Here is a 56,281-nt window from a genome sequence, read left to right on the forward strand (position 1 = left end):
CGCATAAAAAATCCGAAACCAAATCAATAGGTTTCGGATTTTTACACATCAGGAGGATCGGTCAATGGATCCTTAACTGATCGGCATTACCGTCATGGGGCCTTGTTGTTGGTGTCACCCGCGTGAACTTGCGCCATAAAAGGATGCATTCGGCGCTTCATCTTGGTGCCGACACCTCCTATGATGAGTTTTTCCCCAGGCCACTGGGGTGAGGTCATCAGCCACAGGCAAGGAGCACCCATTGGAAATACGCAAGGCAACCGAGCAGGATCTCGAGGCCATCGTCGAACTGGATTGGCAGATAGGGCAGATCCACTTCGAGCAGGTGCCCGAGGTGTTCTGTCCTCCCTCCTCCCGGCAGAGACCGTTTCTGCTGGACGCCATCCAGAGCGAGGGGCGACTGTTCTGTGTCGCCGTGGTGGACGAGGCGGTGGTGGGGTTTCTGAGCGCCCGGATCGACATCAATGAAACCGTCCCGTTTCTCACCAGGCTGCCGGTCTGCCGCATCACGACCCTGGTGGTGGATGAACAGCACAGATCCCGGGGCATAGGCCGGGCGCTGATCGCCCACTGTGACGGCTGGGCCAAGGCCCATGATGCCTGCCAGCTCAAGCTGGAGGTCATGTCCTTCAATGACCGCGCCAGATCGCTCTACGAGTCCCTTGGCTTCAAGCGCCAGTCCGAGACTTACGCCAGATAAGGCGCTTCGCACCTGGCTGTCCCGTCCACAAGGCCCCGTCATGGGGCCTTGTCGCTGTTGGCCTATGCCTCTTGATGGGGGGCGAGCTGCTGGTGAACCAGGGCCGCCAGCCGGGTGAGGGCCGCCTCGAGTTCAGGGCTCCAGGGATGGGCGCTGTTGAGGCGCAGGCAGTGGTTGTGCTGGCCCTGGCTGGAGAAGAGCGCCCCCGGGGCCAACGAGAAACCGCTGGCCAGCGCCTGGGCGTAGAGGGCCCGGCTGTCGAGGCGCGCGTCGAATGTCAGCCAGAGGAAGTAGCCGCCGTCCGGGGTCGAGATGCGCGCCTCGGGGAAGAGGCGCAGCAGGGCCGCCCGCATCTGCTGCTGGCGCTGGGCCAGGGTGTGGCGCAGCCGGCGAAAGTGGGCATCCACCCCGCCCTGGCGCAGCATGTCGGCCAGCGCCAGCTGGCTCGGCACATTGGTCGACAGGGTCGACATCAGTTGCAGCCGCTGGATGGGCTCGGCGTGGCGCCCCGCCACCACCCAGCCGACCCGAAAGCCCGGCGCCAGGCACTTGGTCCAGGAGCCGCACAGCAGGCTGTCGCCCCGGGCGTCCCAGCGTTTGATGGGGGCGGGGCGCTCGCGGCCAAAATAGAGCTCGGCGTAGACGTCGTCCTCCACCAGGGGCACCTCATGGGCGTTGAGCAGCGCCATCAGCCCCTGCTTGTGCTCATCCGGCATGGTGTGGCCCAGGGGGTGCTGGACGTTGCCCATCAGCCAGCACGCCTTGACGGGGCGCAGGGCGAGGGCCTCCTCAAGCAGGGCGAGATCGATGCCCACCCCGGGGATCACAGGTATCTCCACCGCATTGAGTTTCAGCCGCTCTATGGTCTGCAGGGCGCCGTAGAAGGTGGGGGACTCCACCACCACCCAGTCCCCGGGCTCGGTCAGCACCTGCAAGCTGAGGGAGAGCGCCTCCATGGCGCCTGTGGTGATGATGATCTCCTGGGGATCCACCGCCAGGCCGTCGCTGGCGTAACGCTGGGCGATGGCGCGGCGCAGCGCCTCGTTGCCGGGGGGCAGATCTGCCACCGTGCTGAAGGGGTCGAGGCGGCGCATGCAGCTCGCCAGGGCCCGGCCGAGCTGGGAATGGGGGAAGAGGGCGGGATCCGCCACCGCCAGCCCCAGGGGCACCAGCTCCCGGGACTTGCTCGCCTGCAACACCTCGAACACCAGATCGTTGATGTCCACCGAGCCGCTGTAGTGGGCCTGCTGGGCCGTGCCGGCGGGCAGCGGGGAGGGGGCGGCCTTGACGTAGTAGCCGGACTGGGGCCTGGCCAGGATGAGGCCGCGGCTCTCCAGCAACTGGTAGGCCTGCAGCACCGTCATGGGGCTGAGGCCATGGGTCTTGCAGCTCTGGCGGATGGAGGGGATGCGCTCTCCCGGCTGCCAGAGGCCGCTCTCTATCTGCTGTTGCAACAAGGCAGCCAGCTGACCGTAACGGGACATGGTGTGTCCTAACTGTTATAGGTGGATTTCACTATAACTGCATCTGTTATAGGTATCATGGGGCGTGTTGTACTTAACGGGCGAAAACCTGTCTGTTAAATGCAACATAGAGAGTCATGCATGATAAGCCTGGATGATGTGGTCAGCCTCTCCCGAATACAGTTCGGGGCAACGGCGATGTTCCACTTTCTGTTTGTGCCCCTCACCCTGGGGCTGTCCTGGATCCTGGTGATCGCCGAATCCGCCTACGTGATGACCGGCAAGGTGATCTACCAGGACATCACCCGCTTCTGGGGCAAGCTGTTTGGCATCAACTTCGTCATGGGGGTCACCACGGGGATCACCCTGGAGTTCCAGTTCGGTACCAACTGGGCTTACTACTCCCACTACGTCGGCGACATCTTCGGCACCCCGCTGGCGGTGGAGGGGCTGATGGCCTTCTTCCTCGAATCCACCCTGGTGGGTCTGTTCTTCTTCGGCTGGGACAAGCTCTCCCGGGGTCAGCACCTGCTGGTGACCATGCTGGTGGCGCTCGGCTCCAACCTCTCCGCCCTCTGGATCCTCATCGCCAACGGCTGGATGCAGAACCCGGTCGGCGCCGAGTTCAACCCCATGACGATGCGCATGGAGCTGGTGGACGTGACGGCTGTCATCTTCAATCCGGTGGCCCAGGTCAAGTTCGTCCACACGGTGGCGGCGGGCTATGTGGCAGCCTCCCTGTTCGTGATGGGGGTGAGCAGCTGGTATCTGCTGCGCTCCATGGAGGTGCGCTTCGCCCTGCGCTCCTTCGCCATCGCCTCGGGCTTTGGTCTCGCCGCCATCCTCTCTGTCATCGTGCTCGGGGACGAGTCGGGCTATCGCTCCGGGGAGGTGCAGAAGGTCAAGCTCGCCGCCATAGAGGCGGAGTGGGAGACGGAAGCTGCGCCGGCCTCCTTCACCCTGTTCGGCCTGCCGGATCAGAGTGCCGAGACCACTCACGGGGCCATCAAGATCCCCTATCTGATGGGCATCATAGCCACCCGCTCCCTGGATGAGCAGGTGACAGGCCTCAAAGATCTGAAGGCGCAGCACGAGGTGCGCATCCGCAGCGGCATGCTGGCCCACGAGGCCCTGGAAGCCCTGCGAGCGGATGGTAGCAATGCCGAGGCGAGAGCCACCTTCGAGCGCCACCGCGCCGATCTCGGTTACGGCCTGCTGCTGACCCCCTACGCCAAGGAGATTGGCAAGGCGGACGAAGGGGCCATAGCCAAGGCGGTGGAGGACTCCATCCCCCAGGTGGCGCCGCTGTTCTGGAGCTTCCGGCTGATGGTGGGCATAGGGGTGGTGTTGCTCGGGCTCTTTGGTGCCGCCTTCCTGCAGCTGTGCCGGGGCAGGCTGGTGCAATCCCCCCGTCTGCTCAAGGCGCTGTTCTGGTCTATTCCGCTGCCCTGGATTGCCATAGAGGCGGGTTGGTTCGTGGCCGAGTTCGGCCGCCAGCCCTGGACCATCAGCGACGTGCTGCCGGTGTCGGCGTCCGTCTCCTTGCTGCAACCGGGCCAGCTCTGGTTCAGCCTCATCGCCATCTTCCTCATCTACAGCAGCCTGCTGGTGGTGGAGCTGTTCTTGTTGCGTCATGTGATCCGCAAAGGGCCCGCCAGCCTGCAGACGGGTCGCTATCAAGGTGAAGTGTTGAAAAACGGGAGTCCCGTCTGATGGATTACGAAACCCTGAAACTCGTCTGGTGGGGGCTGGTGCTCTTCCTGCTCATCGGCTTCGTGGTGATGGACGGCTTCGATCTCGGGGTCGGCCTGCTGCTCCCCGTGGTGGCCAAGAGCGACGAGGAGCGGCGGGTGCTGCTCAACAGCGTGGGGCCCGTGTGGGAGGGTAACCAGGTGTGGCTCATCGCCGGTGCCGGCGCCCTGTTCGCCGCCTGGCCCCTGGTCTATGCGGCCGCCTTCTCGGCGCTCTATGTGCCCTTCATGTTCCTGCTGTTCGGCCTCTTTCTGCGCCCGGTGGGCTTTGACTATCGCAGCAAGCTGCCTGACCCGCTCTGGCGCCGCTGGTGGGACAGGGCCCTGGTGATGGGGGCCCTGCTGCCGACCCTGGTGTTTGGCGCCACCATCGGCTTTTTGCTGCAAGGCTTGCCGTTTCGCTTCGATTCGGCCCTTCGCATCCACTATGGCGCCTTCGATTTCAACTGGCCGCTGCTCTTCACCTGCATGGGGACGGCGCTGGCTCTGCTGATGCTGCACGGCGCCAGCTTCCTGCAGTGCAAGACCCAAGGGGTGATAGCCGAGCGCTGCGCCCGCCAGAGCCTCTGGCTCGGGCCCCTGGCGAGCGCTCTGTTTGCCCTCGGCGGGGTCTGGCTCAGCCAGATGCGCGGTTACCGGATAGCCGAGATTGGGGATCTCAACGGCGCCCTGACTCCGCTGATGAAGCAGGTGATGACGGCGCCGGATGGCTGGTTTGGCAACTTCGTGGCGCACCCGGTGCTCTGGGCTGTGCCTGCCCTCGGCCTCCTGTTGCCGCTCTTGAGCACGCTGGCAAGCCACCTTGGCCGGGGGCGGCTGGCGATCCTTGCCAGCGGCGGTGCCTGCGCCGCCATGATGCTGACCGTGGCCATTGCGCTCTTCCCCTTCGTGCTGCCCTCGTCCCTGGATCCGTCGAGCAGCCTGACCCTGTGGGACGGCACCTCCAGCGAGGGCACCCTGCTTATCATGCTGGGCATAGTCGCCGTGCTGATGCCCATCAACCTGGGTTATACCCTCTGGGTCTATTGGGTGGCGCGGGGAAAAATGAGCACGGAGCAGGTGCGCCAGCAGGGCCATAGCCTCTACTAACACGGGAATTGAGGAGTCTTCGATATGTGGTATTTCACCTGGATTCTGGGGTTGGGGTTTGCGCTGCTGTGCGGTCTGGTCAATCTGCTCTGGCTGGAGGCGCGCTGGGCGGCGGACGAGGATCTCAAGGAGCCTTGATCCCGCCCCTGAAAACGAGAAAGGCCGACACCAGGTGTCGGCCTTTTCGTGTGAGGGAGGTTACATCGCCAGTGCCAATTTGGATTCGCGCTTCTCGCTTGCATGGGTGAGGCCATAGGCCAGCAGCACTATGAGGGCGCCAATCCAGGGGGTGTGCATCAACCCCAGGTGCTCCACCACGAAACCGCCCACCACGGATCCCAGCGCTATGCCGACGTTGAAGGCGGCGATGTTGAGGCCGGAGGCCACATCCACGGCGTTCGGGGTATGGCGCTCGGCCTGTTTCACCACCAGCACCTGCAGGCCCGGCACATTGCCGAATGCGAAGGCGCCCCACACCAGCACGGTGAGCACCGCCAGCACAGGGTGCGGTGCGGTGAAGGTGAGCACCAGCAGCACCATAGCGAGCCCGGCGAATAGAAGCTTCAGCGCAGGCAGCGGGCCCATCTTGTCCGCCAGCTTGCCGCCCCAGATATTGCCTACCGCCACCGACACCCCGTACACCAGCAGGATCAGGCTCACCGCATTGGCACCGAAACCGCTCACCTGCTGCAGGATGGGGGCGAGGAAGGTAAAGGCGGTGAAGGCGCCGCCGTAGCCCAGTGCGGTCTTGGCGTAGACCAGCAGCAAGGGTTTCTTGGTCAGCACGGCGAGTTGCTCGCGGATGGTCGAGGCGGCTCCTTTGGGCAGGTTGCTTGGGATCAGCAGCAGGCTGCCCACCATGGCGACGAGGCCCAGCAGGCTCACCACCAGGAAGGTTTCGCGCCAGCCGAACTGCTGACCAATCCAGGTGCCGAGCGGGACGCCGGTCACCAGGGCCACGGTGAGGCCGCTGAACATGATGGCGATGGCGCTCGCCGCCTTCTCCCTGGCCACCAGCCCGGTGGCTATGGTGCTGCCCACCGAGAAGAAGACTCCGTGGGCCAGGCCGGTGAGGATGCGGGCGACGATCAGGCTCTCGTAACCGGGGGCCTGCCAGGCCAGCAGGTTGCCGGCGGTGAAGAGGGCCATCAGTCCCACCAGCAGCCACTTGCGCGGCAGCTTGCCGGTGAGCGCCGTTAAGATCGGCGCGCCTATGGCCACCCCCAGGGCGTAGAGGCTGACCAAGAGGCCCGCCGAGGGGAGCGAGACATTGAGCTGCTCGGCGATGGTGGGGATCAGCCCCACAATTACAAATTCGGTGGTGCCGATCGCAAAGGCACTCAGGGTGAGGGCAAATAACGCCAGTGGCATACAAACTCCTTGGATAGTGGCTCCCGACGGGAGAATGGCGCCAGTATGCCGATGAGCTTTGTTGGCAAAAATGACGGCAACGTCAAATTACTTTTGTTCAATCAGCAGCAATGGAGCCGTGGAAGGAGGAGTGGCTGAGGTTGCAGAGACAAGAGCGGGCCGTAGCGCGCGAGTTGAGTACAGATGCAAAGCGCGTAGAAGCAAGGCGTACAGACCGAGCTGGGAACAAAGAGGAAAGGGGCAAGGGCAGGTAGCAGAGGTAGGGGTCAGCGGCGCGGGCGGCTGGAGCGATACTGGAGACAAAAAAAGCGGGAGGCATGGTGCCTCCCGCTGGGGTTCTCGTCGATGGTGTTGGGTTTTCTTTGCTCCCTTCTCCCCTGGTGGGAGAAGGGGTGGGGATGAGGGGGAGGTAGCTTGCCCCTCACCCTAACCCTCTCCCGCGGGGAGAGGGGATAGCCCGTGGTTGCAATAGGCTAGTGAGGGTTGCCGGTATCCGCCGCCGAAGCGAGAGATACAATGCGTCCTCTCCCGTTTAATCCCAATCTGGTGCAAAATCCGGGTTGGCGCAGCGCTCCCCTCGCTCCAGGGTGGCAATCTGTGCCATCTCCTCGGGGCTGAGTTGCACCTTGAGGGCGGCCAGGTTGGCGGCGAGATTCTCCCGCTTGGTGGAGCTCGGGATCACCGTCATGCCCTGGGCCAGCAGCCAGGCCAGGGACACCTGTGCCGCCGAGACGCCGTGGCGCTTGCCTATCTCCATCAGCAGCGGCTCGGCGAGCACCTTGCCATAGGCCAGCGGCATATAGGCGGTGATGGCGATGCCCTGCTCCTGGCAGAACTCCACCACCTTGCGGTTTTGCAGCAAGGGGTGGATCTCCACCTGCTGGTGGGCGATGGCGCCCGGTCCCAGGATCTCGACGGCTGCTTTAAGCTGGGCGACCGTGAAGTTGGAGACCCCGATCTCCCGGGTCAGGCCCCGGGCTTTGGCCTCGGCGAGCTGCTCCAGATAGACCGCCATCGGCACCTCGTCCTTGGGGGAGGGCCAGTGAATGAGGGCCAAGTCCAGGTAATCGGTGCGCAGTTTCTCCAGGCTCAGCTGCAGGCTCGGGATCACCTTGCCCGGGCCGAACTCGCTGGTCCACACCTTGGTGGTCAGGTAGATATCCTGGCGGGGCACGCCGCTTTCGCTCATCAGCTGGCCCACTTCGGCCTCGTTGTCATAGATCTGGGCGGTATCTATGTGGCGATAGCCGAGATCCAGACCCTGCAGCAGGGAGTCGCGCAGGGGCTGATCTTTCAGGCGGAAGGTACCAAGACCCAGGTTGGGCATCTTCATCATCATATTCCTCAAGTTATTGTTTCTACGCTCAATATTTTGTCGGCCCATCCTCGCATCCAGGGCGGGCAGGGGACAGGCCGCAACTGGATTCAGGCTAGTTGATAGCGGCGAACGCTGGTGCTGGCAAACCAGCCCCGGGTGTTGGCCACGAAGGCGAGAAAATGGGGCTGCTGCTGGTGGGCACTGAGCGCCGCATCGCTTTTCCACTCCTCGTGGATCATCCAGCCGTGGGGGCTCTCCAGGCTCTGGTGCAGCCGGTAGCCGAGGCACCCCGGCTCTTGCAGGGTAGCGGCAATCAGTGGGTTCAAGGCGGCGCGAAACCGGTCAGCATACTCGGGTTTGGCGTCAAGCTGGGCAATCACGATCAGGGGGGATGGCATCTGAACCTCCTTGCAATATCGAAGGCCAGTATGCCCGCCGCAGACTGGGGGATACAGGGCAGCAGTTGCAAAACACCATTGAGGTGAGTGCAGCAATGTGACCTCCCCATGGCTGGCCGTGGAGCAGGCAGGCCAGGGAGAGGGCGGAAGATGATCAGGCGCTGGCCGGTTCCGACCAGACCGCAAACTCGTTGCCGCTGGGTTCGACAAAGTGGAAGCGGCGGCCGCCCGGGAAGTCGAACAGGGGGCGCACTATGGTGCCGCCATGCTGACTCACCTTGGCCTGGGTTGCCTCTATGTCGGCGCTGTAGAACACCAAGAGAGCCCCGCCTTGTGCGCTCTGGTTGTTGAGATCCGCGCGGTAGAAGCCGCCATCCAGTCCTTCCCCTTCGAAGGCGCAGTAGTCGGGGCCGTAATCGGCGAACTGCCAGCCAAAGGCGGCGGTGAAGAAGGCCTGGGTGGCGGCGAGATCCCTTGCCGCAAATTCCACATAGTTCAGTTTTTCATGGGCCTTGGTCATGAGGCGGTCCTTGTCGATGTCGATGGTGATGTCGGTTGTCAGCGCTTTTGCGTGCTGCTCGTGGAGTGGGGCAAGGCGTCCCAGGGGGTCAGCTTGAGCTGCTTGCGGCGAAACCAGAGCCATGTCGCCATTAGCAGACCGACCCCGATGCCGAACAGGGCGCTCTGGCGCAGGGCGAATGCCGGACTCACCTCATCTTGCCAGCCGAGGTACCACATCAACATCCCCCAGATGGCACCTGTCGGCAGACCAAAGGCAAGCAGGTTGACCAGAAAGCTTTCATGGTGGGGCGGTCTCAGCCGCAGGCCCAGCCTGCGCAGCAATCTGAGCAAGGGGGGATTGTAGTTGGCGTGCCACACGCCTTTGCTTTCCAGCTCCTGGTGGGCTGCCGCCAACCGCTCTTCGAAGTTCATGATGTTCATCCTTGCGATGGTTTGGCGCCATACGGTGCCTTCTGGCCGGCATTGTATCGACAAGGGGGGTTGGGAGTTTGAGCTGGCCATCACATTAATTATCTGTGCAAATAAAGAGTTTGGCCCCTTGCCGTTCTTGTCAATCCAGGGCCATTGCATCTATAAAGGCCAAATACTCTTGCCTGGATGACAACAATGAAGACCCATTCCGATGAACTGACCCTGTTCGTGGCCGTGGTGGAGGCGGGCAGCTTTCGCCAGGCGGCGGAGAATCTCGGCATGGACAATTCCGTGGTGAGCCGCGGCATCAAACGCCTCGAGGAGAAGCTCGCCACCCTGCTGCTCAATCGCACCACCCGCCGGGTCAGCCTGACCGAGGAGGGGCGCTGGTTCTATCAGCGGGCGGTGAAGGTGCTGACCGAGATGAGCGAGGCGGAGAGCCATCTGCTGATGCGCCGGGAGCAACCGGAGGGAATACTGAGGGTCGATGCCGCCACCCCCTTCATCCTGCACCGGCTGGTGCCCATCATAGGCGAGTTTCGCCGCCGCTATCCGGGGATCGAGCTGCAACTGCACAGCTCCGAGGGCTTCATCAACCTGATGGAGCGGCGGGTGGACATGGCCATTCGCATCGGCGAGCTGACGGACTCCTCCCTGCGCGCCCTGCCGCTTGGCCGCTCCAAGCTGCGGCTGCTCGCATCCCCCGCCTATCTGGCGGCGCGCGGCACCCCGCGCCAGCCCGCTGACTTGCTGGCGGGCCACGAGCTGCTCGGCTTTTTGCATCCCGATCACCTCAACCACTGGCCCCTACTCAGCACTGAGCAGGGGGACCGATTCGCCATCACCCCGACGCTGAGGGCCAGCAGCGGCGAGACCCTGCGCCAGCTGGCGCTGGGAGGGCAGGGGATCGTCTGCCTGTCGGATTTCATGACGGGGGAGGACAGGGCGAGCGGCGCCCTGGTGGAGGTGCTGGCCCGCAGCAACAGCGGTGCCTCGCGCCCCATCAACGCGGTCTTCTACTCCGATGCCCAGCGGGACATCCGGCTGCGGGTCTGGCTCGATTTCCTGAAAGAGCAGCTCGGGCCGCAGTCGCTCTGAAGGGCCGCCATTGCCCCATGCCAGAAAAGAAACAGGCCGACATTGCTGTCGGCCTGTTGATGCTTATCCCTCTCTCTTTTTTCTTTGCTTGTCTTGTCTGCCCTTGTTAGGGGTTGGCGACTGCGTCAGGGGGCTGGGTGGTGCCAGGCTGGCCAATGGCGTGCACGGGCGGCGCCACTGGCCGGTTCACGGGCCCTGAACCTTACTCCTCTTCTGCCCAGCGCAGGGAGCGTTGCACGGCCTTCTGCCAACCGCCATAGAGGCGATCGCGGCAGGCGCTGTCCATCTGGGGGGTGAACTCGCGGTCCACGCTGAACTTGTCCTTGAGCTCGTCGGCGCTCTTCCAGAAGCCGACGGCGAGACCGGCCAGGAAGGCGGCGCCCATGGCGGTGGTCTCGATGCGGGTCGGACGTACCACAGGGGTGCGCATCATGTCGGACTGGAACTGCATCAGGAAGTCGTTGGCGACGGCGCCGCCGTCCACCTTGAGCGCCGCCAGCTTGATACCGGAGTCCTGCTGCATGGCGTCCAGCACGTCGCGGCTCTGGTAGGCGATGGATTCCAGCGCCGCGCGGATCACGTGGTTGCGGTTGGTGCCACGGGTCAGGCCGACCATGGTGCCGCGAGCGTAGGGATCCCAGTAGGGGGCGCCCAGGCCGACGAAGGCCGGTACCAGGTAGACGCCATTGGTGTCCCCCACCTTGGTGGCGAAGTAGTCGGTGTCGCGGGCATCGTGAATGAGCTTCATCTCGTCGCGCAGCCACTGCACAGTGGCGCCGCCCATGAAGACTGCCCCTTCCAGGGCGTAGTTGACGTCACCCTTGGGACCGACCGCTATGGTGGTCAGCAGGCCGTTGCTGGAGCGAACCGGCTCTGTGCCTGTGTTCATCAGCAGGAAGCAGCCGGTGCCGTAGGTGTTCTTGGCCATGCCCTTCTCGAAGCAGAGCTGGCCGAACAGGGCCGCCTGCTGGTCACCGGCGATGCCGGCGATGGGGATGCGGGCGCCGCCGCCACGGGTGGTGTAGCCATAGACCTCGGAGGAGGGTTTCACTTCGGGCAGCATGGAGGCGGGGATGCCCAGCTCGTCGAGCATGCGCTGATCCCACTTCAGATCGCGGATGTTGTAGAGCATGGTGCGCGACGCGTTGGTCGGATCGGTGACGTGCACCTCGCCGTTGGTCATCTTCCACAGCAACCAGGTGTCGACGGTACCAAACAGCAGCTCGCCTTTCATGGCCTGCTCCCGGGCCCCTTCCACGTTGTCCAGGATCCACTTCACCTTGGTGCCGGAGAAGTAGGCATCGACCACCAGGCCGGTGTTTTCGCGCACGTACTCTTCCAGGCCGCGGGCCTTGAGCTCTTCGCAGATGGCGGCGGTGCGGCGGCACTGCCAGACGATGGCGTTGTAGATGGGCTTGCCGGTGGCCTTCTCCCACACCACTGTGGTTTCACGCTGGTTGGTGATGCCGATGGCGGCGATCTGGTCGCTGTGCAGGCCGCTCTTGGCCAGCACCTCGGTGAAGACGGAGGACTGGGTCGCCCAGATCTCCATGGGGTCGTGCTCGACCCAGCCCGCTTTCGGGTAGTGCTGGGTGAACTCGCGCTGGGAGACCGCCACTATGTTGGCATCCTGATCGAAGACGATGGCGCGGGAAGAGGTGGTGCCTTGGTCCAGGGCGACGACGTATTTTTGTTGTTCAGTAGACATGATGTTCTCCAGGTTCTTATTTTCCACGTAAGGGACCGCTCTTAGGCGGCGGCCTCTTCTTTGTTAGACAGCTTGGCGGCGTCTTCGGTCGCGACGCGGTTGCCCGGCACGCAGGGCGCCAGCACTTTCACATAGAGAGCGGTACCCAGCTGGGCGCCGACGATGGGACCGAGGATGGGGACCCAGAAGTAGGGGTTGTCGCGACCGCCGGTCAGGGCCATGTCGCCCCAGCCCGCGAAGAAGGCGAACAGTTTGGGACCAAAATCACGGGCCGGGTTCATGGCAAAGCCGGTCAAGGGGCCGAGGGAGGCGCCGATCACCGCGATCAGGATGCCGATCAGCAGGGCGGCGGCGAAGCCTTTGGGGCCGCCATTGTTCGCATCCCCCAGGGCCATGATGCCCAGCATCAGCACGGCGGTGATCACCAGCTCGACCGCGAACGCCTGCATGTTGGAGAGCAGGGCATTGGGGTAGGTGGAGAAGATGCCGGCGGTGCCGAGGCTCTCGACGCTGCCGCGCACCACGCCATGGGTCAGCTCCCACTGGGTGAACAGGTTGGCGTAGAGGAAGTAGACCAGGGCGGCGGAGGCGAAGGCGCCCGCTATCTGGGCGATGATGAAGGGCACCACCTTGCGTTTGTCGAAGCCGCAGAAGGTCATCAGCGCCAGGGTCACCGCCGGGTTCAGGTGAGCGCCTGAGATGCCGCCGGTCACGTAGATGGCGATGGCCACCCCCATGCCCCAGGTGATGGAGATTTCCCACTGGCCGAAGTTGGCGCCGGCCAGTACCAGGGCCGCCACGCAACCGACGCCGAAGAAGATCAGCAGGCCGGTGCCGATAAACTCGGCGAGGCACTCGCCGAGCAGGGTATTGGGTCTTTGTATGCTCATACCGTTAGATTCCTTTTTATCCACCCACAGACAGGTTTTGGTGTTCCATGTTTTCAGTCCAGTTGGTCTCGACACCGTACTTGTTGTTTTTTGAACCTGCGCAAACGTTATGCTCGTTTACGCTCGTTGTCGGACGAAAGAGAAAATAAACCTTTCTCATCTGTTCGCCACACCCCTCTGTCGGGAAATGTGGACAAGATCCCATTCATTGCTAAGAAAATGTGACGAAAGACGGTGTTGGCAAAGTGGTTTACCCCTTAGTGGTTAGCCTGTGAACCGCGCCATTGCCGCCTGTCGCCCCGATGGCTGTCTGCTCATTCGTGCGCATCAACTGTAATAAAACTGTAATATTTTCGGTTTCATCACAGATTGAATGTTCCCAAATGCGCATAATAGGCTCGCTTACGAATCAGGTTGCTCTGATCGTGCATCCTGCACCGGATAACTTCCTCAACCCATAACAACAAGACAAGGACACCAAGATGCTCAGTTTGTTCAGGCCCGCGCCCCACATAGAGCGGCTGCCGGCCGACAAGGTGGATCCCTTCTACAAGCGCATGCGCTGGCAGATGTTCTTCGGGATCTTCCTCGGCTACGCCGGTTACTACCTGGTTCGCAAGAACTTCAGTCTGGCCATGCCCTATCTGGTGGAGCAGGGCTTCTCCCGTGGCGATCTGGGTCTGGCCCTGTCCGGGGTCTCCATCGCCTATGGCCTCTCCAAGTTCCTGATGGGCAACGTCTCTGACCGATCCAATGCCCGTTACTTCCTCTCCGCCGGTCTGCTGCTCTCGGCCGGCATCATGTTCATGATGGGCACCATGCACTGGGCCACCTCCAGCATCGCCATCATGTTCGTGCTGCTGTTCCTGAACGGCTGGGTGCAGGGCATGGGCTGGCCCCCCTGCGGTCGCACCATGGTGCACTGGTGGTCACAGAAGGAGCGGGGCGAGATAGTCTCGGTCTGGAACGTGGCCCACAACGTGGGTGGCGGCATGATAGGCCCGCTGTTCATCCTCGGCATGGGGTGGTTCAACGACTGGCGCAGCGCCTTCTATGTGCCGGCGGCCGCCGCGGCCGCCATCGCGGTGATCGTCTTCTTCGTGATGCGCGATACCCCGCAATCGGTCGGCCTGCCCCCCATCGAGGAGTACAAGGACGATTACCCCAAGGATTACAACGAGAGCCACGAGCAGGAGTTCTCCGCCAAGGAGATCTTCATGAAGTACGTGTTTCGCAACAAATTGTTGTGGTATATCGCCATCGCCAACGCCTTCGTCTACCTCATTCGCTACGGCGTGCTGGACTGGGCCCCGACCTACCTGAAGGAGGCCAAGGACTTCAGCGTGGATCACTCCTCCTGGGCCTACTTCCTCTATGAGTGGGCGGGCATCCCGGGCACCCTGCTGTGCGGCTGGATCTCGGACAAGCTGTTCCAGGGCCGCCGCGCCCCGGCAGGCATCCTGTTCATGGTGCTGGTGACCCTCTCCGTGCTGGTCTACTGGTTCAACCCGGCGGGCAACCCGACCGTGGACATGATGGCCCTGATCGCCATCGGCTTCCTCATCTACGGCCCCGTCATGCTGATCGGTCTCTACGCCCTTGAGCTGGCGCCCAAGAAGGCGGCCGGTACCGCGGCAGGCTTCACCGGGCTGTTCGGTTACCTCGGCGGCGCCGTGGCGGCCAACGCCATGCTGGGGTACACGGTCGACCACTTCGGCTGGGACGGCGGCTTCCTGGTGCTGACCATCTCCTGCGTGCTCTCCATCGTGCTGCTGGCCATGACCCTCAAGCACGAAAACATCGCAGTGGCAGCCAAGGCGGCCGCCAATAAGGCATAAAACGTGATCCTGACCTTATTGATCCCAAAGGGGATAAGGTAAACTCCGAAAGGCCCCGCATCTGCCGGGGCCTTTTTTTGTTTCATCATCGGAGTACACACGTGAAGCAAACCCAACGACATCTGGAGATATTGGACGTCCTGACGCGGCAGGGATTTGTCTCGACGGAAGATCTGGTGAGTCATTTCGACGTCAGCCCCCAGACCATTCGCCGGGATCTGAACGATCTCGCCGAGCAGAACAAGATCCGGCGCCATCATGGCGGTGCCTCCCTGCATTCGAGTACCGTCAATACCGCCTACAGTGCCCGCAAGGTGATGCAGCTCAAGGAGAAGGAGCGCATCGCCCGGGAAGTGGCCGCCAACATTCCCGACGGCTCGTCGCTGTTCATCGACATCGGCACCACCACCGAGGCCATCGCCCGGGCCCTGCTGGATCACAGGGAGCTGCGCATTGTCACTAACAACCTCAACGTGGCCAGCATTCTCACCGCCAAGGATGACTTCACCGTCATCATCGCCGGTGGTGAGATCCGCAACCGGGATGGCGGCATCGTCGGCGAGGCGACCCGCGATTTCATCGGCCAGTTTCGCATGGACTACGGCGTCATCGGCATCTCCGGCATCGATGGCGACGGTTCCCTGCTCGATTTCGACTACCACGAGGTGAAGATTGCCCAGGCCATCATCGCCCACTCCCGCCAGGTGTTTCTGGCCGCCGACCACACCAAGTTCGGCCGCAACGCCATGGTCAATCTGGGCCACCTCAATCAGGTCCACGCCCTGTTCACCGACCAGTCCCCCCCCGAGAAGCTGATGCGCATCATGGCCCAGCACCAGATCGAGTGCCATATCTGCTGATGACGCCGGCGTCCTCCTCTTGCTGACGCCAGGCTGACCCCCTCGGTTTCCCTTTGGCCGCCCCTCGGCGGCCTGACGCTTGCGCCTCTCGCGCCACCTTCATCACGTCCCGATCAGGGCGTCGCCCTTGGTCATGGTCCTGTCATCAAACCGCCATACTGCCGTCATGGCTCCTCGCCGATAAAGTGCGCATGACCTTGGTGCGCCAGGGGGAGTGGCAGGGGAGGGCGGGGCAGATGGCGTCTTTTTCGACGCCGTCCTCTATCTCGATCACACTTTCTTCATGAAATGTTCGTTTATCGCTTTTTAATGCTCTAATATGAGCGAAATCAAACATTGCCACGTTGGCGAACGCAAAAATAAGAAAGTAGGTGAACATGAGCGAACATTATGATCTGGTCGTCGTCGGTGGCGGCATCAATGGGGTCGGCATCGCGGCCGATGCGGCGGGTCGTGGCCTGAAAGTCGGTCTGTTCGAGGCTCATGATCTCGCCTCGGCGACCTCGTCCAACTCCAGCAAGCTGATCCACGGCGGCCTGCGCTATCTCGAACATTACGAGTTCCGGCTGGTGAAAGAGGCCCTGGCGGAGCGGGAAGTGCTGCTCGCCATGGCGCCGCACATCGCCCGCCCCATGCGTTTTCGCCTGCCCCATCGCCCGCACCTGCGCCCGGCCTGGATGATCCGCGCCGGCCTCTTCCTCTATGACAACCTGGCCAAGCGCGACAGGCTCAAGGGCAGCTGCGGCGTGCGCCTCCTGCCCCAGGATGGCCTGGTCGCCGGGATCGACAAGGGATTCGAGTATTCGGATGCCTGGGTCGATGATGCCCGCCTGGTGGTGCTCAACGCCATGATGGCCCGCAGCAAGGGGGCCCAGGTGCAGACCCGCACCCGCTGCGTCAAGGCAGAGCGTGGCGACAAGCAGTGGACCCTGACCCTGGAGCGGGAGGGGGGAGAGCGTTTCACCGTCACCTGCAAGGGGCTGGTGAACGCGGCGGGCCCCTGGGTCAAGACCTTCTATGACGAGGGGATCCACGAAAAATCTCCCCGCGGTATTCGCCTCATCAAGGGCAGCCACATCATAGTGCCGCGCATCCACGAGCGCGAAGAGGCCTACATTCTGCAAAACGAGGATCACCGCATCGTCTTCGTCATCCCCTACCAGCAGGATTACTCCCTCATCGGCACCACGGACGTGGAGCACAAGGGCAGCGCCCGGGATGCCCACATCAGCGATGCGGAGGTGAACTACCTGTGCAACGTGGTCAATGCCCACTTCACCCGCAAGATTGCCCCCAAAGACGTGGTCTGGACCTACTCGGGTGTGCGTCCCCTGTGCGATGACGAGTCCGATTCCCCCCAGGCGGTGACCCGGGACTATACCCTGGAGCTGTCCGGCGATGCCGATGGCGCGCCCCTGCTGTCGGTGTTTGGCGGCAAGCTCACCACCTACCGCAAGCTGGCCCAGGCGGCGTGCCACAAGCTCAAGCCCTGGTTCAGCCAGATGGGAGAGGACTGGACCGCCACCAGCCGGTTGCCCGGCGGCGAGTTCGATTGCAGCACCCAGGAGCTGGCCCGCGCCTATATGCTCGAATTCGACTGGCTGGACGAGCGCAGCGCCCTGCGCATCAGCGAGGCTTACGGCAGTCAGGCCCGCCTCTGGCTGCAACAGGAGAGAGGCGAGCACTTTGGTGCCGGTCTGTACGAATCCGAGGTGCGCTACCTGCTGGAGTGTGAATGGGCCCACAGCCTGGAAGACATTCTGTGGCGTCGCAGCAAGCTGGGGCTGCGTCTGAGCGCGGCCGAGCAGGCCCGGCTGCAAGCCTGGCTCGAGCAGTTCCATCACGCCCTGCCCCAGGCGATGTAACGGGACGAGGGACATGCCCCGGGCGTGTCCCTCGTCTCCGGCAGCGCTGCCGCCCGGGCAGCCATCATCTGCCCGTCATCTGTTTCCCATATAACAATAACCTGCCCCAGCCCCCCGTCTACCGCCGGGGCTGGCGGCCTGACCGACCCTTCAAGACAACAAGAGCATCCAAGATGAAATCATTTGCCATCCCCCTGCTTGCCCTCTCCCTCGGCGCCAGCCTTTCTCTGCCTGCACTGGCCTCTGATGAAGGCAAAATCGTGATCGCCCACCGTGGCGCCTCCGGCTACCTGCCCGAGCACACCCTGGCATCCAAGGCCCTGGCCTATGGCATGGGGGCCGACTATCTGGAGCAGGATCTGGTGATGACCAAGGATGATCAGCTGGTGGTGATGCACGATCACTTCCTCGATGGCATCACGGACGTGGCGACGCGCTTCCCCGGCCGCGCCCGCGCCGATGGTCGCTACTATGTGGTGGACTTCACCCTGGCCGAGGTGCGCTCCCTGCGCATGACCGAGCCCTTCCAGCTGGTGGATGGCAAGCAGGTGCCCGTCTATCCGGCCCGCTTCCCGCTGTGGCAGTCGGATTTTCGGATCCACACCTTCCAGGAAGAGATAGAGATGATCCAGGGGCTCAACAAGAGCACCGGCAAGCAGATCGGCATCTACCCGGAGATAAAAGCCCCCTGGCTGTTTCGCCACGAGGGCAAGGACATTTCGAAAGCCGTGCTCACCGTGCTCAAAGAGTACGGCTACACGGCCAAGGGCGACAAGGTCTATCTGCAGTGCTTCGATGCCAACGAGCTCAAGCGCATCAATGATGAGCTGATGCCCGCCATGGGCATGGATCTCAAGCTGGTGCAGCTGATGGCCGAAACCGACTGGCACGAGACCATGGTCTATGATGCCAAGGGCCAGGCGACCCCCTACGACTACGACTGGATGTTCAAGCCGGGGGCCATGAAGACCATCGCCACCTATGCCGAGGGGATAGGTCCCTGGAAGCCCATGGTGGTGACCGAGCCGGGGACGCCTGGCAAGCCGGTCATCACCGCCATGGTGAAGGAGGCCCACGCCGCGGGTCTGAAAGTGCATCCTTATACCTTCCGCCAGGACGAGGGCCAGATCCCGGCCTATGCCAAGGACTTCAACGACCTGCTCAACATCTTCCTCTATCAGGCGGATGTGGACGGGGTGTTCAGCGACTTCCCGGACAAGGCGGTGGAAGCCATCAAGGCTCACGGCAAATCATAAAAGAAGAGCAACAGGGGTACGCGAGCGGGGCCAGGAGCCCCGCTTTTCATTGCGCGATAGCCAGGGGGCGGGATGGCGCTGCCGACGTCAGGGGCCACGGCCAGGGCAGAGGGTCCATATCATTGAGTGTAATTATTTGTTTACGATTTGCGGCTGTGCCGTCAACTTGCCAACCCTATCTTATCGCCATCTCGGCGCTGATCTTGGTCATTTATCCAGCTGACGAGCGCCTTTACCGCTGCTTGCACTTGATTCTTTGTTTTTCCTTGGTAAGGTGAGGGCGGTTGCGTAACAAGGCGCCTCTCGTGTAAATAAAATAATACACGTCGGCGCGTTTGGCTAAATACAGTAGAGAGAACGAGAAAATGCAAAGAGATCCCCTGAACAACATCCATATCCAGTCCGAACAAGTGATGATCACGCCTGCCCAGCTCAAGGAGAAACTGCCCATCTCCGATCGCGCCCTGGCATTCGTGCAAGGGGCCCGCAATACCATAGCCGACATCATCCATCGTCGCGATCACCGCCTGCTGGTGATCTGTGGACCCTGCTCCATCCACGACATGGACGCCGCCAAAGAGTACGCAACCAGACTCAAAGCGCTGCATGACGCCTATCAGGACTCTCTCTACATTGTCATGCGGGTCTACTTTGAGAAGCCGCGCACCACGGTCGGCTGGAAGGGCTTCATCAACGACCCGAACCTGGACGGCACCTTTGACGTGGAGCTGGGGCTGCACCGGGCCCGGGAGCTGCTCTGCTGGCTGGCGGAGCTGGAGTTGCCGCTGGCGACCGAGGCCCTGGACCCCATTAGCCCGCAATACCTGGCGGAGCTCTTCTCCTGGTCGGCCATCGGCGCCCGCACCACCGAATCCCAGACCCACAGGGAGATGGCCTCCGGCCTCTCCATGCCGGTGGGCTTCAAGAACGGCACCGACGGCAACCTCGGCACCGCCATCAATGCGCTGCAGGCGGCCTCCAGCCCTCACGCCTTCATGGGGATCAACCAGCAGGGCCAGGTCGCCCTGCTGCAGACCCAGGGCAACCCGGATGGCCACGTGATCCTGCGCGGCGGCAAGCACCCCAACTACGACTCGGTCAATGTGTCCCTGGCGGAAGAGGCACTGGAGAAGGCGGGCCTGCTGCCCGGGCTGGTGGTGGATTGCAGCCACGGCAACTCCAGCAAGGATCACCGCCTGCAACCCAAGGTGGCGGACAACGTCATCCACCAGATCCAGGAGGGCAACCGCTCCATCATAGGGGTGATGCTCGAATCCAACCTGTTTGAAGGCAACCAGTCCAGCGAGCAGCCCAAGTGCGACATGCGCTACGGCGTCTCCATCACCGATGCATGCATCGACTGGGACACCACGGACGCGCTGCTGGCCCGCTGCCACAGCCAGCTGGCCGCACCACTTTTGGCCAGAACCGGGCGTTAAGCCGTGGTATCTTGTCACAACGTATTGATTCACAAGGCGCCGCTTGCTGGCGGCGCCGGCAGGGACTGGATATGGCACAAGAGTTGAACGCCCTCAGGGACAAGATAGATGCGGTGGACAAGCAGTTGCTCGATCTGCTGGCCGCCCGCCTGGCCCTGGTGGGAGAAGTGGGGGAGGTGAAGAGCCGGCACGGCCTGCCCATCTACGCGCCGGATCGGGAGGCGAGCATGCTGGCCCGCCGCCGGGAGGAAGCCGAGCGCCTCGGGGTGCCCGGGGATCTCATCGAGGACGTGCTGCGCCGTGTGATGCGCGAGTCCTATATCCTCGAGTCGACCAGTGACAAGGAACACCACTTCAAGTGCATGAAGCCGGAACTTGGCAAGGTGGTGATCATCGGCGGTCAGGGTCAGCTTGGCCGTCTGTTCAGCCAGCTGTTCAGCCTCTCTGGCTATCGGGTCGAGAGCCTGGAGCAGGCCGACTGGCCAAGGGCCGACGCTATCTTGCAAGGGGCCGGGCTGGTGATGGTGGCGGTGCCCATCGACGTCACCTGCCAGGTGATCGACCGGCTCGGCCAGCTGCCGGCGGATTGCCTGCTGGTGGACGTGACCAGCGTGAAAGCGGCGCCCCTCGAGCACATGCTGGCGGTGCACCAGGGACCTGTGCTGGGGCTGCACCCCATGTTCGGGCCGGATGTGGCGAGCCTCGCCAAGCAGGTGATCGTCTGCTGCCAGGGCCGTGACCCTTCAGCCAGCCAGTGGCTGCTGGATCAGATGACCATCTGGGGCGCGCGCCTGCAGCAGGTGGAGGCCAAGGCCCACGACGAGGCCATGACCCTCATTCAGGCGCTGCGCCACTTCGCCACCTTCGCCTACGGCTGGCACCTCTCCCGGGAGGGGGCGGATCTGGAGCGGTTGCTGGCCCTTAGCTCCCCCATCTACCGGCTGGAGCTGGCCATGGTGGGACGGCTGTTTGCCCAGGATCCCGAGCTGTACGCCGACATCATTCTCTCCTCACCCCAGAATCTGGCCATGGTGCGCCGCTATTTCGAGCGTTTTGGCGAAGGGCTGCATCTGCTGGAGCAGGGCGACAGGGCAGGCTTTATCGCCGCGTTTCGCCAGGTGTCCGACTTCTTCGGCCCCCATGCGGAGCAGTTCCTGAAAGAGAGCCGTCTGCTGCTGGCCCAGGCCAACGACAGGCGCCACTATGGTTGAGGGCCTGTGACCACGACATAAAAAAACAGCAGGGGCCCGCGGGCCCCTGCTGTTTTTTGGCACCTGTCAACTCTGGGGGGCTGGCAGGTAGAGCTCGGCACTGTCCCAGCCCAGCGGCAGGGTGAGCAGCTGATCGATCAGCTCCCGGCGATCGGATTTCTCCAGATAGGCGAGGTAGAGCGGACGACGCAGGGGCTGGCCTCCCTCCACCAGGTGCAGGCGCCCCTGTTCCAGGAAGGGGGTCAGCATCCGCCTTGGCAGGTAGGCGGCGCCGCCGTTGGCCAGCACGAATTGCAGCGCCATGCTGGCGGAGCTCGAGTGCAGCACCGGGGTCTTCTGCAGGCTCTGCAACCGGCTCGGCTGAGGCTCGAAGCTGGTGCCCCAGTCGAGATGGATATGGGGCATCTGCATCAGGCTGTCGGCGCTGGCGGCCGGCTCCCGGCTCACCAGGTCGAACACCAGCTCGCCGATGGGATGCAGGGCTATCTCATCGATCTTGGTCGGCTCGGAGAGCAGGGCCAAGTCGAGGGAACGCTCCAGCAACTGGCGGCACAGGTGCTCGCGCGACGCGGTCTCGAGGCGTACCGCCAGGCCCGGTGCCAGGGCATAGACGTGGTTGAGCCAGTCGTTGAAATCCAGCTCCCAGAACACGGGAGGGGCGCCGATGGCAAGCTGCTGGCTGAAACCGGGGGAGAGGGCCACGTCCTGCTTGGCGCGGCCCAGGGTGTGCAAGATGGCGTCTGCGTAAGGGAGCAGACGCTCACCGGAGGCGGTCAGCCTGATGTTGTTGCGATGGCGGGCAAACAGGCTGACCCCGAGTTGCTGCTCGAGCTGGCGGATGCGAAAGCTCACCGCCGACTGGGTCAGGTAGAGATTCTCGGCGGCGCGGCCGAAGTGACGGGTCTTGCTGACTTCGATGAAGGTGCGCAGCAGTTCGGTATCCATCAGTCGAGGGACTCGTCACCGCCACCCGCGCTGCCACCGCCGCTGTCGAAGCTGCCCCCGGCATCGTCACTGGCACCGCCGGCGACGGTGCACAGGCGATGCACCCGCTTGGGACCAATCACCTTGAGATACTTGAACCACACCTTGGCGTGGGGGTTGCTGCCGGCCTCACCGGCCTTGAGCTGCTCGGCAAAGGCGGTCTCCACCTCGTCCCGGGGCGCCAGATTGCCCTGGTAGATGGCCAGCATGGCGGTGCCGTGTTTTTCCAGACTGTCTGCTTCGGCGACGGTGAATTCACCACTGCGACGCAGGCCACGGGGAAAATGTTTGAAGTCGTTGAAACGCTTGTCTGATTCGAAGCTCATAGTGCTCTTGTTCTGGTTAGTTTGACCTTTGCGGGCAAGTATCATCAGGCTTTTACAGAGTGCAAAATCAATTTTCTCACTATATGGATAAAAATATTTTATTGAACTTGTCGGCGCCGTGCCGACGGGAAACAGTTGGAGCCGTTTGACTAAAAAGTGAGAAAAATAACGGAGTTATGACGCACTTCGTCATGAAATTGTCACCGGAATACCCCGTTTTTTGCCAAGGAAAAGGGCGCACAGCGGCGCCCTTTGGGTGTCATTGTCAGCGCAGGCCGGCAGGGGCCAAACGGCTTGGGATCACTCGATCATCGCCGGCTGTGCCTGGGCATCGGCGCGCCACAGACGGTAGCGTACCTCGTACTCCTGGGGCACATAGATGACGAAGGGCAGCTTGGAGTTGTAGTTCACGAAGAAGCCCTGACCATAGATCTGGACGAAGCTCTCCTTCTGCTGACCCTCGGGGCAGGCCATCAGGGTGCTGATGGGGTCTGATACCTTGCCCAGGGTCAGGTAGTTGTACCCCCAGCCCTTGACGCTGTGCTGCTCCAGGTTGCCGGCGAAGCGGGGAACATTGCAGTCCACCAGCATCTTCTTGCCCACTTGCAGCTCGACCATCATGTCGGCCTCGTTCTCGACTTCCGGCAGACGGATCACGACACGTTCCTGGTTCACTTCGGCGGCCGGAAACATGCTGATATCAAATTTTTTCGGTTCGGCGGCGAAGGCATGGCCGCTCAGCAACAAGGCGCCCAGCAGGCTAAAACGCAATACGGTTTTCATCTGTACCTCATGGGATTGGTCTATCGTCGCTAGACTAACCGCTCTGTGCCTTTCATACCAGCGCTCTGCCACGCAATTCCTGCCAGTTCGGCCACACAATGACGTGATCTGGTTATTTTCTGACGATGTGCCGAGCGGTCGTACCGATCCGGGCAGGAAACGGCTGGCAGAGCCTCTCTGCCAGCCGGGCACTCAGCGTACCAGCAGCACCTGCTTGGCCCAGGAACCGGGTGCGCGCATGCCGACGGCGCCACTGGTGATGTCCAGATAGGCGACGCCCCTGCTGGCGGGCACCGGGGTCGAGGACCAGAGGTAGACATAGCCGTCGTTCACCTCCTTCCCGTCCCCGGCCATGGCGCGGGGGAAGAGGGTTTCGTTGAGGGCGGGTTTGTAGCAGGCGGACTCCAGTATGCTGGTGAGCTCCTTGATGGTGGGCAGGCGCCAGTCGGTGTGGCCGCCAAAACCGTGGAGGGCATGGCTCGGTTCGGTGCGGATCCGCTCTGCGGTCAGCAGGGCCTGCTGCCAGTAGAGCCGGGTCGGCTCGCCGCTGCAGCTCCCATCTTGCCAGCGTTGGCCGAGCTGGCATCGCATCCAGGTGAGGCCGGAGGCACGGTCGGTGACGGTGCCGTTGCCGCGATCCAGGAAGCGGGAGCTGGGACTGGTGCGCGGCAGGGTGTCGTCGCAGATGGCGATGGCCAGTGCCAGCGGGCTGCACAGGGTGAGCAGCAGGGTCAGAAGAGACTTGTTCATCGGGTTACCTCGGCCACCAGGCGCAGTTGCAGGACATTGACATCATCAGGGTTTTGTACGGCAAAGGGGTAATCGGTGCCCGCATCCTCACCGAGGAACAGGGGACTGATGACCGCCAGGGGAACGCTCTCGAGGCGCCGGGACGGCGTCAGGGTCTGGGTCCAGTAATTGCCGTCGAAGTAGCTGTTGGCGGTGCCGACATCGGGGAAGTAGCGCACATCCAGGGTGACCAGCTGGCCATCCTGGCGGGCGAGGGAGCCGTAGTGCTGCAGGCTGCCGAGCTCCTGGGCCGTGGGCAGGCGCCAGCCCTGGATGCCACACAGCTGCTGTGCATTGAGCCACTGACGATACTGCTCTGTGGTGCAGATGGTCTCGCCGCTCGGGCAGGCTTCATCCAGTTCGGCTTGCAGGGGTTGATAGTCGTCGAGGGCCCAGGCAAAGACCCTGTGCAGATCCCGCGGACTGTCGGCATCTTCGAGCTTCTTCTCCCAGATGAGGCCGGTATTGAGATCCTCCACGCACTCCCAGTCGGGGGCATTGTCCGCCAGGGGCTGCCCCTTGCCGTCCAGCTTGTGATAGCGCAGGGGCGCCTGGTCCAGGCTCGCCTCCTGGCCCGGGTGATCGGCAGGCTCCTGGGTCAGCAGGTAATCCACCCCGTCCGTGTAGGTGGTGACGCCGCTGGCGGTCACCAGGGCCCTGGGTTGCTGCTGCGCCAGCACGCTGGCAAGCCGGCTCTGCTGGCTCAGCAGTTCTGGGCTGGCGGCAAAGTGGCGGGCGAGCTCGGGCAGCAGGGTGACCAGCCCCTGCCAGATCTGGCGCAGGCGCTCGCCCTCGGCGAGACCGGGCAGGGTGGCGACGTCAGCGCGCGCCGCCAGGGCCAGCTCGCCGAGGGCTCCATTGAATCCTTCCAGCTGCACCAGGGCCGCGAGTCCCTGACCCGGTTGCAGGGGCGCCAGGGCGCGCAGCAGCTCGGTCAGGGCCTGGGCTGGCGGCAGCCCGTCCGCGACCCGGGTCTGCAACAGGGTGCTCAAGGGGGTGGGTGTGAGGGTCTGATCATCCAGGCGCGCCGCCGGGTGGGTCAGGGTCAGGGCGCCCGGATCCTGGGGGATGAACAGTAATGGGCTGGTGAGCAGGCCGGGGGCGCTGGCGCTCAACTGACGGGCACCGGCCTCGCCACTGACCGCGGGCTCGCCGGCCTCGCAGTCGTCGTTCTGGTTCAGGTTGGCGCACAGGGTACCCGCCGCTGGCAACTGGACCGTGAGGCGATAGTCGGGGGGCGTCAGGGGCGCATCGTCGGACTCGCCACCACCACAGGCGCTGAGCAGGGGGGCCAGCAGGCAGGCCAGCGGGGTCATTCTCATCTTCATGTCTCGTCCTTGGAGGGGCCTTGGCCCCTCTCTTCTTTATATGGAAAAAGTCAGTGGCGACGCAGGCGGCGCCAGAGGGCCAGCGGCAGCAGCCAGAGCAGGTTGAGGGCACCGCCACCGCTGCTGTCCGCGGTGTCGAAGTGGATGATGCCGTCATCGGGCAAGGGGGCTGGTTTGCCACACTGGGCGCCGGTGCGCTGGCTGATGCTCCAGCCGTTGATGCGGCCCTGATTGCCCGGCTTACGGTCCACCACCTCCAGGGTCCAGCGACCGGCCAGCGGCTCCCCTTCCAGGGCGGCGAAGGGTTGCAGGGGCAGCAGCTCGGTGGGGAATACCCCTTTGAGCCGTGGCAACGGGCTGTACCCCTTGTCCCAGATCTGGATGCGGGTGCCGGAGGGGGAGTTGAGCCAGATCTCCAGCTCATCCAGGGCCTGGTGCTGCAAGTCCAGGTTCAGTTGCAGGCGATCGCTCACCCTGGCGTCGCTTTTTTCCAGCACCAGGCTGGTTTCGCTGATGCCGCGCACCTCCTCGCTCTGAGCATCTTTGAGGGCCAGCGGCTGGCCGCTGGCCCGGCTGATGACGGGGGCGCCTATGGGCAGGGTGAGGGACTGCTGCCACTGACGCTCGGTCGGGCTGGTGCCGCTCATGGCGAGGCTCACCGGCAGGCTCACCTCATCGCCACAGGCCAGCGGGCTGGTGGCCAGCAGCCGCAGGGTGGCGATGGTGCTGGCGCCGGCCGCCAGTGTGGTCGGCTGCCAGGCCAGGGGATCGGCCTGCAAGCCGGCGGGCAGGGACAGGGTCAGGGCGTTGAGGGTCACCGGGGCGCTGCCGGGGTTGCTGAGGTTCAGCTGCACCGACTGGCGCTGATCCAGCACAAGGGCGCTGCCCTCGGCCAGGGCGACGTTGACGGGCGCCTGCAACAGGCCGTGCTGGCGGAAGGCCTGCTCCAGATGGCGGGCATAGGCGCGCGCCGGGTAGAGCCGGGCCGCCGTGTCCACTGTGATGCGGGCCAGCTGCGGCATGCGGATGGCCGGGCCCAGGCCGAAGTGGGATTCGATGACGAGGCGATCGAACTCGTCCCGCGCCCCTTCCCCGTGCTCGGCCACCGACGCCAGCAGGGCCTGGAACAGCGGGGTGCCCCACAGCTGATCCCCGTTGCTGCCGTTGATGGTGCGGTGGGCCGGGTAGTGGTAGTCCGGGTGGTAGCGGGCCCGAGCATCGTCCAGCTGGCGCGGGGCGCGGTCGGTGAAGCGGGCATCCCAGTTGAACACCATGGCGGGCTCGAACTGGCGGCCCGCCTCGCTGCGCTGGCGATGGCTGGCGGCCAGGAAGTCGCCGAAGCCCTCGCCGATGGCGCCCCAGTCACCCTCTTCCCCGAGATCCGGCAGGATGTGGTGCTGCACGCCGTGGCCGAACTCGTGCCAGATGACCATGGGATCCTCGGCATCGGGGACGCCGCTGCGGCCCAGCTCCAGCCTGCGCTCGAACGGATCGTAGAGGGAGTTGTCCTGATAGCCTGCGTCCGTGTCGATGTCGAGGGCGCCGGGGATGAGGTCGGTGAAGCCGAGCGCCTTGAGGTGGCGCTGGGCCAAGTCCAGGTGGTAGTAGGCGTTGATGTCGGCAAAGCCCGGATCGTCCCGGGTCAGGCGAAAGGCCTGCTGGTTGTCTGCCCCGTAGGGGGCAGTAGTGGGCTCGATGGCATCCACCACTCGTGCATGGGGGCCGCTCAGCACATAGTCAGTGCCCAGCTGGCTGACCGGCAGTGCCACCTTGTCCTGATAGGCGGCATCCGCCAGCACCAGGGCCTGGTGCCAGACCAGGCTGGCGTCTTGCAGCTGGGTGCGGGGATCGGGATCGAACACCCGCGCCAGGACCCGCAGATCCCCCGCATCCGGGGTACGCAGCGCCTGGGTGCTCGCCTGATCCCCCCAGCGGCCGAGCTCGCGATCGCCGTCGCAACTGGCAAACAGCTGGACTCGGCTGGCCTTGGCATTGCCCGCCTTGTGCTCGCTCACCCGCTGGCGCAGGGCCGGCACCAGGGAGTCGCCGTCGCGCCAGTACCAGGCTTCGACCTGTCCCAGCGGCACTATCTGGCTGCCATCGGCGCGCAGCAAGTCCAGCAGGGGATCCAGGCTGGTGCTGGGATCGCAGCCGGGCGCTGCGCTCTGCAGGGGGCGCAGATTGTGATAGAGGCGCCAGGGTCTGCCGGCGCTGTCTATGCTGACGGCGGCCTGGGTGGTGGCCACCGGCAGGCCGTTGACCAGCATGCGGAAGCTATGGTGGTGGCCGAGCAGGCTGGCCCTGTCGTAGTCGGGGGCGAGGAGCACACCGAGGCGCTGCTCGAGCCAGCGCTTCGGCGTGGTGGTCAGGGGTTGTTCATCGACAAACTGCAGCTCGGCCGCCAGCAGGGGCTGGGCGAGCAGGGTCGCCGCCAGCCAGAGGGCCAGGGAGGAGGGTTTCATGGGTGACTCCAAAACAGAAAAGGTGAATGCGGACATCAGTGACGGACCCCCGCCAAGGAGAGCAGGAAGGCATACTCCCGGGCTGCGCGCAGCTCGGCCGTGCGGGGATTGGCCAGGTGACCCCCCTCGAGTTCGGTGTGCAGCAGATAGGGGCCGGCCCCTGTGCTGTGGGCCCGCAGGCGGGCCAGCCACTTGAGGGGCTCCCAGTAGGGCACCTGGCTGTCGTGCAGCCCGGCCGTCACATAGAGGGGCGGGTAGGGGGCCGCGTGCAGGTTGTCGTAGGGGCTCAGGCGGCGCATGGCCGCATAGTCGGCCGGGATGGCCGGGTTGCCCCACTCCCCGTACTCCTGGCGGGTGAGGGGCAGTTCGGGATCCTGCATGGTGCCGAGCAGGTCGACGAAGGGCACCTGCAACAGGGCCCCGGCGAAGCGGGTCGGCGCCTGATTGAGGGCCGCCGCTACCAAGAGACCGCCGGCGCTGCCGCCCATGGCGAACAGCCGGGCGGGATCGATGGCGGGATCCCGGGCCAGGCTCTCTGCCACCGCCAGGAAATCGTCCACGCTGTGTTGCTTCTGCTGGCCGCGACCCTCCTTGTACCAGGCCTCTCCCAGCAGACCGCCGCCTCGCACATGGGCGATGGCGTAGACGAAGCCGCGATCCAGCAGGCTCAGCACCTGGGGCTGGTAGTAGGGGCGCATGGGGGTGCCGTAGGCACCATAGCCGTAGAGCAGCAACGCCTTGGGGGCCTGAATGTCCTTGCGCCACACCAGGGAGACAGGCACCCGGACGCCATCCCGGCCGACGACCCAGCGCCGCTCGCTTTGGTAGGGAGAGGAGGAGGCTGGCTGCTCCTGGCTCCAGGTGCCGGAGCTCAGATCCAGCCAGCGCTGGTGCGGCGCCTCGGCCATGCCCTGGCGGCGGATGAGTACCCGTGCCCCTGCGGGATCCTGGCTGCCCTGGATCCAGGCCGTGCCGGCCCCTTCGGTGAGCGCCAGGCTGTGGGTCAGCTTGCCGCCTGCATCCAGCACATCGAGCCAGTCGTCCCCGGCCTTGCGGTATTGCAGCACAGTGTGGTTGGCAAACAGGCGCCACTTCTCGAGCTCCCAGCCCTCGCCTGACCAGAGGGGTTGCCAGGGCCTGGTCGCTACCTGAGCCAGGCTGGGCGCCTGATAAAGACCCATGGCTCCAGCCCGGTTGCTCTTGACAAGCACCCTGTCCCCCTGGGTATCCAGATAGTACTCGAGCCCGCGCTCACGGGGCTTGAGCAGGGTGGGGCCTCCCTCATCCAGCAGGTATTGCTCCGAGCTGTCGTGGTTGTTGCTCTGCAAGATGAGGTGGCGCTTGTCCGTGGTGCGATAGAGGCTGAGCAGCCAGGCGGGATCGGCCTCCTGGTGCACCAGCGCCTCCTTGCCTGCCTGCCAGGCCCACAGCTGCCAGGGGCGCAGGGTGTGGCGCTCGTTGGCGACCGTATAGAGGGTTGTGCCATCCAGGCTCCAGAGCAGATCGCTGGCGCGGTGTGGCAAAGAGGCGAGCGTCTCGCCGCTCGCCAGACTCAGCACTGTGATGCGGTAGTCCCTGTCCCCTCGGTTATCTTCGGCCAGAGCAAGCAGGCGGCCATCCGGGTGCAGGGCCCAGGCGGCGAGCGCGTAGTACCCCTTGGCGGGCTGACGGGGGGCCAGCCGCTGGCGGGGATGGGATTGGGCATCGCTGCGTTGCCATAGGCTGCCGTCCGCCGCCATGCGCCACTGGCTGCCGGCCTCGGTCAGCCACTCCTCTGGCAGGGGCTCGCCCCGCTCTCTGGCCTGCCACTCGGCTTGCAGCGTTTTCGCAAGCGGCTGCTGGCCGGCGAGCTGCTGTTCGGTCCAGCGGTTCTGCTCGCGCAGCAGCGTTAGCAGCTCGGGGGCGCGGCGACTGTCGTCACGCCAGCCGCCATAGGGATCGAGGCGGGCAATCTCCCCCTTCATCAGCTGTGGGCGCTCGGAGATAAGGGGCGCGGCCTCCTGGGTTGCCTCAGGAAGCGGGGCGGCAGGGGCCGGGGTGGCCAGCAGGCTGGCCAGTACAAGCAGGCTTTGCATCAGATCCCCACGAAGGTGTAGCGCAGGCTGGCACTGAAGGTGCGGCCGCTCTGGGTGAAGAGCCCGGCGTCGGTACCGGCTTCCAGCCCGGCCACATCCTGATAGCGGGTGTAGCGGGTGTCGAACAGGTTATCGAGCTTGAGGTTGACCTTGAGGGCATCGGTGATCAGCCAGTCCGCCGTCATGGCGAGGCTGAACCAGCCCGCGCTGGTGAGGCAGGCATCCTGGCGCTTGGTCAGGCTGTTGCCACAGCTGGGCACCCTGTCCATGGCGGCGGCGTAGTCCGCCTGTACCCCCAGGCTCCAGTCATGGGTCTGGTAGCTCAGGCGGGTGTTGCCCTCAAGGGGGGTCAGGGTGCGCAGCGCCTCGCCCTGGCTGTCTTCCCCGTCGACCCAGCCGAGCTTGGTGGCCAGCTCCCACTCCTGGGTCAGCCAGTAGCTGGCGGCGATTTCCGCCCCCCAGGTCTCGGCCTTGGCCACGTTGCGGTACTGGCGAAGTATGACGCCGTCACTCAGGCGCAGCCCCACCTCGCGCCAGTCGATGAAGTTGTAGTAACGGTTGTAGAAGAGGGCCGGCTTGATGCTCCAGCTCTCCCCCTCGCCACTGAGTCCCCATTCGAAGCTGTGGCTGGTCTCCTCCTTCAGATCCGTGTTGGCGATGATCTGGAACGGCGGCAGGGCGAAGTAGTGGGGAATGTTGCCGTACACCTTGTCGTAGGAGGGAGCCCGGAAGCCGTTGGCATAGCTGAGCCAGCTGCGCCACTGCTCGTTGAAGCGGTAGCTGGTGGCCAGGCTGGGGGAGAGGTGCCAGCTGTGGTTCTCGCCCTGATTGCCATCTTGCGGGCGCAGCCACTGGTGATCCATGCGCAAGGTGGGGGTGAATTGCCACCGGCCCAGGGTCGCCACGTCGCCGAGCCAGACCCCGGCCCGGTCGGTGCGGGCACTGCTGAAGGGCTCGGACTGGCTGGGCTGGGGCACGCCCGCCTCCAGGCTCAGCTTCTCCACCGGCCGCTCGTGCCGGGTACGCTCCAGCTCGACGCCGTAGCTCAGCTTGTGGGCAAGGTCGCCGGTGACGAGATCCCGGCGCACATCCAGCTCGCTGCCGACGCGGTCTTCGGTGAAGGTTGAGAGCTCTCGCTCGCTGCGGTAGCGGGGATAGCCGCTCAGCAGGTCGTTTTGCAGCAGGCTGCGTTTGTTGGCGCTGTTCTTGGAGTGGTTGCCATAGAGGCTCCAGGTGAACTGATCCGCCAGCAGGCTGCCGAGATCCCTTGCCTCCCAGCCAAGTTTGCCCCCCTGGGTGCGCTGGCTGCCCTGCTCGTGGTATTGGCGCACCAGCCACTTGCCGTCGGGCTGGGGCACTTCGCGTGGCCCCTGATCCCGCTTGGCATTGTCCTCGAAGTAGTCGAGCTCCAGGCGCAGCAGGTGGCGATCGCTTAACGGGAAGCGGGAGCTGGTGGAGGCGCTGAGGCCGTCCAGATCCGCCGGGATGCGGCTCTCGTCATAGTTGGCGGTCTCGTGCCCCTGCCAGCCGGAGAGGCGCAGCAGGTGCTCGCTATCCAGCAGCCGGGCGGCGCCGGTGGCGCTCAGTTTCTGCTTGTCGCTGCTGCCGTCCTGCAGCACCTTGCTGCCGAGATAGGCATCCTGCCCCTGCAGGTAGTCCTCCGGCTGCTTGGTGCTGATGACGATGGTGCCACCGATGGCGTCGGAGCCATGGAGGGAGGAGCCGGCGCCCTTGGCGACCTCGATCTGCTTGACGTCATCGAGATCGAAGCTGAAGCGACCCACCTTGTCGTTGAGGTCATCGGCGCCGAAGCCGTCGCTGACCCGCACCCCATCCTTGATGATGAGCACCCGGTTGCCGCCCATGCCACGGATGATGATGTTTTGCGGCCGACCGGCGGAGCCGGTCACCGAGACCCCGGGTTCGTTCTTGAACACGTCGGTGAGTTCGGTGGCGACCTGGCGATCCAGCTCTTCTTCCGTGATGACTGTGATGGAGCCGGAGACATCGGACAGCTTCTGCTCGATGCGTTGTCCCTTGACCATGATGGTCTCATGGACCTGGGGGAGGGGGGCGGGCGAGCCGATCTGGCCCGGCTCGCTGGCGGCCAGGGCTGTCCCGGACAGCAGCATGGGCCAGTAATAAACGGGTGGTTTCATAAATGATAATAGTTATTGTTTCAGCCTGAGGGGCGCGGATTATTACAGATGAATCCTTTCGCATCAATGACTGATAATCATTATCATTTAAGTTTTATGGTCTTGATCGGATTGGTTTTTCTTGAGAGATGAGTCACTCGCCGAGGGGAATACGTTTTCGGATGACTCTGGCTGGGAGAGAAGGGGGAGGAACGCCACCGGGATCCCGTGGCAATAAAAAGCCCGCCGAGAGGGCGGGCTGATGGGACTGGTCGGCCGAGCTAGGGGGCGCGATAGAAGCGGTTGAGCTCGTTCATCACTTGGATCATGGCGCCCATGTCCGGGGTGGCGTGCTGGATGTGGCGATAGCTGTCCCAGTCGCGCAGCTCGAAGTCACCCTGGCGGTTGAACTCTGTGATGGTCTTGCCCTGATAGATGGCAAAATCCTGCTGGTTGCCCGCCAGCAGCCAGTTGCGCTGGCCCGGGTCGAACAGGGAGCGGCCGCTGCTGTAGTCCCGCTCAGGGTTGCGCACCCCCAGCATATTGGGCATCAGGGTCGGCACCAGATCCATGTGGCTGGTCCCCTCCTCTATGGCGGCGGCGGCGGCCTTGCCGGGCCAGGCCAGCACCAGGGGCACCTGCACCTGGTAGCGGGAGTAGTTGGTGCCTGAGCCCCAACTGTTGCGCTCGGTGTCGTTGAACTCCTGGCCGTGGTTGGCGGTGACGACCACTATGGTCTCATCGCCGAGGCCCTGCTGTTGCAGCTGGTTCAGCATCTGCTCGATCTGCTGGTCGGCATAGAAGACGGCGTTCTTGTAGCGGTTCTCCAGCTTCTGGCGGTTCTCCGGGCGATAGGCGGTGGCCGGGTTGAACCGGGTCAGTTCGGGCTGGAAGGGGCCCTTGACGCCGGCAGGCACCTGATAATCCCCCGGGCCCGACAGATAGACCAGGGAGAACCAGGGCCTGTCGCTCGGGCGCTGGGCCAGCCACTGCTGCCAGTCTGCCACCAGTTTGCCGTCATCTTGCTGCCGTGACACGAACACCTGCTTGCGCAGCCCGGCGAGTATGCTCTGGCGATACTTCTCGGCCTCATCAAGGGAGCCAAACAGGCCGAATTCGTAATCCTGACGCAGCATCTCGTCCAGCAGCACAGGCGGGGTCTTGTCCAGGCGAATGTCGTTGTAGTAGTGGCCGGGCAGCCCATAGAAGAGGCTGAACATGCCCATCACATCGTCGTTGCCGCCGCTCAGGTGATGGCGGAAATTGAGGTGCTGATCCGCATAACGTTGCAGATTGGGCATGTTGATGTTGTTGAGCATGTCATAGCGCAGGGAGTCCACCACCACGATCAGCAGATTCTGATGGGTGGTGGGGGCGCTGACGCTGAGGGGGCGCAGCGGGTAGCGCAAGCGGCTGTCACCATCGCCGTCCTGGGATTCGGCCTTCTTCTCGTACTGATCCAGATCCAGCCAGCCATGCTTGGCCAGGAAGCTCTTGGCCGTCATGGGGTAGGAGAGGGGGAAGTTCGCCTTCTGCATGGTGATGGGCTGATACAGGGTGGCGTCGGCCCAGCTGTTGACCACATGGGTGAGGATGAAGCAGGCGAGCAGGGCCAGCCCCACATGGTTGCCGTACTGACGGCGTTTGCGCTTGTTGATCTTGCGCCACACATAGGCCGACAGCAGCAGTTGCAGCAGGAAGATAGTGGGCACGGCGACGAAGATGATGCTCCAGATAGAGCCCTCTTCGGTCTGTGCCTGTTCCAGCAGCAGTTGCCACACCTGGCCGTTCAAGTGGAACTTGAACAGCCGGAACACCTGGGTGTCGATGAGCAGCAGCACCAGGGCCAGGGTGGCCACCACGGCGGAGACGAAGCGCAGCAGCTTCTCCCTGGGCAGCACGAAGCTCAAGGGGAAGATGGTCAGCAGATAGGTGACGAAACTCAGGAAGGAGAAGTGACCAATCCAGCTGATGATGAGGTAGACGACCCCGAGGGTGGTCGATGGCCAGCCGATGGCGCCCAGATAACGGGTGGCGATCAGCATGGCCAGTATGATGTTGAAGAAGGAGAACCAATGCCCCCAGGTGATCAGGCGAGAAACGTTATCACGATAGGGGTTGCCGGTTTCGACCATAGTGATCCATCTACTTGAAAAACATCAAAGAATGCGAAGAAACTCAATGGGCATCGTGGCGATGATCCACCGAGGCGGTGAGGGCCTGGATGAACTTTTCGGTGATCGCCTGACGCTGGGCCGGGGCCATGCCATTGATGATGTTGGTGGTCAGGTTGCCGAGCACCATCAGGCTGAGATCCACCGGCGCCTTGTGCTTTTCCAGGGCGGTGATCAGGTCGTTCATCAGGGCGTCAAATTGCGCGTTATTGTACTTTGATACGATGGGCATAATCTTGGGTTCATCTCGGTTCAAAGCGCCTTATAATACTTCACCCTTTCGGCTAACACTATGGCTTTGTGACATGAGTCTCGATATCGACAAGATCATTCTTCACTCCCTGCGCCAGGCGGGCGACGGTCAACCCCACGCCGACACCCGCAGCCAGACGCTGGTCCCCGACGAGGCGGTGCAGGGGCTGATGGCAGAGCTGCATCGCATCTACAACGGCAAGGGTGGCAAGGGGTTCGGTTTCTTTGCCGATCCCGAGGCGGCCGTTGCCGAGCTGGCGGACGGTGAGGAGGCGCCCAAGCAACCCTCACCCGCCTTTCGCATCGCCCTCGAGCAACTGCTCGGCGAGCAGATGGAGTTTGTCCCCTTCTCGGTCAACATGACCCAGCTGCTGGTGAAGAATCTGGTGGAGCATGCCCTCGACGAGCAAGGGGTATTGCTGTTTGCCAAATACAACTACGTCGGGGTCGATTACCTGATGATTGCCCTGCTGGAGGGCAAGGAGAGCGTGACCGTGAGCGAGGCGCTCGAGCTCAGCCATATTCAATATCTCGACATCGGCAAGCTTAATCTGGTGGCCCGCATCGATTTGACCGAATGGCAAACCCAGCCCGACTCTCGCCGTTATATCACCTTCAGCAAGGGGCGGGTCGGACGCAAGCTCGGGGATTTCTTCCTCGATGTATTGGGGGCCCGGGAAGGCATGGATGCCAAGCTGCAAAATAAAGGCCTGCTGCAGGCGGTGGACGATTATTGCGACAGCCAGCAGCTGGAGGCGGCCGAGCGCAATGATTACAAGAAGCAGGTCTTCAAATATTGCAGCGAGCAGGCCAGCGCCGGCGAGGAGATAGAAATTCGCGAATTGTCCGCCGAATTACCGGGGGACGATGATCTCGATTTCTACAGCTTCATCGGCAAGGAATATGAGCTGGAGGATCGCTTCCCGGCGGACCGCTCCACCCTGCGTGGCCTCACCAAGTTTGTCGGCTCCGGCGGCGGCCTGACCCTGAGCTTCGAGCAGAAGCTACTGAACAGCCGGGTCTTCTACGATCCCCAGACCGATACCCTGACCATCAGGGGGGTGCCGCCCAACCTCAAGGATCAGCTCACCCGCTCCTCGTAATGTGATCCGCCCCTGATTTTTGCCAAAAAGGCACCCGGCTTAGCCCGGGTGCCTTTTTATTTTGCCTGGGGAGACGGCAAGAAACCGGGTAGGTGCTTTAGTTAGCAAATTAAACAGGGAAGTAGCGTTGAAAGGGTTTTCAGTCCAATGAAAACCCTTTCAATTATGTAATTTTGTTTCAGTAAGGTAACTGGTTTACCTTATTAGTAAGCGAATATGGCCATAAAATGCGGTAACTACCTGAAACAAGAAAATGTTTTCAGAACTTTTTGGAAAGAAATACGTAATTGCATTTCAAAAATGCGAGTTGCGTCATGTGAGGCAATTGAGCTTTGGGATAATATTAATTCCGCACACAATGCTCTTGCAGCACGGTACAACAACAAGGACAAGGCTCATGAAAAAGACATTACTCTCTTCTCTGATCGGTTTGGCTACCCTGGGTGTGGCTTGCTCTGCTACCGCAGCCATCGATGAAGGCCAGCTGACCATCTGGATCAACGGCGACAAGGGCTATAACGGCCTGGCCGAAGTAGGCAAGCAGTTCGAAGCCGAGACCGGCATCAAGGTGACCGTGGCTCACCCGGACCAGGTCGAAGTGAAATTCCAGCAAGCGGCCGCCACCGGCAACGGTCCGGATATCTTCTTCTGGGCCCATGACCGTTACGGTGAGTGGGTCAAGTCCGGCCTGCTGGTGCCCGTCACCCCCAATGCCGACGAGAAGGCCAAATTCGAACAGTTCGCCTGGGATGCCATGTCCGTCGATGGCAAGACCTACGGTTACCCGGTTGCCGTTGAAGCCGTGAGCCTGATCTACAACAAAGACCTGCTGCCCGAGCCGCCCAAGACCTTCGAAGAGATCGCCAAGATCGACGAAGCCCTGAAGAAAGACGGCAAGCGCGCCATCATGTGGGCCTATGACACCCCCTATTTCAGCTATCCGCTGGTGGCTGCCAACGGCGGCTACGCCTTCAAGAAGACCGCCACCGGCTATGACGTGAAAGACACTGGCGTCAACAACGCGGGTGCCAAGGCTGGCGTGGGCTACATCGCCGACATGATCAAGTCCGGTCACCTGGAGAAGGGCATCGACTACGGCGTCATGGATGCCAAGTTCAACAAGGGTGAAGTGGCCATGATGATCAACGGCCCCTGGGCCTGGAGCAACCTGGACAAGAGCGGCATCAAGTATGGCGTCGCCCCGCTGCCGACCCTGAATGGCAAGCCGGCCAAGGCCTTCGTCGGCGTGCTGGGTGCCACCATCAACGCCGCCAGCCCGAACAAGGATCTGGCCATCGAATTCCTGGAAAACTACCTGCTGACCGACAAGGGTCTGGGTGCGGTGAATGCGGACAAGCCCCTGGGCGCCGTGGCACTCAAGTCCTTCCAGAAGACCCTGGAATCCGATGCCAACATCAAGGCGACCATGATGAACGCGCAAAATGGCGAACCGATGCCGTCCGTGCCCGAGATGAGCCGTTTCTGGTCTTCCTTTGAAACAGCCCTCAAGAACGTCACCTCAGGTCGTCAGGGCGTTGATGAAGCCCTGGATACCGCTGCCAAGCGTATCGTTCAGTAAGCATGTACCAGGGAGGCCCTCGGGCCTCCCCTCTCTCCTCCCCTTGGCGTAATAAGGTTGAATGGCATGGAAGTAGTACCTTCTTCTATAGAATCCAATGCCGGTCCCGATAACAAGCACACCTGGCTTAAGTGGACCATGGCGGCGCTGATTGCCGTGCTCAACGGCTATGCGGCCGTGATGATGTATGCCAGCGGCGAATGGGTGTTTGCCCTGCTCGATCTGCTGGTGGTCTCCGTTGGCCTCTATGTATTCATGAACAAGAAGACCTATGCCCATCGCTACATCTTTCCCGGTGTGGCAGGCATGGTGGTCTTCATCATCTTCCCGCTGGCCTACACCATAGGCATAGCGTTTACCAACTATTCAGGCGCGAACCTGCTCTCGGTCGAGCAGGCGCGTAATTACCATCTCAAGAAGAGCTACAAGGTCGCCGGCGGCGAGTTTGATTTCACCCTGCTCAAGGGGGAGAACAACCAGTATCAACTGCTGCTCACCCAGGATGGTCGCAGCTTCGTCAGCCCCTCCCTGGCGCTGATGGACAACCAGAATCGCATCCAGGCCGAGCGTCAGGCGAATGTGATTGATACCGATCAGCAGGTCACCCTGGTGCCCCTCGAGGGAGAGCCGGCCTTCCAGCCTGCCCCCATTCGCGAGATCATCGCCCACCGCACCCACCTCTCCGAGCTGGATCTGGTGCTGCCCGAGGGGGGCGTCCAGCTCACCATGAGCAGCCTGCGCAAGTTTGCGGCGCAAAAGCCCCTCTACACCCAGCTGACGGACGGTGTGGTGCTGAAATCCGGGGTGATGATCAAGGAGAGCAACCTGCTGCGGGACAACCAGCGCAACGAGCTGATGATGCCCAATCCCGAGACCGGTTTTTACCAGTACATCGACGAGCAGGGTCAGTTTGTCGGCAAGAGCGTGGCTCCGGGCTTCGTGGTGGCCGTCGGTTGGAAGAACTTCACCCGCATCCTCACCGATCCGGGTATCCAGGGGCCCTTCTTCCAGATCTTCGTCTGGACCGTCGTCTTCTCCACCTGTTCCGTGCTGTTTACCCTGGCCATCGGCATGGTCGTCGCCTGCCTGGTACAGTGGGAGCAGCTCAGGGGGCGGGGCTTCTACCGGGTCATGCTGATCCTGCCCTACGCCATCCCGGCCTTTATCTCCATCCTGGTGTTCAAGGGCCTGTTCAACCAGAACTTCGGCGAGATCAACCTCTTCCTGGAAGCGGCGTTCGGCATCAAGCCGGACTGGTATACCAACCCCTTCCTGGCCAAGGTGATGATCCTCATCGTCAACACCTGGCTCGGCTACCCCTACATGATGATCCTCTGCATGGGGCTGCTCAAGGCCATCCCGGACGATCTCTACGAGGCGTCCGCCATGGACGGCGCCGGCCCGGTCCAGAACTTCTTCAAGATCACGGTGCCGCTGCTGATGAAGCCGCTCACGCCGCTGTTGATTGCATCCTTTGCCTTCAACTTCAACAACTTCGTGCTTATCCAGTTGTTGACCAACGGGGCGCCGGACATCATAGGGGCCAGTACCCCGGCCGGGACCACGGATCTGCTGGTGAGCTACACCTACCGGATCGCGTTCCAGGGTTCAGGTGGCCAGGACTACGGTCTGGCCAGCGCCATCGCCACCGCCATCTTCCTGATTGTCGGGGCCCTGGCACTGCTCAACCTCAAGCTTTCCAAAGCTGATCAACTGTAAGGGGCGGTCAATGGCTATCGTACAACCCAAGTCTGTCAAATACCGGGTGTGGGCCACCCACCTGGTGATGTGGTGCTTCCTGGCGTTGATCATCTTCCCGTTGATCATGGTTATCGCCATCTCGTTTCGTAACGGCAACTTCTCGGTGGGGGAGATCATCCCCACCAACCCGACCCTGGATCACTGGAAGCTGGCGCTCGGCATGACCATCACCAACGCCGATGGCAGCGTCACGCCGCCACCGTTCCCGGTGCTGACCTGGCTGTGGAACTCCATCAAGGTGGCCGGGGTCACGGCGCTGATGATAGTGGTGCTCTCCACCACCTGTGCCTACGCCTTCGCTCGCCTGCGCTTTCGTGGCAAGCAAACCATCCTGAAAGGCATGCTGATCTTCCAGATGTTCCCGGCCGTGCTGGCCCTGGTGGCCATCTATGCGCTGTTCAACAAGATAGGGGAGTACATTCCCTGGCTTGGCCTCAACACCCACGGTGGCCTGATCCTGGCCTACATGGGGGGCATAGCGCTGCACGTGTGGACCATCAAGGGCTACTTCGAGACCATCGACTCTTCCCTGGAAGAGGCGGCGGCCATCGATGGCGCCACCCCCTGGCAGGCATTCAGGTTGATCCTGCTGCCCCTGTCGGTGCCCATCCTGGCGGTGGTCTTCATCCTCTCCTTCATCGGCGCCATCACAGAGGTGCCCATGGCCTCCATCCTGCTGCAGGATGTGGACAATCTGACCCTGGCGGTCGGGGCCCAGCAATACCTCTATCCCCAGAACTACCTGTGGGGTGACTTTGCCGCAGCCGCCGTGCTGTCCGGTCTGCCCATCACCCTGGTGTTCCTGCTGGCCCAGCGCTGGCTGGTCGGCGGCCTCACCGCCGGTGGTGTGAAAGGTTAAATGGCGTCAAAGGTTAAGGTTTATGGCCGGGGGAGCCGACTCCCCCCGCCGTCACGATTTGCAAAGATTCAAGAGCGGAGCTCGTCATGGCTGAAGTAGTACTCAACAACGTTCGCAAGAATTACGATCCGGCGGTTCACAAGGACACGCTGCGCAACATCAACCTCTCCATCAAGGAAGGGGAGTTCATCGTCTTCGTCGGCCCGTCCGGCTGTGGCAAGTCCACCCTGCTGCGGATGATCGCGGGTCTGGAAGACATCACCAGCGGCGAGCTGACCATAGGCGGCCGCTACATGAACGACGTGCCCCCGGTGGAGCGCAACGTCGGCATGGTGTTCCAGTCCTACGCCCTCTATCCCCACATGAACATCTACGAGAACATGGCCTTTGGCCTCAAACTCAAGAAGATGGGCAAAGACGACATCCACAAGCGGGTGATGCGCGCCGCCGAGATCCTCGGCCTCGAGCCCCTGCTCGAGCGCAAGCCCAAGGCCCTCTCCGGTGGCCAGCGCCAGCGGGTGGCCATCGGCCGCAGCATAGTCCAGCAGCCCCAGGTGTTCCTGTTCGATGAACCCCTGTCCAACCTGGACGCCGCCCTGCGGGTCAAGATGCGCATCGAGATCGCCAAGCTGCACAAGGAGCTCAACTCCACCATCATCTACGTGACCCACGATCAGATAGAGGCGATGACCCTGGCGGACAAGATAGTGGTGCTGAGCCCCCTCAAGGGGGAGGCGACCAGCAACCTGGAGCAGTTTGGCGCCCCGCTCGACCTCTACCACAACCCGGACAACAAGTTCGTGGCCGGTTTCATCGGCTCGCCCAAGATGAACTTCCTCTCCGGCGAGCTGGCGGAGATAGGCGAGCAGGAGTGCCTGATCACCCTGGCGTCCGGAGATCGGGTGCGCGCCCGGGTCGATGCCCGGCGCGGCGCGGTCGGCGACAAGGTGGAGCTGGGGGTGCGCCCCGAACATCTGGTGACCCTGGATCATCCCCATGCCCACAGCAAGGTGACGGGTCAGGTGCAGGTGGCCGAACACCTGGGGGCCGAATCCTTCGTCTACATGGAGGTCGAGGGCCAGGACTTCACCGTCAAGGCCAATGCGGATATCGATGTGGAGGCGGGTCAAGCATACAGCGTCGGCATCCCGGCCGAGGCCTGCTACCTGTTCGATGCCAAGGAGCAGGCATTCCCCCGTACCGCCAAGTACATTCGCGGCTGATCACGCCGCGCCTTGTTGATTGTCATTCAATGCCTTTTGCCGGCCCCCTGGGCCGGCTTTTTATTGGCGGCGAGGCCAGGGATTTGGCCCGGGCAGGGGAGCGCCAGTGATGGCCCTGGCTAGGTTTTGCCCTTGCCCGCGCCGCCCTTGCCGCTGGCGACTCTCGTCTTGCGCTCCCCGCTCTGCCTGCCTTGGGACTCAGGGTCCTGGCTGGCCTTTCTGCTGCGCAGGCGCCTGGCGACATCCGGCACCAGGGTCTGCATGGCGAGGGCGGGGCGCTCATAGCCCTGGTTGTCGATGGGGGGCAGGGTGACGGGGGCGTACTCGATGGCCTGATAGGGGATCTGGCCGAGCAGATGGCTGATGCAGTTGATGCGGGCGCTGCGCTTGTCGTCGGCCTCGACCACGAACCAGGGGCTGTCCGTGGTATCGGTGTAGATGAACATGTCGTCCTTGGCCCGGGAGTATTCGGCCCAGCGCGAGCGGGACTCCAGATCCATGGGGCTGAACTTCCAGCGTTTGATGGGGGTGTTGATCCGGTCGAGGAAACGCTTCTCCTGCTCTTCATCCGACACCGAGAACCAGTACTTGAGCAGGGTGATGCCGGCGCGGGTCAGCATGCGCTCGAACTCGGGACAGGCCCGCAGAAACTCGCGATACTCGTCATCGCTGCAAAATCCCATGACCCGCTCGACCCCGGCCCGGTTGTACCAGGAGCGATCGAACAGCACCATCTCGCCGGCGGCGGGCAGGTGGGCGGCGTAGCGCTGGAAGTACCACTGGGTGCGCTCCCGGTCCGAGGGGGCGGGCAGGGCGGTGACCCTGACCACCCGCGGGTTGAGGGGCTCGGTGATCGCCTTGATGACGCCCCCCTTGCCGGCGGCATCCCGCCCCTCGAACAGCACCACCACCTTGAGCCCCTCCTGCTTGACCCACTCCTGCAACTTGACCAGTTCGGCCTGCAGGGGCAGCAGCGCCCCTTCGTAGGCCTTCTTGCCCAGCCTGTGTCCCTTGTCCTTGCTCATGTGTCTCTCCTCGTTGGCCTCTTGCCAGCTTGCCCCACTCGGCCACCCTGTGCCAGGGCCATATGGTAAACTTGGCTCCACATCAGGGGCGCGGCACCATGACGGTGGCCACGCCAGATCCGCTTGTTCGAGGACATCATGAGACAGTTTGTGGAAATTGACGCCAGCCCGCTCGCCTATCTGGATGAGGGACGAGGACCGGCCATCCTGTTTGGCCATGGTTATCTGATGGATGCCGAGGTGTGGCGTCCTCAGCTGGAGGCGCTCAAGGGGCGCTATCGCTGCATCGTGCCGGAGCTGTGGGGGCACGGCCAGTCTGGGCCCCTGCCTGCCGCCAATGGCAACCTGACCGACCTGGCCGGCCAGATGCTGGCGCTGATGGACAGGCTGGGCATAGCGGAGTTCGTGCTGGTGGGCCAGGGGCTGGGGGGCTGCTGGGGCGTCGAGCTGGCGAAGCTGGCGCCGGCGCGGCTGCGGGGCCTGGTGCTGCTCAACTGCTTCGTCGGCTGGGAGCCCCAGGTGAGCGGGACCCGCTACCAGGGCTGGTTCGATGAGATGGAGGCGGCGCGGCGGGTGCCCAGCGTCATCGCCGCCGAATGGACCGGCCGCTATCTGGCCCATCAACCGGCCCCCCTGTTGCAGCAGGCCATGATGACGCGGCTCGACCAGTGGCCGCCCGAGCGGATCGACTCCCTGGTGCGGCTGGGGCGTCACTGGGTGGGGCGAGAGGATCGCATCGAATGGCTGCAGTATCTCTCCCAGCCGAGCCTGATCATCATGGGGTGCGAGGACGGGATGCACCCGGTGCTGGAGGGCTATCTGATGGCCGAGGAGCTGGGTTGCCCCCTCAGGGAGATCCCCGGGGCCGGTCATCTGGCGAGCCTGGAGCGGCCGGAGGCGGTCACGGCGGCGCTCGAGGCCTTCCTCGCCGTGCTGTGAACGGGCGTTAACCTGGCCCGACACGACAACAGGCCCGCATCATGCGGGCCTGTTGTCGTTGCCAAGCGCCGGCTGGTGCGGGCTTACCAGATATAGCCCAGCCCGACCCCGGCATAGAGCTCGCCGCCATGTTGCACCAGGGGGCTGTCGGCCACATCGTCATCATAGCGTTCGTAGTTGATGCCAAAGCCACCGATCCAGTTGGGGCTGAAACGGTAACTGCCGATGATGGAGGCCATGGGGGAGAGGGTGGTCCCTGTGTTCCACTGCTCCCGATCCGGCGCCACCTCGTCGTCCGAGACACCGCCGAAATAGTAGTTGGCCAGATTGTGACTGCGCAGCATCAGGCCGGCCCCCGGCATGAGCAGCAGCCTGCCGCGCACTATGGGGAAGTTGGCCCAGGCCATCACCTCCTGGCCCTTGCTGTTGCCCGTGACATCGCTGGTGGCTCTCAAGGTCAGCAGGGCATAGGGGGTGACGAGATCGGCACCGAATCCGGCCTCCAGCTGGCCTTTGCGTTTGTGGATGCCATCGAAGAAGGGGTCATCATCCGGATCCAGGTTGCCAAAGCGCACGCGGCCGAAGCCATAGGTGGACAGATCGCCGTCCCGGGAGAGGTAATAGCGGGCCCTGTCCCCCAGATACATCAGGTTGTCACCAAAATAGAGGGCCCCCGGGATGGGCAGCAAGGTGTCATCCTGGTGCTGATAGCGCGCCTGGCCGCCGATGAAGGCGCCGCCCAGCACCAGTCCCTTTGGGATGGGGCTGGCCGGGCTGTCGCTGGCGAAGACGCTGAGGGCCCCCAGGTCGATATCGGCCAGTGCGGGGGTGGCCAGCAGCAGGGCCAACAGGCTGACAAGGGAGGTGGGGCGCCGCGTGCGGACAGAGGGCATGGAGAAATTCCTTGTGATCCATGGACAAGGGGGGCTCGGTCAGACCGAGCCCGGGTGGATGCTGCCAGTGAAGCCTGTTTTGGCGATCCCTTCAAGTCCAGGCACCAGGGCGCCATCGTCAGGGAATGGGCACAGACCCCAGGATCTCAGCCCGCAGGCTGGATCTCTTCGTCCCGCTTGGGCCAGGCATTGATCACCGCCTTGACCAGGGTGGCCAGGGGAATGGCGAAGAAGACGCCCCAAAAGCCCCACAGGCCGCCAAACACCAACACGGCGATGATGATCACCACGGGGTGCAGGTTGACCGCCTCCGAGAAGAGCAGGGGCACCAGCAGGTTGCCGTCGAGGGCCTGGATCACCAGGTAGGCGACCATCAGCCAGGCAAACTCGGGGGTGAGTCCCCACTGGAACAGGGCCACCATGGCCACCGGCACCGTCACCACGGCCGCGCCTATGTAGGGGATGAGCACCGAGAGGCCGACCGCCACCGCCAGCAGGGCGGAGTAACGCAGCCCCATCAGGGCGAAGGGGAGATAGGTGGCGATGCCGACGATGAGGATCTCGATCACCTTGCCCCGGACATAGTTGATGATCTGATCGTTCATCTCCACCCAGACCCGGTTGACCAGGGTGCGGTTGCGGGGCAGGAAGCGGCGCAGCCCCCCCAGCAGCACGCCCTTGTCCTTGAGCATGAAAAAGACCATCAGCGGCACCAGGATCAGGTAGATGAGCAGGGCGACTAGGTTGATGAGGGAGCTCAGGGAGGCGGTCACCAGCTTCTCGCCACCGCTCAGGATGCGCTGGCGAATGTTGTCGATCAGCGTCTCCACCAGGCTGATGTCGATGAGTTCTGGGTACTTCTCTGGCAGGGTGCGCACCGCGTCCTGGGCATGGGCCAGCATGGCGGGGGACTCTTTGGCCAGATTGATCCCCTGGCTGAACAGGGTCGGCACCAGGCCGAGCAGGGCCAGCACGGCGAGCACCAGAAACAGCAGCAGCACCAGGGCGGTGGCCGGGGTGCGGCCCAGGCCCAGTCGCTGCAAGCGGCTCACCGGCCACTCCAGCAGATAGGCCATCACCACGGCCACCAGCAGGGGCGCCAATATGTCGCCAAACAGCCAGAGGGTCGCAAAGCAGAACAGCAGCAGCAGGAACAGGGTGACGGCGTTGGGATCGGAGAATCGGGTCTGATACCAGCGCTTCAGGACTTCAAACATGGGTACTCCTCAACAACAGGGTGGCTCCCCGACCGTCAATTGCAGCTGCAAGTGCGCAGGGGTCTGCCGACACAGCACCACGGTATGGCCCTGGCGCGTCAGATAGGCCGGAATGTCCCGTCGCGAGCCGGGATCGGCCAGGCTGATGGCCAGGATTTGGCCCGGTCTGGCCTGACGCAGCCAGAGTTTGACCATGATGAGCGGCTCGGGACAACGATAGGGGGTCAGATCCAGATGCTCCATAACGGCTCCAGCGGGTGAGACGCCGTTATTATGGCCGCGATGGGGGCCTGAAACAACGCTTGTGGGGCGCCGGGGGCGAGGGTATCCTGCCGAAGACCCTATTTGGAGATAGCGATAACGTGGCACGTTTTTCCCCCCTGACGGCAAGCATTCCCCTGTTGTTCTCCCTGATGAGCGCCAGCTTCACCGCCCAGGGCAACAACCAGCTGCCCGACATCGGCACCGCCGGCGTCGCGGCCCTGCCCATCGAGCAGGAGGTGCGCTACGGCAATGCCTTCATGCGTTTCGCCCGCGCCGGTCTGCCCGTTATCGACGACCCCGTGCTCAACCAGTACATTGACGACCTGGGTCAGCGACTGCTCACCAACGCCGACGGGGTGCGCTTCCCGTTCACCTTCTTCCTGGTCAACGATCCCAGCATCAACGCGGCGGCCTTCCTGGGCGGCCGGGTCAAGATACACACGGGTCTGTTCCTCTACGCCGACAGCGAGAGCGAACTTGCCTCCGTGCTGGCCCATGAAATCACCCACGTGACCCAGCGTCACATCGCCCGCTATCTCGAGTCCCAGGCGAGCAGCACCGCCATGACCCTGGCCGGTCTGGTGGGCTCCATCGCCCTGGCGGTGATCAACCCCACCGCCGGCATCGCCGCCCTGCAGACCACCCTTGGCCTCTCCATGCAGTCGGCCATCAACTACACCCGGGACAACGAGTACGAGGCGGACCGCATCGGCATGAAGACGCTGTATGACGCCGGTTTCGACCCCAGCGGCATGGCGACCTTCTTCCAGAAGCTGGCGGCGGAGTACCGCTATGCCAGCAAGCCCCCCGAGATGCTGCTGACCCACCCCCTGCCGGAGACCCGCATCGCCGAGGCCCGCGCCCGGGCCGCCAGCTATGGCACGCGCAACCTGGCTCCCAGCCTGGACTTCTGGTTCGCCAAGGTGCGGATCCAGACCCGCTTCGGCACGGAGCGCCAGGCCGCCCTGCTCACCTTCTTCGAGCAGCGCATCGCCAAGGGGGATTACCCGCAAAAGGATGCCGCCCTCTATGGCAAGGCCCTGGTGCTGCTCCAGCTCAAGCGCATCGATGAGGCCGATCTCATCATCAAGGAGCTGGCCAGCCGCCACCCCGAGGATCTCTTCATCCTGGATGGCCAGACCGACATCGATCTCGCCAAGGGGCGCGGCAGCCAGGCCATCGCCCGCCTCGAGCAGTTCAGGCGCCGGATGCCCGACAACGAGGTGGTGGTCATCAACCTGGGCAACGCCTACCTGGAGAGCGGCAATGCCGCCAAGGCCATCGCCATCCTGGACCCCTACGCTCGGGAGCATGAGGAGAGCAGCCTGACCTGGGGCCTGCTGGCGGATGCCTATCGCAAGGCGGGCCGGCTGGAGGAGCTGCACATGGCGCGGGCCGAGACCCTCTCCCTGCGGGGGGACTACCAGGCCGCTATCGACGAGCTGATCGTGGCCCGCGGCAATACCAGCAACAAGCTGAGCCTGGCACGCATCGAGGCGAGGATCACCGAGCTGGAACGGGAGAAGAAGGCCCTGGAGAGCCTCAAGCGGTAAGGGGCTGGCCGCGGGGAAGGGCGCAGTGGGTGACCACTGCCCCCTTTTTGTTGTCTGAGCGCTCCCTCATGGCCGAGGGAGCGTCAGGGTAGCGAGCCGCGCCTCATCGAGCTCCCCCACCAGGGTCTGCACCAGCTTGCCATCGCCATCGAGCAGGTAGCTGGTGGGCAGCTGGCCCGGGCGCGGGAAGGGCAGGGGGGCGCCGCCGTCATTGCGCTGCATGATGGGCACCCGGATGTCGTGGCGGCGGGCGAGCTCGCCGAGCTCGGCCGGGGTCATGGCATCGAAGCTCAGGGCCAGCACCTGCACCCGCCCCTCGGCGTGCAGGGCGTTGAGCAGGGGCATCTCCCGCAGGCAGGGGGCGCACCACTGGGCGAAGTAGTTGACCAGGAGCGGCTTGCCCGCAAACTGGCTCAGGCTGACCGCCTCGCCCCTGGCGTTGCTCAGCTCGGCCGGGGGGCGGCAGGCGGCCAGCAGACAGACCAGGGCCAGCATCCAGATGGTTCTCGGCATCCTTTCCTCCTCGTGTGCGGTTGACGTCGTGACGGACCCGCGCCCGTGAGGGGGCTGTCCCGGCACAAGTTGATAACGGTCCGGTTTCATTTCATCAATGGGAGACGGCCTCCCGGCTTTGCCATACAATAGCGCCGTTTCTTTCCCTCTCATGCGATAAATCAGGGAGTTATCATGAGCGAGACCCAAATTTACCACAATCCACGTTGCTCCAAGAGCCGTGAGACCCTGGCCCTGCTCGAGCAGCACGGCATCCAGCCCGAGGTGGTGCTCTATCTGGAGCAGGCCCCGAGCGAGGCCGCCCTCCGCACCCTGCTGACCCAGCTGGGCTTTGCCGATCCCCGCCAGCTGATGCGCACCAAGGAAGATCTCTACAAGGAGCTGGGGCTGGGGGAGGCGAGCGGCGATGCACTCATTCGCGCCATGCACCAGCATCCCAAGCTCATCGAGCGTCCCATCGTCATCTGCAAGGGGCAGGCCCGCATCGGTCGTCCCCCCGAGCAGGTGCTGGAGATCCTCAAGTGACCACCTTTGCCGCCCGTCTGCTGACCCTGGTCGGCTTCCTCGGCCTGCTGGCCTGGGTCATCATCTGGCACGTCTGGCTCTCTCCCCACCCGGATCTCAACCCCTGGCTGCTGCCGGTGATCTGGACCGTGCCCCTGCTGTTCCCCTTGAAGGGCATAGTGCAGGGCAACCCCTACACCCACGCCTGGGGCAACTTCGTGCTGATGCCCTACTTCCTCCATGCCCTGACGCTCATCACCACGGACGAGGGGGAGCGTTGGCTGGCGGTGGTGGAGCTGGTGTTCACCATCCTCGCCTTCGTCGGCACCATCTATTATGCCCGCCTGCGGGGCCGCGAGCTGGGCCTGAGCATTCGCAAGAAGAAAGAGCAGGCCTGAGTCAGCCCCTTAAGCCAAACGCATAAAAAAGGCCCCATAAGGGGCCTTTTTACCATCCGACAGGATCAGAGCGTGTTCTTGTAGATCTTGCCGTCTTTCATGATCACCTTGAAGTTGTTGGCCGGATCGGCCACTAGGGCGAGCTCCTTGAGCGGGTCGCCATTGACCAGCAACAGGTCGGCCAGCGCCCCCGCTTCCACCACTCCCAGCTTGCCCGGGTAGGGGCTGCGCAGACCCGAGAGGGCCAGCAGTTCGGCGTTGTCATGGGTGGCCATCTTCAGTACCTCGGCCGGGGTGTACCAGGTGCCCATCTTGGCCAGCATGGTGCCCTGATCGGCGGCTGCCTGGGCGCTGAACAGGGCATCGGTACCAAAGGCGGTCTTGATGCCGTACTTCTTGGCCATGGCGAAGGCGTGGTCCGTGCCCTTGTACATCTCAAGCTGCTTCAGACGGTTGGCCGAGCCCTCCGGGAAGGGGGACTTGCGATCGTCGGTGAAGGGCTGCAGGCTCCACCAGACCTTCTTCTCGGCCATCAGCTTGGCGGTGTCCTCGTCGAGCATCTGACCGTGGTCGATGCACTTGACGCCAGCCTCGATGGCCTGGCGCACCGCCTTCGGGGTATAGGCGTGCACGGTCACATAGGTGCCCCAGTTGTCGGCGGCCTCCACGGCGGCGCGGATCTCCGGCACCGAGTACTGGGCCACGTCGATGGGATCATAGTTGGAGGCGACGCCACCGCCTGCCATCACCTTGATCTGGGAGGCGCCCAGCGCCAGCTGCTCGCGGGCACGCTGACGCACCGCATCCGGGCTGTCGGCGACCATGGCCGCATTGGCCTTCTCGCTGAAGGAGTACTGCCCCGCCAGGGCCGGCAGCTCGTTGGGCAGGCGGAAGTCACCATGGCCACCGGACTGGGAGATCATGGCGCCGGCCGGCCAGATGCGCGGGCCATTGGTCAGGCCCATGTCGATCCCCTTCTTGAGGCCGTACACGGGGCCGCCGAGATCACGGGCACTGGTGAAGCCGCGCAGCAGCATGTCGTTGGCGGCCTTGGTCGCCGCCACCGTGGTGAAGGTGATGTCATTGGTCAGCACGGCGATTTGTGGCAGGGTGGCGAACATCAGGTGGGTATGGGCGTCGATAAGACCCGGCATCAGGGTCTTGCCCTGGCCATCGATGCGCTGCACCTCCCCTTCTACCTTGATGTCGCCCTGACTGATCTTGCTGATCAGGTTGCCTTCCACCAGCACCGAGGAGGGGGCGCTGAGGGAACTCCCCTTGCCATCGAAGATGCGAACGTTTTCAAACAAAATGGCGGACTTGGTCGGCTCGGCGGCATGAGCCGAACCACCCGCCAGCAGGGCGCCGCACAGGGCGCTACAGAGCAATCGCAATGACATGAAGAGATCTCCTTGGGTCTTGAGGGAAGGGATTCTAGTCTAGCCCCGCGCTATCGGCCTGAATCCAGACTGAACGAAACAGCAGTTTCCTCCTTTTTTGGGTTCCAGAACAGCCCCCATTCTGCGGGCACCCCTCTCACCCCTCCGGGTTGTCGAGCGTTTCCGCTTCACCCATTACTCAAGCGAGCCCCATGGCTGGCGCGCCGTCTCGGCCCTGCGACAACCGGTCTGGAGGGGTCGCCCTGGCGGCGGCTCATGGTCGCCAGGTGGCGCGATAGTGGGCGAGCTGGCGCGCGCTGTGGCCCATCAGTTGGGGATAGAAGCGCAGGAAACCCTGCTCGCTGGCGTGCCAGGCCTCCTCGTCCAGGGTGGCGAGGGCCTGACCCAGGGGGAGTGGGCGGCGCAGGCGGCGGCCGATGCCATCGAGGGCCAGATCCAGCCCCTCCCGCTGTCGGTAGGAGGCGATCCAGTCCTGCTCCGCCATCCGCTTGAGGGGCAGCGGCAGCCCATCCGGCAAGGCATGGTGATCCGCCAGCAGCTGCGCATAACTCTGCTGCAGGAAGCGGGGCAGGGGATCCGGGCAAAATTGCGGCCAGTGGCCACAGAGCCAGTGGTCGTAGAGCATGTCCACCAGGATGCCGCCAAAGCGGCGCCAGGGGGGCGCGAAGCGGGCGACCACCGCCCTGTGCTCCGGGTGGGCGTCGGTGAAGGCGTCTATCTTGCGGTGCAGCCAGATCCCCTCATCGAAAGGGGCCGCAAGGCCAGTGGGCAAGGGGCCCTTGATGAAATCCCCCAGCAGATTGCCGGTGAGGGAGCTCTGGGTATGGGCCGCCAGATGGAGGTGTGCCAGAAAATTCATGGGGAAGCGGGAGGGACCTTTGCTGGGGTGACTGCTGGTGAGCCTAGCGGATCTGGCGCCCCTTGCCTATGACGGCGGACGGAGCGGGGCCGGGCACAGGGCCCGGCCCGGTGGGGACGGCTCAGATGGCCAGGAAGGCGAGGATCAGGATGGGGCCCAGCAGGCTCAGGATAAAGCCGGAGACGATGGCGATGGGCACCATGGTGATGCCCCCGGCGCGCTGGATCACCGGCAGGGTGAAGTCCAGGGCGGTGGCGCCGCCGTATCCCACCGCCGCCGAGGGGTGGTGGCGCATCAGCATGGGAATGATGAGGATGGCGATGAGTTCACGGCCCAGATCGTTGAGGAAGGCCGCCGAGCCCAGCACGGGCCCCAGCTTGTCGGCCACCAGGATGCCGGAGAGAGAGTACCAGCCAAAACTCGAGCTCATGGCCAGCCCGTGGCTGAAGGGCAGGCCGAGCAGCAGGGAGGCCAGCAGACTGCCAAACCAGCTGGTGAGGATGACCACGGCCGCTATCTTCATGCCCCAGGGGTTGAGCAGGATCTGGCGCAGGTGCATGCCGGAGTTGCGCATCTGCACCCCGATGAGAAACAACAGCAGCATCAGTGCCCACTCGCTGAGCTGATCGATGGGCAGGAAGCGGGGCTCGAACAGCAGGCCAATCAGGGTGCCCGCCAGCACCACGAAGCAGAGCTGCACCGACTCCCACAGCATCTTCCACTTGCTCGGCATCTGGCCATCGAGCCCGGCGTGGGCGGGGGGATTGCGCCTGTCCAGCCACCAGAGCCCCGCCAGGTTGCACAAGCTGATACAGCCCAGCATCAGGGCCGCGACCGTGAAGATGCGGGGCAGGTTGCTCCCCAGATCGTCCACGAAGGCGAGTCCCAGCCCCATCAGAAACAGGATCAGATAGACCAGCTTGCCGAGGGCGCCGTTGACCAGCTTGAGCAGGGGCTTGGAGGAGAGGGGAACCAGGTAACCGATCCCAAGGGGCAGCAGGATCAGCAGAACATTCAGCAGCATCGGGGCCTCGAAGAAGAAAATGACAAAAACGACACCTTAGCATTAGTTATTAAGCGGGTGTCACATATCTGTTAGGAAACTTGTCTCATCCGACCCTCTTCTTGAGCAAACCCTGGTGTTGCGACCGTTTCCTGGACAGGGCGCCGTGGCGGGGATGGCGGCGTCAATTGCCAAAAAGTCAGGAAAATCACGTGGATCCCGCATCGCACCCCGTGAAGAACGGGTATGAATAAACAGGCTTTTGTGCTGTTATGGTCAAGATGCGCGGATCTGACCGGCTAGCTGTGCCATCAAAGGGAAAACCTGCCCTGGGCGAGGAAGGGGTAAATTGCATTTTATGCAGACAAAGTGCTGAAAAATACCGCCAAGGCCAATAAAAATACAGATAAAACACCAAGTACCTCCGTTCTGTATTGTTTTTTGACCATGTGGATGATATTTTCGCTGAAGGTTGCCATCGGTTAACATTTTGTTAATGGAGAGATGGCGGTATTACGCCCCTGCGGCGTCTAGGGACAGACAAGGTTGTAATGGATGAGCGACGTTGCCGCACTGGAAGTTCGTGATTTGCACAAGTACTTTGGCACCCACGAAGTGCTCAAGGGCATCGATATGACGGCCCACAAGGGAGATGTCATCTCCCTGATCGGCTCCTCGGGATCGGGGAAGTCGACCTTCCTGCGCTGTATCAATCTGCTGGAAACCCCCTCCTCCGGCAGTGTCTCCCTCCATGGGGAGCTGATCCGGATGAAGACGAGCCGGACCGGTGAGCGCACCCCGGAAGACATGCGACAGGTGGAGCGCATCCGCAGCCGCCTGGCCATGGTGTTTCAAAGCTTCAATCTCTGGTCACACATGACCATCATGCAGAACATCATCGAAGTCCCCATCCAGGTGCTCAAGGTGCCCCGCGCCGAGGCCATCGCCAAGGCGGAGCAGCTGCTCAACCGGGTGGGACTCTATGAGCGTCGCGACTATTACCCCGGCCACCTCTCCGGCGGTCAGCAGCAGCGGGCCGCCATCGCCCGCGCCCTGGCGGTCGACCCCGAGGTGATGCTGTTTGACGAACCCACCTCGGCGCTGGATCCCGAACTGGTGGGAGAGGTGCTCAGCCTGATGCGGGAGCTGGCGGAAGAGGGGCGCACCATGATGGTGGTGACCCACGAGATGTCGTTCGCGCGGGATGTTTCCAACAAGGTGATGTTCCTGCATCAGGGGGTGGTGGAGGAGCAGGGCAATCCCAAGGAGATCTTTGCCCATCCCAAGTCGGAACGCTTCAAGCAGTTTATCTCCTCCATCTATTGATGGCGGAGTCTTCGCAGTATCCCAGTTGCTTTATCAAGGAGAGATGACAATGAAAAAACTGATGCTGGCCACGGCCATTCTGAGCACCCTGGCGTCCGGCAGCCTGATGGCCAAGGAGTGGAAAGAAGTGCGAGTCGGGGTGGAAGGGGCCTATCCTCCCTTCTCCTGGACCGAGCCCAGTGGCGAGGTGAAAGGCTTTGACATCGACATCACCAATGCCCTGTGCGAAGAGATGAAGGTGAAGTGCACCCTGATCAAGCAGGATTGGGATGGCATCATTCCGGCGCTGCTGTCGCGTAAATACGACGCCATCATCGCCACCATGGACATCACCGAAGAGCGCAAGAAGAAGGTGGACTTCACCCAGAAGTACCAGCACATTCCGGCCCGCTTCGCCGCCAAGAAAGGCACAGAGGTGCAGCTCGACAAGGCCTTCATGGAAGGCAAGACCATAGCGGTCCAGCGCGCCACCTCCATGGACACCTATATCACCGACAACTTCCCCAACGCCACCATCAAGCGCTACGGCACCGCGGACGAGGCCTACCTCGATCTGAAATCGGGCCGGGTCGACTATGTGCTGGCCGACTCCGCCGCCATCAGCGACGGTCTGCTGAAGAAAGATGGCGGTGACGCCTTCGAATTCGTCGGCCCGAAACTGACCGATCCCAAGTGGTTCGGCGAGGGTGCCGGCATCGCGGTGCGCAAGGCTGACAAGGATCTGAAAGAGAAATTCAACGCCGCCATCCTGGCCCTGCGTGCCAATGGCAAATACAAAGAGATCAACGACAAGTACTTTGATTTCGACGTATACGGCGAATAACAGGGCGACAGCCTGATCCCCAACCGTCGTCATCGGGCCCGCGGCTTTTCCCACGAAAACGGCGGGCCCGCTTAGTTGTGATTTGATGTGTTTGATTTAAAAGGATATACCCCTTCTACCCTGGCGAGCCCACTCAATTGGGTGTAATGGAGCTGCATGTGTTTGATTTGAAAGGATATGAAGCCTCCCTGATGGAAGGCGCCTGGGTCACGTTGCAGGTGGCGCTGGCCTCCTTGCTGCTGGCGCTCCTGCTCGGGTTGCTTGGCGCCCTGGCCAAACTCTCCCCCTACAAGTGGGCCCGTGGCCTGGCGACCGGCTACACCACCCTGATTCGCGGCATCCCCGACCTGGTGTTGATGATGCTGCTGTTCTTCGGCGGTCAGGTGCTCATCAACAGCATCTGCACCTGGATCAACGAGCAGTACAACGCCTGGCTGCTGAGCAGCGATCCCAATCAGGAGTGGGTCTCCCTGGTGCCCGATTACATCGACATCAGCCCGTTTGCGGCCGGGGTGGCCACCATAGGCTTCATCTTCGGCGCCTACATGACCGAGACCTTCCGCGGCGCCATCCTGGCGGTGGACAAGGGGGAGCTGGAAGCGGCGCGCGCCTTCGGCATGCGGGCGAGCCAGGTGTTCGTGCGCATCCTGTTTCCCCAGATGATGCGCCACGCCTTGCCGGGCTTTGGCAACAACTGGCTGGTCTTGCTGAAAACCACGGCCCTGGTCTCCATCATCGGCCTCGATGACATGGTGCGAAAGGCGTCGCTCGCGGCAGGTTCGACCCAGCTGCCCTTCACCTTCTACATGGCGGTGGCCCTCATCTTCCTGGTGTTTACGGCCGTTTCCACCTCGGCGCTCAAGTGGGCCGAGCGTCACTACGCCATCAAGACGAGGTAAGCCATGCCGTATTCAATGCAGTCATTCGTTTACTGTGATCGTCGCGGTGTCAGTGCCGAGCGTATCTACATCACGATCAAGACGAGGTAAGCCATGGATTTCTCGATCATTCTCAAGGAGTGGCCCACCTACTGGCAGGGCCTCTACACCACAGTGCTGCTGGTGGCGGCCTCCCTGCTGCTCGGCCTCATGCTGGCGGTGCCGGTGGGCATATTGCGCAACCACAAAAACTGGTTGATCAAGGGGCCTATCTGGGCCTATATCTACTTCTTTCGCGGCACACCGCTGCTGGTACAGCTATTCATCATCTACTACGGCGCCGCTCAGTGGGAGTGGCTGAAGAACAGCGCGGCCTGGAGCCTGTTTGCCGAAGCCTGGTTCTGCGCCCTGCTGGCATTTACCCTCAACACCGGGGCCTACACCGCCGAAATCGTGCGCGGCGCCGTGATGAACATGCCCAAGGGACAGATAGAGGCGGCCCAGGCCTTTGGCATGAGCCCCTGGCAGACCCTCACCCGCATCATCTTGCCCAACTCGTTTCGCCGGGCCCTGCCTGCCTACAGCAACGAGGTGATCTTCATGCTGCAAGGGTCGGCGGTGGCGGGCATCATCACCATCGTCGACCTGACCGGTGCGGCGCGGATCATCAACTCCCGCTACTACAGCCCGTTCGAGGCCTTCATCACCGCAGGCCTGCTCTACATGATGCTCACCTTCATCATCGTCTGGTTGTTCAAGAAGCTGGAGTCGCGCTGGCACGCCCACCTGCGCCCCCGCACCGTCTGATGCCCCGACGTAAAAACAAGAAAGCCCGCAATTGCGGGCTTTCTTTTGGTTAGGGGGCGCTTACAGCGCCGACATGGGTCGCGCTATCTCTTCGGCCACCAGGCCTGCACTACCCAGCTGTCCCAGGACTCCCAGAGCATTCGTCGATGCCAGAGGGTGTTTACGCTGCTGTGCAGGCATGCCCTGCGCGCTGTGCGGCTGGATCTTCTCCACCACCGCCATGGCACTGACATCCAGATGATGATAGAAGCTGGCGTTGAGCTGGGTCAGATGCAGCAATGACTGGCGCATCCGCTCGAAGGTTTTATGGCAGACCGGGTTTTGCTTGTGCCAGAACTTCTCCAGCGTACCGCGGGTGGTGAGCCCCGGCAGATCATAGAGGGCTCGTCCCAGGCAGTAGGTGGGCACATGGTGCAGCAAGGCGGAGAGGCCGACCGTGCTGTTGATGGTGATGACCCCCTTGAGCAGCGGATAAAGGGTGGGCAATGGCAGCTCGTAGCCATAGAACACCCGCCCTTCCAGTCCGAGCAGCGTGATCAGCCGGTTGATCTGGGCCTGATAGCTGACATAACCCCGATCCATGGGGTGGTGCTTGAACAGCAGCACATCTTCACGGCGAGCATGTTGGGCAAAGGAGTTCATCACCTGAGCCACCATCTCCTCCACGCCGCTCAAATCCGAGTGTTCCCTGATCTGAAAATCCTCGGTGACCTGCAGGGGCACGAAGAAGATATGGCCCTTGTGTCGGGGCAGAGCCTTGAGCAGGGCGCGATCGCTCCACCTGTGCTTCCACTTCACCACGCCGCCCGCCACCCAGCCTCTGGCCTCCTGGTAGAGACTCCAGGGTCTGTGATT

At 63.1% G+C, this 56,281-nt stretch carries 51 protein-coding genes and 1 pseudogene (1 of these 52 cut by a window edge); 24 read left to right on the forward strand and 28 right to left on the reverse strand.

Going from position 1 to position 56,281, the window contains the following annotated elements; all coding sequences use genetic code 11:
- Positions 1-241 precede the first annotated feature (241 nt).
- Positions 242-700 (forward strand): N-acetyltransferase family protein, encoded by a 459-nt coding sequence (locus ACW5W4_RS11605; protein WP_456689461.1) that lies wholly within the window; start codon positions 242-244, stop codon positions 698-700.
- A 62-nt stretch (positions 701-762) separates the two neighbouring features.
- Here ACW5W4_RS11605 and ACW5W4_RS11610 read toward each other — a convergent pair whose 3' ends face one another.
- Positions 763-2,184 (reverse strand): aminotransferase-like domain-containing protein, encoded by a 1,422-nt coding sequence (locus ACW5W4_RS11610; RefSeq protein WP_456689462.1) that lies wholly within the window; start codon positions 2,182-2,184, stop codon positions 763-765.
- Between the two features lie 120 nt (positions 2,185-2,304).
- Between ACW5W4_RS11610 and ACW5W4_RS11615 the strand changes: the two genes are divergently transcribed.
- Genes ACW5W4_RS11615 through cydX form a run of 3 tightly spaced genes read left to right on the forward strand, consistent with a single transcriptional unit; the run spans position 2,305 to position 5,141 of the window.
- On the forward strand, positions 2,305-3,876 hold the full coding sequence (locus ACW5W4_RS11615) for a cytochrome ubiquinol oxidase subunit I (RefSeq protein ID WP_456689463.1): 1,572 nt from the start codon (positions 2,305-2,307) through the stop codon (positions 3,874-3,876).
- The gene (gene cydB, locus ACW5W4_RS11620) at positions 3,876-5,003 is read left to right on the forward strand and encodes a cytochrome d ubiquinol oxidase subunit II (RefSeq protein ID WP_456689464.1); all 1,128 of its coding nucleotides are present in this window, start codon (positions 3,876-3,878) and stop codon (positions 5,001-5,003) included. Before ACW5W4_RS11615 ends, cydB begins: the two co-directional genes overlap by 1 nt.
- A 24-nt stretch (positions 5,004-5,027) precedes the next feature.
- On the forward strand, positions 5,028-5,141 hold the full coding sequence (cydX, locus tag ACW5W4_RS11625) for a cytochrome bd-I oxidase subunit CydX (protein ID WP_025326454.1): 114 nt from the start codon (positions 5,028-5,030) through the stop codon (positions 5,139-5,141).
- A 60-nt stretch (positions 5,142-5,201) separates the two neighbouring features.
- On the opposite strand, the gene ACW5W4_RS11630 is transcribed toward cydX, so the two are convergent.
- The 5 genes from ACW5W4_RS11630 to ACW5W4_RS11650 form a co-directional block, all read right to left on the reverse strand.
- Positions 5,202-6,374, reverse strand: a complete 1,173-nt coding sequence (locus ACW5W4_RS11630; protein WP_456689465.1) for an MFS transporter — start codon at positions 6,372-6,374, stop codon at positions 5,202-5,204.
- A 532-nt stretch (positions 6,375-6,906) separates the two neighbouring features.
- Positions 6,907-7,710, reverse strand: coding sequence for a 2,5-didehydrogluconate reductase DkgB (gene dkgB / locus ACW5W4_RS11635; protein ID WP_456689466.1), 804 nt, complete (start codon positions 7,708-7,710; stop codon positions 6,907-6,909).
- Positions 7,711-7,799: 89 nt separating this feature from the next.
- Positions 7,800-8,090, reverse strand: coding sequence for a putative quinol monooxygenase (locus tag ACW5W4_RS11640; protein WP_456689467.1), 291 nt, complete (start codon positions 8,088-8,090; stop codon positions 7,800-7,802).
- A gap of 154 nt (positions 8,091-8,244) precedes the next feature.
- Positions 8,245-8,610, reverse strand: coding sequence for a VOC family protein (locus ACW5W4_RS11645; RefSeq protein ID WP_456689468.1), 366 nt, complete (start codon positions 8,608-8,610; stop codon positions 8,245-8,247).
- A 38-nt stretch (positions 8,611-8,648) separates the two neighbouring features.
- Positions 8,649-9,023: a DUF6404 family protein gene (locus ACW5W4_RS11650; protein ID WP_456689469.1), complete on the reverse strand. Its 375-nt coding sequence runs from the start codon at positions 9,021-9,023 to the stop codon at positions 8,649-8,651.
- A gap of 195 nt (positions 9,024-9,218) precedes the next feature.
- Here ACW5W4_RS11650 and ACW5W4_RS11655 point away from each other — a divergent pair, with 195 nt between their 5' ends.
- Entirely contained in the window at positions 9,219-10,121 is a 903-nt protein-coding gene (locus ACW5W4_RS11655) for a LysR substrate-binding domain-containing protein (RefSeq protein ID WP_456689470.1), read from the forward strand.
- A gap of 202 nt (positions 10,122-10,323) precedes the next feature.
- Here ACW5W4_RS11655 and glpK read toward each other — a convergent pair whose 3' ends face one another.
- Positions 10,324-11,829 carry a glycerol kinase GlpK gene (glpK, locus tag ACW5W4_RS11660; protein ID WP_456689471.1) on the reverse strand — a complete coding sequence of 502 codons (1,506 nt, stop codon included), beginning with the start codon at positions 11,827-11,829 and terminating at the stop codon, positions 10,324-10,326.
- Positions 11,830-11,870: 41 nt separating this feature from the next.
- Positions 11,871-12,719: an MIP/aquaporin family protein gene (locus ACW5W4_RS11665; RefSeq protein WP_041996396.1), complete on the reverse strand. Its 849-nt coding sequence runs from the start codon at positions 12,717-12,719 to the stop codon at positions 11,871-11,873.
- A gap of 482 nt (positions 12,720-13,201) precedes the next feature.
- On the opposite strand from ACW5W4_RS11665, the gene glpT reads away from it, so the two are divergent.
- Both glpT and ACW5W4_RS11675 read left to right on the forward strand, forming a co-directional pair.
- Positions 13,202-14,557 (forward strand): glycerol-3-phosphate transporter, encoded by a 1,356-nt coding sequence (glpT, locus tag ACW5W4_RS11670; protein WP_427261877.1) that lies wholly within the window; start codon positions 13,202-13,204, stop codon positions 14,555-14,557.
- Positions 14,558-14,658: 101 nt separating this feature from the next.
- Positions 14,659-15,417: a DeoR/GlpR family transcriptional regulator gene (locus ACW5W4_RS11675; protein ID WP_427261876.1), complete on the forward strand. Its 759-nt coding sequence runs from the start codon at positions 14,659-14,661 to the stop codon at positions 15,415-15,417.
- A 145-nt stretch (positions 15,418-15,562) separates the two neighbouring features.
- Here ACW5W4_RS11675 and ACW5W4_RS11680 read toward each other — a convergent pair whose 3' ends face one another.
- Positions 15,563-15,796: a hypothetical protein gene (locus ACW5W4_RS11680; protein WP_408796898.1), complete on the reverse strand. Its 234-nt coding sequence runs from the start codon at positions 15,794-15,796 to the stop codon at positions 15,563-15,565.
- Here ACW5W4_RS11680 and glpD point away from each other — a divergent pair.
- From glpD to tyrA, 4 genes are all read left to right on the forward strand, one after another.
- Positions 15,795-17,282, forward strand: a complete 1,488-nt coding sequence (gene glpD, locus ACW5W4_RS11685) for a glycerol-3-phosphate dehydrogenase (protein WP_456689472.1) — start codon at positions 15,795-15,797, stop codon at positions 17,280-17,282. The two genes, ACW5W4_RS11680 and glpD, sit on opposite strands and share 2 nt — an antisense overlap.
- Before the next feature lie 173 nt (positions 17,283-17,455).
- Entirely contained in the window at positions 17,456-18,538 is a 1,083-nt protein-coding gene (gene glpQ, locus ACW5W4_RS11690) for a glycerophosphodiester phosphodiesterase (protein WP_456689473.1), read from the forward strand.
- Positions 18,539-18,903: 365 nt separating this feature from the next.
- A complete protein-coding gene (locus tag ACW5W4_RS11695) occupies positions 18,904-19,977 on the forward strand; it encodes a 3-deoxy-7-phosphoheptulonate synthase (RefSeq protein WP_456689474.1) in 1,074 nt (357 codons plus the stop codon).
- 71 nt (positions 19,978-20,048) lie between these two features.
- Positions 20,049-21,188: a bifunctional chorismate mutase/prephenate dehydrogenase gene (gene tyrA, locus ACW5W4_RS11700; RefSeq protein ID WP_456689475.1), complete on the forward strand. Its 1,140-nt coding sequence runs from the start codon at positions 20,049-20,051 to the stop codon at positions 21,186-21,188.
- Positions 21,189-21,254: 66 nt separating this feature from the next.
- Here the strand turns inward: tyrA and hdfR are convergent, their stop codons facing one another.
- The 10 genes from hdfR to ACW5W4_RS11750 all read right to left on the reverse strand — a co-directional run bounded on the left by hdfR (position 21,255) and on the right by ACW5W4_RS11750 (position 34,479).
- Positions 21,255-22,133 carry an HTH-type transcriptional regulator HdfR gene (gene hdfR / locus ACW5W4_RS11705; RefSeq protein WP_456689476.1) on the reverse strand — a complete coding sequence of 293 codons (879 nt, stop codon included), beginning with the start codon at positions 22,131-22,133 and terminating at the stop codon, positions 21,255-21,257.
- The gene (gene maoP / locus ACW5W4_RS11710; RefSeq protein WP_408796904.1) at positions 22,133-22,498 is read right to left on the reverse strand and encodes a DUF413 domain-containing protein; all 366 of its coding nucleotides are present in this window, start codon (positions 22,496-22,498) and stop codon (positions 22,133-22,135) included. Before maoP ends, hdfR begins: the two co-directional genes overlap by 1 nt.
- 300 nt (positions 22,499-22,798) lie before the next feature.
- Entirely contained in the window at positions 22,799-23,281 is a 483-nt protein-coding gene (gene eco, locus ACW5W4_RS11715) for a serine protease inhibitor ecotin (protein WP_456689477.1), read from the reverse strand.
- Between the two features lie 192 nt (positions 23,282-23,473).
- Positions 23,474-24,031 carry an Lcl C-terminal domain-containing protein gene (locus tag ACW5W4_RS11720; protein ID WP_456689478.1) on the reverse strand — a complete coding sequence of 186 codons (558 nt, stop codon included), beginning with the start codon at positions 24,029-24,031 and terminating at the stop codon, positions 23,474-23,476.
- The gene (locus ACW5W4_RS11725; RefSeq protein WP_456689543.1) at positions 24,028-25,386 is read right to left on the reverse strand and encodes an Lcl C-terminal domain-containing protein; all 1,359 of its coding nucleotides are present in this window, start codon (positions 25,384-25,386) and stop codon (positions 24,028-24,030) included. The genes ACW5W4_RS11720 and ACW5W4_RS11725 overlap by 4 nt, the downstream gene beginning before the upstream one ends.
- Positions 25,387-25,448: 62 nt before the next feature.
- On the reverse strand, positions 25,449-27,860 hold the full coding sequence (locus tag ACW5W4_RS11730; protein ID WP_456689479.1) for a proprotein convertase P-domain-containing protein: 2,412 nt from the start codon (positions 27,858-27,860) through the stop codon (positions 25,449-25,451).
- Between the two features lie 35 nt (positions 27,861-27,895).
- Complete coding sequence (locus ACW5W4_RS11735) at positions 27,896-29,935, reverse strand: prolyl oligopeptidase family serine peptidase (RefSeq protein ID WP_456689480.1); 2,040 nt, start codon at positions 29,933-29,935, stop codon at positions 27,896-27,898.
- Positions 29,935-32,094, reverse strand: a complete 2,160-nt coding sequence (locus tag ACW5W4_RS11740; protein WP_456689481.1) for a TonB-dependent hemoglobin/transferrin/lactoferrin family receptor — start codon at positions 32,092-32,094, stop codon at positions 29,935-29,937. The genes ACW5W4_RS11735 and ACW5W4_RS11740 overlap by 1 nt, the downstream gene beginning before the upstream one ends.
- A gap of 260 nt (positions 32,095-32,354) precedes the next feature.
- Positions 32,355-34,208, reverse strand: a complete 1,854-nt coding sequence (locus ACW5W4_RS11745; RefSeq protein WP_456689482.1) for a DUF3413 domain-containing protein — start codon at positions 34,206-34,208, stop codon at positions 32,355-32,357.
- Positions 34,209-34,251: 43 nt separating this feature from the next.
- Positions 34,252-34,479 carry a YejL family protein gene (locus tag ACW5W4_RS11750; RefSeq protein ID WP_408796910.1) on the reverse strand — a complete coding sequence of 76 codons (228 nt, stop codon included), beginning with the start codon at positions 34,477-34,479 and terminating at the stop codon, positions 34,252-34,254.
- Between the two features lie 73 nt (positions 34,480-34,552).
- Here ACW5W4_RS11750 and yejK point away from each other — a divergent pair, with 73 nt between their 5' ends.
- The 5 genes from yejK to ACW5W4_RS11775 all read left to right on the forward strand — a co-directional run bounded on the left by yejK (position 34,553) and on the right by ACW5W4_RS11775 (position 41,024).
- Positions 34,553-35,602 carry a nucleoid-associated protein YejK gene (gene yejK / locus ACW5W4_RS11755; RefSeq protein WP_456689483.1) on the forward strand — a complete coding sequence of 350 codons (1,050 nt, stop codon included), beginning with the start codon at positions 34,553-34,555 and terminating at the stop codon, positions 35,600-35,602.
- 397 nt (positions 35,603-35,999) lie between these two features.
- Positions 36,000-37,181, forward strand: a complete 1,182-nt coding sequence (gene malE / locus ACW5W4_RS11760) for a maltose/maltodextrin ABC transporter substrate-binding protein MalE (RefSeq protein WP_456689484.1) — start codon at positions 36,000-36,002, stop codon at positions 37,179-37,181.
- Between the two features lie 66 nt (positions 37,182-37,247).
- A complete protein-coding gene (gene malF, locus ACW5W4_RS11765) occupies positions 37,248-38,900 on the forward strand; it encodes a maltose ABC transporter permease MalF (RefSeq protein WP_427261862.1) in 1,653 nt (550 codons plus the stop codon).
- Positions 38,901-38,910: 10 nt separating this feature from the next.
- Positions 38,911-39,801, forward strand: coding sequence for a maltose ABC transporter permease MalG (malG, locus tag ACW5W4_RS11770; protein WP_427261861.1), 891 nt, complete (start codon positions 38,911-38,913; stop codon positions 39,799-39,801).
- An 86-nt stretch (positions 39,802-39,887) separates the two neighbouring features.
- Positions 39,888-41,024, forward strand: a complete 1,137-nt coding sequence (locus ACW5W4_RS11775; RefSeq protein ID WP_427261860.1) for an ABC transporter ATP-binding protein — start codon at positions 39,888-39,890, stop codon at positions 41,022-41,024.
- A 221-nt stretch (positions 41,025-41,245) separates the two neighbouring features.
- Here ACW5W4_RS11775 and ppk2 read toward each other — a convergent pair.
- Positions 41,246-42,049, reverse strand: a pseudogene (gene ppk2 / locus ACW5W4_RS11780) (polyphosphate kinase 2); the annotation flags it as partial.
- 138 nt (positions 42,050-42,187) lie between these two features.
- Here ppk2 and ACW5W4_RS11785 point away from each other — a divergent pair.
- Complete coding sequence (locus tag ACW5W4_RS11785; protein ID WP_456689485.1) at positions 42,188-42,988, forward strand: alpha/beta fold hydrolase; 801 nt, start codon at positions 42,188-42,190, stop codon at positions 42,986-42,988.
- Positions 42,989-43,071: 83 nt separating this feature from the next.
- On the opposite strand, the gene ACW5W4_RS11790 is transcribed toward ACW5W4_RS11785, so the two are convergent.
- The 3 genes from ACW5W4_RS11790 to ACW5W4_RS11800 form a co-directional block, all read right to left on the reverse strand.
- Positions 43,072-43,881 (reverse strand): MipA/OmpV family protein, encoded by an 810-nt coding sequence (locus ACW5W4_RS11790; protein ID WP_456689486.1) that lies wholly within the window; start codon positions 43,879-43,881, stop codon positions 43,072-43,074.
- Between the two features lie 146 nt (positions 43,882-44,027).
- Entirely contained in the window at positions 44,028-45,098 is a 1,071-nt protein-coding gene (locus ACW5W4_RS11795) for an AI-2E family transporter (protein WP_456689487.1), read from the reverse strand.
- 9 nt (positions 45,099-45,107) lie between these two features.
- A complete protein-coding gene (locus ACW5W4_RS11800) occupies positions 45,108-45,341 on the reverse strand; it encodes a sulfurtransferase TusA family protein (protein WP_427261856.1) in 234 nt (77 codons plus the stop codon).
- A gap of 119 nt (positions 45,342-45,460) precedes the next feature.
- Here ACW5W4_RS11800 and bepA point away from each other — a divergent pair, with 119 nt between their 5' ends.
- Positions 45,461-46,915 carry a beta-barrel assembly-enhancing protease gene (bepA, locus tag ACW5W4_RS11805; RefSeq protein WP_427261855.1) on the forward strand — a complete coding sequence of 485 codons (1,455 nt, stop codon included), beginning with the start codon at positions 45,461-45,463 and terminating at the stop codon, positions 46,913-46,915.
- A gap of 66 nt (positions 46,916-46,981) precedes the next feature.
- On the opposite strand, the gene ACW5W4_RS11810 is transcribed toward bepA, so the two are convergent.
- Positions 46,982-47,428, reverse strand: coding sequence for a TlpA family protein disulfide reductase (locus ACW5W4_RS11810; protein ID WP_456689488.1), 447 nt, complete (start codon positions 47,426-47,428; stop codon positions 46,982-46,984).
- Between the two features lie 174 nt (positions 47,429-47,602).
- Between ACW5W4_RS11810 and arsC the strand changes: the two genes are divergently transcribed.
- Positions 47,603-47,953: an arsenate reductase (glutaredoxin) gene (gene arsC, locus ACW5W4_RS11815; protein ID WP_456689489.1), complete on the forward strand. Its 351-nt coding sequence runs from the start codon at positions 47,603-47,605 to the stop codon at positions 47,951-47,953.
- Positions 47,950-48,330, forward strand: a complete 381-nt coding sequence (locus ACW5W4_RS11820) for a DUF2069 domain-containing protein (protein WP_408796921.1) — start codon at positions 47,950-47,952, stop codon at positions 48,328-48,330. Before arsC ends, ACW5W4_RS11820 begins: the two co-directional genes overlap by 4 nt.
- 65 nt (positions 48,331-48,395) lie before the next feature.
- Here ACW5W4_RS11820 and ACW5W4_RS11825 read toward each other — a convergent pair whose 3' ends face one another.
- The 3 genes from ACW5W4_RS11825 to ACW5W4_RS11835 all read right to left on the reverse strand — a co-directional run bounded on the left by ACW5W4_RS11825 (position 48,396) and on the right by ACW5W4_RS11835 (position 51,613).
- Entirely contained in the window at positions 48,396-49,730 is a 1,335-nt protein-coding gene (locus tag ACW5W4_RS11825) for an amidohydrolase family protein (RefSeq protein ID WP_456689490.1), read from the reverse strand.
- 253 nt (positions 49,731-49,983) lie between these two features.
- A complete protein-coding gene (locus ACW5W4_RS11830; protein WP_456689491.1) occupies positions 49,984-50,589 on the reverse strand; it encodes an acyl carrier protein phosphodiesterase in 606 nt (201 codons plus the stop codon).
- 121 nt (positions 50,590-50,710) lie between these two features.
- The gene (locus tag ACW5W4_RS11835) at positions 50,711-51,613 is read right to left on the reverse strand and encodes a lysine exporter LysO family protein (RefSeq protein WP_456689492.1); all 903 of its coding nucleotides are present in this window, start codon (positions 51,611-51,613) and stop codon (positions 50,711-50,713) included.
- Positions 51,614-52,147: 534 nt separating this feature from the next.
- Here ACW5W4_RS11835 and ACW5W4_RS11840 point away from each other — a divergent pair.
- From ACW5W4_RS11840 to ACW5W4_RS11855, 4 genes are all read left to right on the forward strand, one after another.
- Entirely contained in the window at positions 52,148-52,918 is a 771-nt protein-coding gene (locus ACW5W4_RS11840) for an ABC transporter ATP-binding protein (protein ID WP_408796925.1), read from the forward strand.
- Between the two features lie 49 nt (positions 52,919-52,967).
- Positions 52,968-53,741: an ABC transporter substrate-binding protein gene (locus ACW5W4_RS11845; protein WP_408796926.1), complete on the forward strand. Its 774-nt coding sequence runs from the start codon at positions 52,968-52,970 to the stop codon at positions 53,739-53,741.
- 158 nt (positions 53,742-53,899) lie between these two features.
- Positions 53,900-54,640, forward strand: coding sequence for an ABC transporter permease (locus ACW5W4_RS11850; RefSeq protein WP_041996618.1), 741 nt, complete (start codon positions 53,900-53,902; stop codon positions 54,638-54,640).
- Positions 54,641-54,733: 93 nt separating this feature from the next.
- Positions 54,734-55,426 carry an ABC transporter permease gene (locus ACW5W4_RS11855; protein WP_456689493.1) on the forward strand — a complete coding sequence of 231 codons (693 nt, stop codon included), beginning with the start codon at positions 54,734-54,736 and terminating at the stop codon, positions 55,424-55,426.
- A gap of 60 nt (positions 55,427-55,486) precedes the next feature.
- Here the strand turns inward: ACW5W4_RS11855 and ACW5W4_RS11860 are convergent, their stop codons facing one another.
- On the reverse strand, positions 55,487-56,281 hold the 3' portion of the coding sequence (locus ACW5W4_RS11860; RefSeq protein ID WP_456689494.1) for a capsule biosynthesis protein. The gene runs 519 nt beyond the window's last position; 795 of the gene's 1,314 nt are visible here — the last part of the coding sequence; its start codon lies off the right edge, out of view — the gene reads right to left on this strand; it ends in the stop codon at positions 55,487-55,489.

This window comes from Aeromonas crassostreae, assembly GCF_054052445.1.

Coding starts and splice junctions, on each gene's coding strand:
- ACW5W4_RS11725 (WP_456689543.1), bottom strand. CDS start 25,386: ATGACCCCGCTGGCCTGCCTGCTGGCCCCCCTGCTCAGCGCCTGTGGT.
- ACW5W4_RS11640 (WP_456689467.1), bottom strand. CDS start 8,090: ATGCCATCCCCCCTGATCGTGATTGCCCAGCTTGACGCCAAACCCGAG.
- ACW5W4_RS11610 (WP_456689462.1), bottom strand. CDS start 2,184: ATGTCCCGTTACGGTCAGCTGGCTGCCTTGTTGCAACAGCAGATAGAG.
- glpD (WP_456689472.1), top strand. CDS start 15,795: ATGAGCGAACATTATGATCTGGTCGTCGTCGGTGGCGGCATCAATGGG.
- ACW5W4_RS11810 (WP_456689488.1), bottom strand. CDS start 47,428: ATGCCGAGAACCATCTGGATGCTGGCCCTGGTCTGTCTGCTGGCCGCC.
- hdfR (WP_456689476.1), bottom strand. CDS start 22,133: ATGGATACCGAACTGCTGCGCACCTTCATCGAAGTCAGCAAGACCCGT.
- ACW5W4_RS11695 (WP_456689474.1), top strand. CDS start 18,904: ATGCAAAGAGATCCCCTGAACAACATCCATATCCAGTCCGAACAAGTG.
- ACW5W4_RS11790 (WP_456689486.1), bottom strand. CDS start 43,881: ATGCCCTCTGTCCGCACGCGGCGCCCCACCTCCCTTGTCAGCCTGTTG.
- ACW5W4_RS11735 (WP_456689480.1), bottom strand. CDS start 29,935: ATGCAAAGCCTGCTTGTACTGGCCAGCCTGCTGGCCACCCCGGCCCCT.
- ACW5W4_RS11665 (WP_041996396.1), bottom strand. CDS start 12,719: ATGAGCATACAAAGACCCAATACCCTGCTCGGCGAGTGCCTCGCCGAG.
- ACW5W4_RS11680 (WP_408796898.1), bottom strand. CDS start 15,796: ATGTTCACCTACTTTCTTATTTTTGCGTTCGCCAACGTGGCAATGTTT.
- malF (WP_427261862.1), top strand. CDS start 37,248: ATGGAAGTAGTACCTTCTTCTATAGAATCCAATGCCGGTCCCGATAAC.
- ACW5W4_RS11830 (WP_456689491.1), bottom strand. CDS start 50,589: ATGAATTTTCTGGCACACCTCCATCTGGCGGCCCATACCCAGAGCTCC.
- ACW5W4_RS11615 (WP_456689463.1), top strand. CDS start 2,305: ATGATAAGCCTGGATGATGTGGTCAGCCTCTCCCGAATACAGTTCGGG.
- ACW5W4_RS11840 (WP_408796925.1), top strand. CDS start 52,148: ATGAGCGACGTTGCCGCACTGGAAGTTCGTGATTTGCACAAGTACTTT.
- ACW5W4_RS11740 (WP_456689481.1), bottom strand. CDS start 32,094: ATGAAACCACCCGTTTATTACTGGCCCATGCTGCTGTCCGGGACAGCC.
- eco (WP_456689477.1), bottom strand. CDS start 23,281: ATGAAAACCGTATTGCGTTTTAGCCTGCTGGGCGCCTTGTTGCTGAGC.
- ACW5W4_RS11655 (WP_456689470.1), top strand. CDS start 9,219: ATGAAGACCCATTCCGATGAACTGACCCTGTTCGTGGCCGTGGTGGAG.
- ACW5W4_RS11825 (WP_456689490.1), bottom strand. CDS start 49,730: ATGTCATTGCGATTGCTCTGTAGCGCCCTGTGCGGCGCCCTGCTGGCG.
- dkgB (WP_456689466.1), bottom strand. CDS start 7,710: ATGATGAAGATGCCCAACCTGGGTCTTGGTACCTTCCGCCTGAAAGAT.
- ACW5W4_RS11750 (WP_408796910.1), bottom strand. CDS start 34,479: ATGCCCATCGTATCAAAGTACAATAACGCGCAATTTGACGCCCTGATG.
- ACW5W4_RS11795 (WP_456689487.1), bottom strand. CDS start 45,098: ATGTTTGAAGTCCTGAAGCGCTGGTATCAGACCCGATTCTCCGATCCC.
- malG (WP_427261861.1), top strand. CDS start 38,911: ATGGCTATCGTACAACCCAAGTCTGTCAAATACCGGGTGTGGGCCACC.
- glpQ (WP_456689473.1), top strand. CDS start 17,456: ATGAAATCATTTGCCATCCCCCTGCTTGCCCTCTCCCTCGGCGCCAGC.
- ACW5W4_RS11630 (WP_456689465.1), bottom strand. CDS start 6,374: ATGCCACTGGCGTTATTTGCCCTCACCCTGAGTGCCTTTGCGATCGGC.
- ACW5W4_RS11645 (WP_456689468.1), bottom strand. CDS start 8,610: ATGACCAAGGCCCATGAAAAACTGAACTATGTGGAATTTGCGGCAAGG.
- glpK (WP_456689471.1), bottom strand. CDS start 11,829: ATGTCTACTGAACAACAAAAATACGTCGTCGCCCTGGACCAAGGCACC.
- ACW5W4_RS11855 (WP_456689493.1), top strand. CDS start 54,734: ATGGATTTCTCGATCATTCTCAAGGAGTGGCCCACCTACTGGCAGGGC.
- ACW5W4_RS11650 (WP_456689469.1), bottom strand. CDS start 9,023: ATGAACTTCGAAGAGCGGTTGGCGGCAGCCCACCAGGAGCTGGAAAGC.
- ACW5W4_RS11730 (WP_456689479.1), bottom strand. CDS start 27,860: ATGAAACCCTCCTCCCTGGCCCTCTGGCTGGCGGCGACCCTGCTCGCC.
- ACW5W4_RS11800 (WP_427261856.1), bottom strand. CDS start 45,341: ATGGAGCATCTGGATCTGACCCCCTATCGTTGTCCCGAGCCGCTCATC.
- glpT (WP_427261877.1), top strand. CDS start 13,202: ATGCTCAGTTTGTTCAGGCCCGCGCCCCACATAGAGCGGCTGCCGGCC.
- cydX (WP_025326454.1), top strand. CDS start 5,028: ATGTGGTATTTCACCTGGATTCTGGGGTTGGGGTTTGCGCTGCTGTGC.
- yejK (WP_456689483.1), top strand. CDS start 34,553: ATGAGTCTCGATATCGACAAGATCATTCTTCACTCCCTGCGCCAGGCG.
- ACW5W4_RS11745 (WP_456689482.1), bottom strand. CDS start 34,208: ATGGTCGAAACCGGCAACCCCTATCGTGATAACGTTTCTCGCCTGATC.
- maoP (WP_408796904.1), bottom strand. CDS start 22,498: ATGAGCTTCGAATCAGACAAGCGTTTCAACGACTTCAAACATTTTCCC.
- ACW5W4_RS11835 (WP_456689492.1), bottom strand. CDS start 51,613: ATGCTGCTGAATGTTCTGCTGATCCTGCTGCCCCTTGGGATCGGTTAC.
- cydB (WP_456689464.1), top strand. CDS start 3,876: ATGGATTACGAAACCCTGAAACTCGTCTGGTGGGGGCTGGTGCTCTTC.
- ACW5W4_RS11845 (WP_408796926.1), top strand. CDS start 52,968: ATGAAAAAACTGATGCTGGCCACGGCCATTCTGAGCACCCTGGCGTCC.
- ACW5W4_RS11775 (WP_427261860.1), top strand. CDS start 39,888: ATGGCTGAAGTAGTACTCAACAACGTTCGCAAGAATTACGATCCGGCG.
- ACW5W4_RS11720 (WP_456689478.1), bottom strand. CDS start 24,031: ATGAACAAGTCTCTTCTGACCCTGCTGCTCACCCTGTGCAGCCCGCTG.
- ACW5W4_RS11785 (WP_456689485.1), top strand. CDS start 42,188: ATGAGACAGTTTGTGGAAATTGACGCCAGCCCGCTCGCCTATCTGGAT.
- malE (WP_456689484.1), top strand. CDS start 36,000: ATGAAAAAGACATTACTCTCTTCTCTGATCGGTTTGGCTACCCTGGGT.
- tyrA (WP_456689475.1), top strand. CDS start 20,049: ATGGCACAAGAGTTGAACGCCCTCAGGGACAAGATAGATGCGGTGGAC.
- arsC (WP_456689489.1), top strand. CDS start 47,603: ATGAGCGAGACCCAAATTTACCACAATCCACGTTGCTCCAAGAGCCGT.